At 37.5% G+C, this 57671-nt stretch carries 44 protein-coding genes and 1 pseudogene (2 of these 45 only partly in view); 9 read left to right on the top strand and 36 right to left on the bottom strand.

The genetic code is table 11. The features are described from left to right. The 5 genes from AS4_RS07660 to AS4_RS07640 all read left to right on the top strand — a co-directional run. Positions 1-208: the 3' portion of a DUF4440 domain-containing protein gene (locus tag AS4_RS07660; RefSeq protein ID WP_096733761.1), read on the top strand. 185 nt of this gene lie to the left of the window's left edge; only the last 208 of its 393 coding nucleotides appear in the window; the start codon falls outside the window, past its left edge; the stop codon is at positions 206-208. A 701-nt stretch (positions 209-909) separates the two neighbouring features. Next, positions 910-2325 carry an anthranilate 1,2-dioxygenase large subunit gene (gene antA, locus AS4_RS07655; RefSeq protein WP_034614163.1) on the top strand — a complete coding sequence of 472 codons (1416 nt, stop codon included), beginning with the start codon at positions 910-912 and terminating at the stop codon, positions 2323-2325. Positions 2326-2327: 2 nt separating this feature from the next. Continuing rightward, positions 2328-2819 (top strand): anthranilate 1,2-dioxygenase small subunit, encoded by a 492-nt coding sequence (gene antB, locus AS4_RS07650; RefSeq protein ID WP_004721618.1) that lies wholly within the window; start codon positions 2328-2330, stop codon positions 2817-2819. A gap of 11 nt (positions 2820-2830) precedes the next feature. Then, positions 2831-3862 (top strand): anthranilate 1,2-dioxygenase electron transfer component AntC, encoded by a 1032-nt coding sequence (antC, locus tag AS4_RS07645; RefSeq protein WP_096733760.1) that lies wholly within the window; start codon positions 2831-2833, stop codon positions 3860-3862. Between the two features lie 580 nt (positions 3863-4442). Beyond that, on the top strand, positions 4443-5501 hold the full coding sequence (locus AS4_RS07640; RefSeq protein WP_004721620.1) for an AraC family transcriptional regulator: 1059 nt from the start codon (positions 4443-4445) through the stop codon (positions 5499-5501). A gap of 117 nt (positions 5502-5618) precedes the next feature. Here AS4_RS07640 and AS4_RS07635 read toward each other — a convergent pair whose 3' ends face one another. The 5 genes from AS4_RS07635 to AS4_RS07615 are packed head-to-tail and all read right to left on the bottom strand — an operon-like array spanning position 5619 to position 10532. After that, positions 5619-6566 carry a SphA family protein gene (locus AS4_RS07635; protein WP_096733759.1) on the bottom strand — a complete coding sequence of 316 codons (948 nt, stop codon included), beginning with the start codon at positions 6564-6566 and terminating at the stop codon, positions 5619-5621. A gap of 50 nt (positions 6567-6616) precedes the next feature. Further along, entirely contained in the window at positions 6617-7153 is a 537-nt protein-coding gene (locus tag AS4_RS07630; RefSeq protein ID WP_004721623.1) for a flavin reductase family protein, read from the bottom strand. Between the two features lie 28 nt (positions 7154-7181). After that, positions 7182-8420, bottom strand: a complete 1239-nt coding sequence (locus tag AS4_RS07625; RefSeq protein WP_096733758.1) for a styrene monooxygenase/indole monooxygenase family protein — start codon at positions 8418-8420, stop codon at positions 7182-7184. Positions 8421-8475: 55 nt separating this feature from the next. Beyond that, entirely contained in the window at positions 8476-9267 is a 792-nt protein-coding gene (locus AS4_RS07620; protein WP_034614154.1) for an SDR family oxidoreductase, read from the bottom strand. A gap of 17 nt (positions 9268-9284) precedes the next feature. Continuing rightward, the gene (locus AS4_RS07615; RefSeq protein ID WP_004820381.1) at positions 9285-10532 is read right to left on the bottom strand and encodes a dienelactone hydrolase family protein; all 1248 of its coding nucleotides are present in this window, start codon (positions 10530-10532) and stop codon (positions 9285-9287) included. A 594-nt stretch (positions 10533-11126) separates the two neighbouring features. Between AS4_RS07615 and AS4_RS07610 the strand changes: the two genes are divergently transcribed. Further along, a complete protein-coding gene (locus AS4_RS07610) occupies positions 11127-11825 on the top strand; it encodes a DUF1826 domain-containing protein (RefSeq protein ID WP_096735496.1) in 699 nt (232 codons plus the stop codon). Positions 11826-12039: 214 nt separating this feature from the next. Here the strand turns inward: AS4_RS07610 and AS4_RS07605 are convergent, their stop codons facing one another. The 5 genes from AS4_RS07605 to kynU all read right to left on the bottom strand — a co-directional run bounded on the left by AS4_RS07605 (position 12040) and on the right by kynU (position 19653). Continuing rightward, positions 12040-13026: an AraC family transcriptional regulator gene (locus tag AS4_RS07605; protein ID WP_096733757.1), complete on the bottom strand. Its 987-nt coding sequence runs from the start codon at positions 13024-13026 to the stop codon at positions 12040-12042. A 617-nt stretch (positions 13027-13643) separates the two neighbouring features. Beyond that, positions 13644-14798, bottom strand: a complete 1155-nt coding sequence (locus tag AS4_RS07600) for a porin (protein ID WP_096733756.1) — start codon at positions 14796-14798, stop codon at positions 13644-13646. Between the two features lie 454 nt (positions 14799-15252). Then, positions 15253-16515, bottom strand: a complete 1263-nt coding sequence (locus tag AS4_RS07595) for an MBL fold metallo-hydrolase (protein ID WP_096733755.1) — start codon at positions 16513-16515, stop codon at positions 15253-15255. Positions 16516-16985: 470 nt separating this feature from the next. Continuing rightward, positions 16986-18353, bottom strand: a complete 1368-nt coding sequence (locus AS4_RS07590) for an amino acid permease (RefSeq protein ID WP_096733754.1) — start codon at positions 18351-18353, stop codon at positions 16986-16988. 46 nt (positions 18354-18399) lie between these two features. Continuing rightward, positions 18400-19653, bottom strand: a complete 1254-nt coding sequence (gene kynU / locus AS4_RS07585; protein ID WP_096733753.1) for a kynureninase — start codon at positions 19651-19653, stop codon at positions 18400-18402. 143 nt (positions 19654-19796) lie between these two features. Between kynU and gigD the strand changes: the two genes are divergently transcribed. Together gigD and AS4_RS07575 are read left to right on the top strand one after the other, a co-directional pair. Further along, positions 19797-20249 (top strand): Lrp/AsnC family transcriptional regulator GigD, encoded by a 453-nt coding sequence (gene gigD / locus AS4_RS07580; RefSeq protein WP_004721649.1) that lies wholly within the window; start codon positions 19797-19799, stop codon positions 20247-20249. A gap of 126 nt (positions 20250-20375) precedes the next feature. Then, positions 20376-21416: an IS481 family transposase gene (locus tag AS4_RS07575; protein ID WP_096733752.1), complete on the top strand. Its 1041-nt coding sequence runs from the start codon at positions 20376-20378 to the stop codon at positions 21414-21416. A 47-nt stretch (positions 21417-21463) separates the two neighbouring features. Here AS4_RS07575 and AS4_RS07570 read toward each other — a convergent pair whose 3' ends face one another. The 12 genes and pseudogenes from AS4_RS07570 to AS4_RS07520 form a co-directional block, all read right to left on the bottom strand. Beyond that, positions 21464-21847 carry a hypothetical protein gene (locus tag AS4_RS07570; protein WP_227548141.1) on the bottom strand — a complete coding sequence of 128 codons (384 nt, stop codon included), beginning with the start codon at positions 21845-21847 and terminating at the stop codon, positions 21464-21466. A 142-nt stretch (positions 21848-21989) separates the two neighbouring features. After that, the gene (locus AS4_RS07565) at positions 21990-22376 is read right to left on the bottom strand and encodes a hypothetical protein (protein ID WP_096733751.1); all 387 of its coding nucleotides are present in this window, start codon (positions 22374-22376) and stop codon (positions 21990-21992) included. A 186-nt stretch (positions 22377-22562) separates the two neighbouring features. After that, positions 22563-23009: a hypothetical protein gene (locus AS4_RS07560; RefSeq protein ID WP_096733750.1), complete on the bottom strand. Its 447-nt coding sequence runs from the start codon at positions 23007-23009 to the stop codon at positions 22563-22565. 3 nt (positions 23010-23012) lie between these two features. After that, on the bottom strand, positions 23013-23297 hold the full coding sequence (locus tag AS4_RS07555; protein WP_096733749.1) for a hypothetical protein: 285 nt from the start codon (positions 23295-23297) through the stop codon (positions 23013-23015). Positions 23298-23331: 34 nt separating this feature from the next. Beyond that, the gene (locus tag AS4_RS07550) at positions 23332-23670 is read right to left on the bottom strand and encodes a hypothetical protein (protein ID WP_096733748.1); all 339 of its coding nucleotides are present in this window, start codon (positions 23668-23670) and stop codon (positions 23332-23334) included. 356 nt (positions 23671-24026) lie between these two features. Then, positions 24027-24518 carry a membrane lipoprotein lipid attachment site-containing protein gene (locus AS4_RS07545; RefSeq protein ID WP_096733747.1) on the bottom strand — a complete coding sequence of 164 codons (492 nt, stop codon included), beginning with the start codon at positions 24516-24518 and terminating at the stop codon, positions 24027-24029. 360 nt (positions 24519-24878) lie between these two features. Continuing rightward, positions 24879-25100 (bottom strand): annotated as a pseudogene (locus AS4_RS07540) (VENN motif pre-toxin domain-containing protein); the annotation flags it as partial. A gap of 719 nt (positions 25101-25819) precedes the next feature. Then, positions 25820-26086, bottom strand: a complete 267-nt coding sequence (locus tag AS4_RS07535; RefSeq protein WP_096733744.1) for a hypothetical protein — start codon at positions 26084-26086, stop codon at positions 25820-25822. A gap of 296 nt (positions 26087-26382) precedes the next feature. Then, positions 26383-37566 carry a two-partner secretion domain-containing protein gene (locus AS4_RS21720; RefSeq protein ID WP_197724435.1) on the bottom strand — a complete coding sequence of 3728 codons (11184 nt, stop codon included), beginning with the start codon at positions 37564-37566 and terminating at the stop codon, positions 26383-26385. Next, positions 37526-37705: an ESPR domain-containing protein gene (locus AS4_RS21880; protein WP_197724434.1), complete on the bottom strand. Its 180-nt coding sequence runs from the start codon at positions 37703-37705 to the stop codon at positions 37526-37528. Before AS4_RS21880 ends, AS4_RS21720 begins: the two co-directional genes overlap by 41 nt. A 57-nt stretch (positions 37706-37762) precedes the next feature. Beyond that, positions 37763-38287 (bottom strand): toxin-activating lysine-acyltransferase, encoded by a 525-nt coding sequence (locus tag AS4_RS07525; protein ID WP_096733742.1) that lies wholly within the window; start codon positions 38285-38287, stop codon positions 37763-37765. A 48-nt stretch (positions 38288-38335) separates the two neighbouring features. Beyond that, a complete protein-coding gene (locus AS4_RS07520) occupies positions 38336-40081 on the bottom strand; it encodes a ShlB/FhaC/HecB family hemolysin secretion/activation protein (RefSeq protein ID WP_096733741.1) in 1746 nt (581 codons plus the stop codon). 1018 nt (positions 40082-41099) lie between these two features. Here AS4_RS07520 and AS4_RS07515 point away from each other — a divergent pair. Continuing rightward, positions 41100-43064, top strand: coding sequence for a molecular chaperone (locus AS4_RS07515; protein ID WP_096733740.1), 1965 nt, complete (start codon positions 41100-41102; stop codon positions 43062-43064). A 50-nt stretch (positions 43065-43114) separates the two neighbouring features. Here AS4_RS07515 and AS4_RS07510 read toward each other — a convergent pair whose 3' ends face one another. The 14 genes from AS4_RS07510 to AS4_RS07445 form a co-directional block, all read right to left on the bottom strand. Then, positions 43115-44815: an Hsp70 family protein gene (locus AS4_RS07510; protein ID WP_096733739.1), complete on the bottom strand. Its 1701-nt coding sequence runs from the start codon at positions 44813-44815 to the stop codon at positions 43115-43117. 272 nt (positions 44816-45087) lie between these two features. Next, entirely contained in the window at positions 45088-45711 is a 624-nt protein-coding gene (locus tag AS4_RS07505) for a molybdenum ABC transporter ATP-binding protein (protein WP_096733738.1), read from the bottom strand. Positions 45712-45715: 4 nt separating this feature from the next. Continuing rightward, entirely contained in the window at positions 45716-46405 is a 690-nt protein-coding gene (gene modB, locus AS4_RS07500; RefSeq protein ID WP_096733737.1) for a molybdate ABC transporter permease subunit, read from the bottom strand. A 9-nt stretch (positions 46406-46414) separates the two neighbouring features. After that, entirely contained in the window at positions 46415-47158 is a 744-nt protein-coding gene (gene modA / locus AS4_RS07495) for a molybdate ABC transporter substrate-binding protein (protein WP_096733736.1), read from the bottom strand. A 41-nt stretch (positions 47159-47199) separates the two neighbouring features. Continuing rightward, the gene (gene fdhD, locus AS4_RS07490) at positions 47200-47988 is read right to left on the bottom strand and encodes a formate dehydrogenase accessory sulfurtransferase FdhD (protein WP_096733735.1); all 789 of its coding nucleotides are present in this window, start codon (positions 47986-47988) and stop codon (positions 47200-47202) included. 81 nt (positions 47989-48069) lie between these two features. Next, a complete protein-coding gene (locus AS4_RS07485) occupies positions 48070-50499 on the bottom strand; it encodes an FdhF/YdeP family oxidoreductase (RefSeq protein WP_096733734.1) in 2430 nt (809 codons plus the stop codon). 125 nt (positions 50500-50624) lie between these two features. Continuing rightward, positions 50625-51104, bottom strand: a complete 480-nt coding sequence (locus tag AS4_RS07480) for a molybdenum cofactor biosynthesis protein MoaE (RefSeq protein ID WP_096733733.1) — start codon at positions 51102-51104, stop codon at positions 50625-50627. 1 nt (position 51105) lies between these two features. Then, positions 51106-51357 carry a MoaD/ThiS family protein gene (locus AS4_RS07475; RefSeq protein ID WP_096733732.1) on the bottom strand — a complete coding sequence of 84 codons (252 nt, stop codon included), beginning with the start codon at positions 51355-51357 and terminating at the stop codon, positions 51106-51108. 48 nt (positions 51358-51405) lie between these two features. After that, positions 51406-52029, bottom strand: coding sequence for a molybdenum cofactor guanylyltransferase (gene mobA / locus AS4_RS07470; protein ID WP_096733731.1), 624 nt, complete (start codon positions 52027-52029; stop codon positions 51406-51408). Positions 52030-52063: 34 nt separating this feature from the next. Beyond that, on the bottom strand, positions 52064-53281 hold the full coding sequence (locus tag AS4_RS07465) for a molybdopterin molybdotransferase MoeA (RefSeq protein WP_096733730.1): 1218 nt from the start codon (positions 53279-53281) through the stop codon (positions 52064-52066). Continuing rightward, entirely contained in the window at positions 53278-54201 is a 924-nt protein-coding gene (gene moaCB / locus AS4_RS07460) for a bifunctional molybdenum cofactor biosynthesis protein MoaC/MoaB (RefSeq protein WP_096733729.1), read from the bottom strand. Before moaCB ends, AS4_RS07465 begins: the two co-directional genes overlap by 4 nt. Positions 54202-54295: 94 nt before the next feature. After that, positions 54296-55354: a GTP 3',8-cyclase MoaA gene (gene moaA / locus AS4_RS07455; RefSeq protein ID WP_096733728.1), complete on the bottom strand. Its 1059-nt coding sequence runs from the start codon at positions 55352-55354 to the stop codon at positions 54296-54298. A 940-nt stretch (positions 55355-56294) separates the two neighbouring features. Then, positions 56295-57422, bottom strand: a complete 1128-nt coding sequence (locus AS4_RS07450) for an ATP-dependent DNA helicase (RefSeq protein ID WP_096733727.1) — start codon at positions 57420-57422, stop codon at positions 56295-56297. A 111-nt stretch (positions 57423-57533) separates the two neighbouring features. Further along, a protein-coding gene (locus AS4_RS07445; RefSeq protein WP_126606909.1) for a DEAD/DEAH box helicase crosses the window boundary here: on the bottom strand, positions 57534-57671 show its end. The gene runs 1068 nt beyond the window's last position; 138 of the gene's 1206 nt are visible here — the last part of the coding sequence; its start codon lies beyond the right edge, outside the window; its stop codon occupies positions 57534-57536.

Raw genomic sequence — 57671 nt, 5'->3', positions numbered from 1 at the left:
TAGCAATAATCAGGGCAAGATGCCAGATCTAAAGATCGAAATTTATGATGAACAAATTTTGATGCAAAGTGAACAAAGCATTGTTCTCACCTATACTGAAAAACACACCAAGGAATCAGGAATTCTAGTTCGACGTTCTTGTGCGCTGATTGAAGAAATTCAAGGAAAAATGCTATGGAGTTACTTACAGGAGACTTTTTTACCTTAAATAGCTGTAAGTCATAATAACTTCATTTTCCAATGCAACGCTTTAAGTTCAATAAGATATCAATTTAGAATATAAATGATTGAGTTGCGACTTAAAGCTTAGTCCCCCGTTTTTGGCAAACACTTTGTCTGTTTTCATCCCCATCATTAAAATTTTACTTAAAAACAAATTTACGGCGAAGTTCAATTCAAAAATATGAGGGTCTGTTGACATTTCATAAATGGCTTGCGTTGTAGGCAAAAATTGAGCAGACAAGGCATGAAATGAAGAGAATAGCGAGACTATTTTCGAGTTTCATAACGAAGGCTGAGATAATTTTAGCCACAACCCTGAGCAAGAACAAAGCACTGCTTTGTTTACAGCGCAAGGCGCAGCGGGGGGACTAGCGTGTTTTTTGCCGCTACGTCGTTACGAACTACTCATTTAGAATGACTAAATTTCGTATTTCGTGCCTAGTATCGCCTAAAAAACACACATAGTCGCAAACATAGACGAATTGTTAACAGACCCTATTTATTTCAAAAGTATGCATCTTGTTATGTATAAAACAGATTGAAAATCCTATCGCAATCTCCTCAACAAAAATGTATCTAAGCATTTAATCTGCATAAAGTGGATAAACACATGGAAAATCTGGATAGAGCCCTTCTTTAAATCGCGGTTCAATCAAACAAAGGACTGATTGGATAGAGGAAGAGCCCATGACTGCACGTAACCTCGCCGAATGGCAAAATTTTGTACACAGCTGTATCGATTTTCGACCAAATGATGGTGTTTATCGAATTGCTCGCGATATGTTTACCGAACCAGAACTGTTTGATCTCGAAATGGAACTCATTTTTGAAAAAGTCTGGATTTACGCTTGCCATGAAAGTGAAATTGCCAATAACAATGATTTCATTACAGTACAGATTGGCCGTCAGCCGATCATTATCAGCCGTGATGGTAAAGGCGAACTACATGCCATGGTCAATGCCTGTGAGCATCGTGGTGCAACCTTGACCCGTGTGGCTAAAGGTAATCAGTCTGTATTCACCTGCCCGTTTCATGCTTGGTGTTATAAGTCGGATGGCCGTTTAGTCAAGGTCAAAGCGCCAAATGAATATTGTGAAGATTTTGATAAATCCAGCCGTGGTTTAAAACAAGGCCGTATTGCCAGCTATCGTGGATTTGTTTTTGTCAGTCTGGATACTCAGGCCACAGATTCACTAGAAGACTTTTTAGGTGATACTAAAGTGTTTCTTGACTTGATGGTTGATCAATCACCAACAGGTGAGCTTGAAGTATTACAAGGTAAATCTGCTTATACTTTTGCAGGCAACTGGAAACTACAAAATGAAAATGGTCTGGATGGCTATCACGTTAGTACCGTGCATTATAACTATGTTTCCACCGTTCAACATCGCCAGCAAGTCAATGCAGCCAATGGCAGTGAACTCGACACACTCGATTACAGTAAATTAGGTGCGGGTGATGCCGAAACTGACGATGGCTGGTTTAGCTTTAAAAATGGGCATAGTGTGCTGTTTAGCGATATGCCAAATTCAGCAGTACGTCCTGGTTATGATGTGGTGATGCCTTATCTGCTGGAAAGATTTGGGGAAAAACGCGCTAAATGGGCCATGCATCGTTTACGTAACCTCAACCTTTATCCAAGCCTGTTCTTTATGGATCAGATCAGTTCACAACTGCGTATTGTCCGTCCAGTGGCGTGGAATAAAACTGAAGTTATCAGCCAATGTATTGGTGTCAAAGGTGAATCAGCGGAAGCACGTCGTAACCGTATTCGCCAATTTGAAGACTTTTTCAATGTATCAGGATTGGGTACACCAGATGATCTGGTGGAATTCCGTGAACAGCAAAAAGGTTTTCAGGGGCGTTTAGAACGCTGGAGTGATATCTCACGCGGTTATCATCAATGGAATTATGGCCCATCACAAAATTCACAAGACCTTGGTATTGAACCGGTGATCACAGGACGTGAAATTACCCATGAAGGATTATATGTCAACCAGCATGGTCACTGGCAACGCCTGCTCCTCAATGGACTCAATAAAAAAGCACTTAAGATGCAAGAAGTCACTTTTTTAAATCAATCTGTTACGGATGAGGTGTAACCATGTCTCTAGAACTTCATTTTGCAGTTTCTCAATTCCTTTATAAAAAAGCGGAACTTTGTGATCGCTATGATTGGGATGCTTATCTCGAACTCTATGATGAAGACAGCGAATATCATATCCCACAATGGATTGATGACCATCACTACGTTGAGGATCCCAATCAAGGCTTGTCCTATATTTATTACCCCGATCGTTCAGGACTTGAAGATCGTGTGTTCCGTATCCGCACTGGAAAAGCAGCTTCTGCAACGCCTTTACCACGCACTCAACATAATATTCACAATGTACAAGTAAAGACTCAAGAAGATGGTTTAGTCGAGGCAAAGGTAAGCTGGCGCACGCTTTATAATCGTCAGGGCCTTGAAGGATGCTTTTATGGTCATGCCACTTATTTGCTTCGTCCAACTGAAGATAGCTTCCGTATTCGTCGTCAACACAGCGTATTGCTTAATGACAAGATAGATTCGGTTCTCGATTTCTATCACGTCTAAGGAGAAATACAATGAGTCATTCTGTTGCACTCAACTTTGCCGATGGTAGAACATTTTTTATCGCGGTACAGGAAGACGAATTACTGTTGGATGCAGCAGTTCGTCAAGGAATCCACCTTCCGCTTGACTGCCGTGAAGGCGTTTGTGGAACCTGTCAGGGAAAATGTGAAACGGGTATTTATGAACAAGAATATGTCGATGAGGATGCATTAAGCGAACGTGATTTGGCTGAACGTAAAATGCTGGCTTGCCAAACACGGGTTAAGTCTAATGCCGCTTTTTATTTCGATCATAGTTCCGAAATCTGTAATGCGGGTGAAGCTTTAAAAATCACCACAGTGGTTACTGCTGTTGAATTGGTTTCAGAAACCACCGCGATTTTGCATCTCGATGCCAGTAGTTTTGACAAGGAACTGAATTTTTTACCAGGTCAATATGCACGTTTACAAATTCCAGAGACTGACGATTGGCGTTCTTATTCATTTGCCAACCGTCCCAATGCCAACAATCAACTTCAGTTTTTAATTCGTCTGCTGCCAGATGGTGTAATGAGTAATTATCTCAGAGAACGTTGTCAGATTGGACAAAGCCTGATGATGGAAGCGCCTTTAGGTAGTTTTTATCTACGTGAAGCTGAACGCCCTCTGATCTTTATTGCAGGTGGTACAGGTTTATCGGCTTTTTTAGGTATGCTCGATAATATTGCCGATCAACCAAATCAACCCTCAGTGCAACTCTATTATGGTGTCAATACAGAAGCCGATCTATGTGAACAAAAGCGTTTGATCGCTTATGCAGAAAAGATCAAAGACTTTAGTTATCATCCGATCATTTCAAGCGCCTCAAAACTATGGCAAGGAAAATCAGGCTATATCCATCAACATCTGGATAAACAACAACTTCAACAACAACGCTTCGACATGTACTTATGTGGCCCGCCACCGATGATCGAAGCCGTCAAATCTTGGCTAGATGAGCAGTCTATCGAAGATTGTTCGATTTACAGTGAGAAATTCTTACAGAGCAATACGGTTAGAACTTAGTTTTAACAACAAAATGCGTGTCATATCTTAAGATATGACACCAACTCACAGCAGGGTTAAGCTCAAGATGATTCAAATCTTATTTGGGCAACAAAACTTATTAAATAGCGAAATCATAGGATGATTTATTGATGGAATTTGGATATTTTTTCTACGTCGTCTGAATATTTCAGTTTTGTGATATCCTGATATTTAAAATAATATGAGGATTTTTAATATAATTATATTATTCAATGAGTTAAGCTAATAAAAACAACCAAAAATAAATTGATCATTTTAGTCAGATTTGCTATACATAGAGATAGATCTTAAGGAATAGGATCATATAAAGAGTACAAAGCATGATCAACGCTATCCTTTATTTTTTAAAAATACCATGACGTTTTTATTGATTTGATCACGCCAAACTAGACTAAAAATATGTTGTATCGCGGTATTTTACTTGGTCTATTTTTTGCTTAACTCTTTATATCACTGCCAGCCACTTAAAGTTTTAAGTATTGTTTAGTGCATTTTTAATCAGGTCATCATGTGACATAAAGATTAGCTGTAATAAACAAGCCAGCCAAAAGGAATATTTATGAGTCAGGTCGATCCTACTATGGAATTCAATGGACGTCATTTACAGCAATGCCCCATTTTTTCATCGCAAAACTTAGTCTTTCAGCATCAAGACTTGGGCGAAACCTGCAAAAGTGTTGGGCAAATCTTCAAACCGCATCTATTAAAAATCGTACAACAACAAAACGATTTTCACTCATCCATGCACCATCTTAAAGCAGGACGATTATCCATCAGTCGTCTTGAATACAGTGCCGATGTCTATATTGAACCTGACCATTTAGAAAAATTTTATCTGATTCAAATCCCAACACAGGGATATGCAGAAATTGAAATGAATCAACAAAAATTTATTTCTTATCCGCAAGTTGCCTCTCTAATTTCACCAGAACAATCGCTAAAAATGCGCTGGCATGCCAACTCACCACAGCTGATTCTCAAAATTGATAAAGATGACCTTTTACAGCACTGTCGCCAGCATCTTCCAGACGCACAGCAGCACCCTCCTATTTTTGAACCCAAGCTTGATCTTTCTACCCAAGGCGGTGCTTATTTTTTCCAATTGATGCGTACATTGATGGATGCGCTTGCTTGTGAACAGCACCCTTTGCATCACCCAATGGCATTTAAGCAGTTTGAATCCAGTCTATTTAATGCCCTGATTTACGGCCAAGCCAACAGCTTATTGCATCAAATCGATCAGTACAGAGAAAAAGCCATTTCACCTTATTTTGTCAAACGTACTGAAGCCTATATGCGTGAAAATCTACACGCAAATTTAACCATTGAACAATTGGCTGAACAGGCAGGCGTAAGCGTACGTACTTTATTTGCAGGATTTAAAAGCTTTTTAAACACCACGCCAATGTCATACTTAAAAGAGTTGCGTTTTGAACAAGCGCATATGGAACTCCTACAAAATGAGCATGTCTCAGTCACAGATGTCGCGTTTAAATGGGGCTTTAGTCATCTTGGGCGTTTTTCTCAGGAATATAAACGTCGTTATGGTGAATTACCTTCTTGTACACGCCGTAGCACCCTTGAACAGCAAGATCTTAGGTTTAAGCCGTATTCTTAAGCAACCGATGAGATTTAGTTAAAGAGATTTTATTCATTATAAAAAATTAAAAAACCTATTTAGACGTATCTAAATAGGTCAAGTATATCTGTCAGTATGTTGCCATAGCGTTTCAAATCAGAAGTGATGAATATAACGTAATTGCAAACGAGTTCCTTCAGGACGATTTTTTGCATCCTGTTCAAAATAGGCATTTGTCACGATATGATCATGTTTAGAAAAGCTATACATCGCCCCCGGTCCAATCGCCCACACTTGTTCACGTGTGCCTGTTAATTTTTCACCCTCTACTTCCGTGTCAGTAATTTGCTTGAGCCAGTAACCATTGATCCCTAAGCGTAATTGTGGTGTAAGCGCATAGTCGGTTGCAAAATTGGCATGGATCGCTTGCCCTGCCTGAATATCATCTGCAAGACCGAAGCTATAATTTGGATCATCATTTTTAAAATTGTACAAATAGTGCAGACGTGTAGAAACCGTCCACTTTGGATTAAACCAATAAGTTGCTGCCCAGTATGGATCAAATGAGACGGCATTATTGCCCGGATTAATATTTTTATTCTGATCATATTTCCCTGTCGGTAAATTAACCTGAAATTCAAAACGTTGTACGAATTTGGGCCCATCTTTGCCCATGACTGGGTCAAACTGGATAAATGGCCCAATCATCAGATCACCAAAACCCCCTTGGGCTTTAATCGCGGCATTATTTAAACCATCATCCATATCCATTTTGCTGACAAATGGAATCAGCACATTCAATCCTAACGATACGTGTTCACCTACACGCACATCGGACAGATAACTGACTTGTTCAACAATGACTTGATAATTTAAGTCGGTCTTGGGTAAAGCTAACCGATGAGCTTGATTGTCTTTTAACTTGTTCGAATCATAATTTTGCAGATACGTTTGAGAATACCACCCCGGCCCAGCAGGCAGTCCACCATCCAGAAAACTGGTCATGCCCAAATTCACCGTCGGCAAATCATATGCTTGTGCTGCAACCGCTGTTAAGACCACTGTTCCAGCAAGAAAACCTCTTTTGATCACATTATTTTTCATTTTCGATCCCCGAAAAAAATCACGATCAAAATTGATCGTGATTGTTGCTGTTAAATACTCAGTTCTGGATGCGCTGCAGCAATACGATACTTGCCCGCATGAAACACCAAAGGCTCACCAATACGATGTTGATAATGTTCAATCTGACCAATAAAAATCAGATGATCCCCCCCTTCATATTGATTTACGTTTTTACATACCAATGTTGCCAATACATCTTCTAGTAACGGTAAACCGCGCTCACACTCACGATGTGCAATGTTGGCAAACTTATCCTCTGAACCACGGGCAAAATGCCCTGAAAGTGAGTGATGTTCTTGTGCCAGCATATGAATCGCAAAATATTCGGCCTCAGTAAAATCCAATAAGCTTGGTGCAGTCTTTGACAAACTCCATAAAATCAGCGGCGGATCGAGTGATAGTGAAGAAAACGAGTTGGCTGTCATCCCAATTTTTCGCCCATCTCGTCCACGGGTTGTAATCACCGTAACCCCCGTAGCAAACTGCCCTAACAGGTTGCGGATTTCTCTTGGATTTTCCGTATCAATCGGTTTTAAATCCAGTTCCTGCGATGTGTTGATATTCATAACATTCACCTTTGACTTTGCTTCCCTGTTAAGCCACTTTTTGACAGCTTTTCGATTCGATAAAACGTTGCGCCTGTTCTGGATCAAACCACCATGGAGCAAAATTGCGTGGATTATCAAAATTATTGGCAATACTCGAAGCAATGGCATGGTTCTGCTCAGCCGCCGCCAAAAGCTCAATCATGTGCGGTTGTGGTGGCAACAATAAACTGTTGGTCCAAGCCACGACTTTTTCGGCATATGCCCAATAACGTTCAAATGTCTGTTGCATCCATTCATCTGTAAATGTTTGATTGTCATGCGCTAAAATGGCATCGAAATAAATTTTGCTACACTTGGCGGCATTGTTTGAACCTTGCCCAGTGATTGGGTCGTTCACCACTAATGCATCGGCCATACCAAAAACTTTACGACCAGATGGCAGGGTTAATATCGGTTTACGCACTCCCGGTGGAAAACGTCCAGACAGATAGCCACCAGCGTCGGTTAATTCAATATTTTCACAACGTGCTGCTTCCCAAGGCACATATTTGTTTAAAATATCTTTACTCATTTGCAAATGCTGTTCTGGTGTTTTCGCATCTTGCCAGCAATCCATCGGCCCACCGGGAATGCCTTCAAACACCATAATTTCACAAGCACCTGTAACTGTAAGCGCAGGAAAACAGAAATATTCACCCACTTCTGGAATCACGTTAAAAGTCACACGAGAATACGGCGACATTTGCTTCATACCTGTTACATAGGTCAAAGCAAGCGCGCGTTGTGGCTTATCAAAGCAACTACGCGCTTCATCACGCTCGAACTGTTTAACCACTTCCCCCTTACCTGCGGCCAGTAAGACCAGCTCATATTCAGCAGTGAGCTGTTCCAGTTCCTCTATCCCAACATCTTGAATAATCAACTGACCACCACGACGCTCAAACATTTCCATCCAGTACGGCATTTTGACGCGCTGATCTACCGATTGTGCATAACGCTCCAATCGCGCACTCCATGCAAAGGCAGGCTGTTTTGTTTCTGGGTTGACCAGTGTAAATCCAATCCCTTCAACCGCTGGACATTGCTCTTCCCAAAAATTAAGTCCAACATCACGCTCTGTTTGCAAGGCTGTGTGAAACATACACTGACTCGACATAACCTTGCCCTGACGAATTTCATCACCAGTACGGTTAGTGACAATCGTCACCTCATAACCTGTGTCTAATAATCCTAAACCGAGCTGCAATCCAGATTGACCCGCTCCTACTATAGCGATACGACGCATCATGGTTCTCCCATATTTTTTAATTCATTGAGTGTTTTAAATGTTTGATTTGCTATCACGCTTCATCGGCTAAACGTGGAATAGCTGGTTGATTCCTTTCAGGCCCCATGACGGAGTAACCACCATCGACGGCATAATCTGCGCCTGTCACAAAACTTGCGGCTGGCGAGAGTAAAAACAGCACCACATTGGCCACCTCTTCGGGATGACCTAGACGTCCCAACAAATGATAGTCAGCTGCTACGGCATCAGCTTTGCTTCGGTTATTGCCACTGACGTCAGCTATCACCCGTGACCATGTCCAACCAGGTGATACTGAATTAACTCGTACCCCATCTGCTGCAAAATCCATTGCCATGGACTGGGTGAGTTGTCGCATCGCTGCTTTTGAAACGGGATAAAGCCAACGTCCTGTTTGTGCAAATTTGGCGGAGATCGAGGTAAAATTGACAATCGCACCATGCTTGGTTTTTAAATCCTCATAAAACGCACGGGTCAATTCGACTGCCGAAAGCAGATTAATATTCAATGCTTGTAACCAGTCTTCACGTGAGGATTTAAAGCCATCATCCAGATAGGTACAGGCCAGATTGACCAAATAATCAACTTTGCCAAAGCTGTCGTGAATTGTTTTTACTGCGTTTACAATCGCCACATCACTGCTTAAATCAGTTTGAATAAATTGCGCTTGCCCGTGCATGGCATCCGCCACTTGCTGTCCTTGTTGGTCAATATCCAGAATAATGACTTTTGCGCCTGCATCGACCAGTGCTTGAACCACGGCCTGACCAATCAGGGTTGCGCCGCCACTGACCACAGCGACTTTCTGATTCAATTGAATATCCATATTCCACTCCTACATAGTTAAAACGATTTGCCTTCACTGCTTGACCAAGACGGCATGAGGGTATTGGATGGCAAATCTTCATCCAGTAGTTTTTGAGCAGTTTCTACACCAGCAACAGGTAATCCTTTAGGATTGAGTAATCCAATTTGAACCAGAACGGATGCCTGATCCCAGTAGATATGTTCATGGCAGAGTTTTGGGCCACGGAACTGGATCACACCCAGCATAGGAATCTCAACATACTTTCCTGTTGGCGCGACGCCCGGCAGTAACCAGTCAATTTCACTGTCATGGGTAAAACTCATAATGAATTCATCCACCACCTGTGTTGAACCGACAGTGCGTGAGATCGACGTGATCTTCATATCTTTTGGATTTTGATGAACGAAGTGATATTGATAGAAGCGGGCAAGTTGGCTATATCCCACACCACCTGTCAATGTTGGAATATGATTGACATAGGGTTGCGCCACCATGGTTGCCATAGTGGCAGGTACATCGCGTGTATCAAATTCATAACGGATATGCGCTTCCCAAAGTGCAACCAAATCATAAACTGGTCCGATACTTTGATGCAGTGCGGTAATACTGCGTTCATGAGCAAAACGTGCGGAGGGTTTGTGATAATGTTCGCTGTTTGGTCGGGCAAAGGCATGATCTACACCCTCATAGACATAAGCCTGAACATTGCTATATTGGGCGGCAGCATCCAGAATCTTTTGGCGTGCCTCTGGCGGTGTAAACTTGTCTAATTCAGCAATATGTAAAACTACTCGCCCTTTTGCATTTTCAAGTTCATCGAGTGTCTTCTCGATTCCTACCCCGTAATAACCCACTGCACAGGCTACTTCAGGAATACGACAACCTGCCAGATACGCCAGTTTTCCACCCAGACAATATCCCACGACACCTAAGCCTGCACTGGCATCGCAACTCTCTAAAGTTTTGAGAAAATTCAAGCTATCTTGAATATCTTCTACACCTTGATCTTCATCATAGTGTTGATAAAGCTCGAAGGCTTTTTGAAAATCTTGCTCGGTATAACCCAGTTCAATGCGGGGTGCAGTCCGCCAGAATAAATCTGGTACCAATACGGTATAACCTTCCTCAGCCAAAAAATCAGCCTTGATACGCATTGCTGCATTCACACCAAAAATTTCCTGACACAGTACAATTCCAGGCCCTTTTCCACCTTCTGCAATTGCCAAATACCCAGCAAATGACTTCCCTGTTTGTGTTTTTACTTCAATATATTGACCTGACATTTCATCCACTCCAGACCTAACCGTTAGCGTTATCATGTCTGTGAAAGGTATTTAACGTCTGTCCAAAATCTGCGAGGATTATCCAATCAGTGCGGAATACTGTGAAAGATGAAAATTCATTGCATAAAATTTATTTTAGAAATCATTAGATTTTTTTCATAAAAAAAATGAGCATATTGAGCGAATCATTTTGATATTGAAATTGCCTTTGGGCTGAGGCGAGGATGAGAGGGCTTTTATGTTGAATTATGGTTTTAATAAGGACTTATGATAGAAGCCGATTGCCACTTTTTATAAATATCTTGTCATCTACTATTCTGAACAACATTATCTTAAACAAGATTTTGCTCACCACATCAATAAGCCATAGTTAAATAAGTAAATCTGCAATTTTGCAAAAGTTCTCAATAAAAGCCATTGTTAAAGTCCATCTCACTTAGCAATACATTGCAACAATACCCTGTTGTTCAGTAAGCTATGTCTAACGCTACATGTAATGCACGCTTCTGTGCGATTCGTCCAACTTCTATAAAGCTGATTCTACCAAGCTGAGTGAATATATTAGACATGGTTTCTGATTTATTAAATTCTAATATGCACCCTGCATTTTCTGACAACAATCAAGTTCGTGTAGTAACGACTTTTTCTGAACTTGTAAATACGACATTTCAAGGCGAGATAAATGCCATTTGTTGGAACAGAGATTTGCTGGGTGATTTTAAAGAAATTGTGTCTAAACTTGAGTTAAAAGAAAATATTACCGAAGTTTCCACTGAAGATCTTTTAGCACTACAACTTTCAGAAAAAGGTATTCTGGCAAGAGATATCATCTTAAGGGATATACAGCTTCTAACTGATTTCGGCGCTTCGCCTTCACTGAATTTACTTAAACATTATGAACGGGACCAAGATCTGGATTTCATTTCTACAGATGTATATTCGTATCATGTTGATCGTTCGCCCATTGAAACAGATACTTTTTTATGTACCTATCATGGCGCTGCCAGTGACATCATCTCCAATGATCAAGTGGAACAAAAGATTTTGATTCCAGAAATCAGGGAAAAGCTTAAAGCATTACATGACGGTCCTGAAACGGAATTTGAAACCTTTCTGCAAGAGTATTTTTTTGATCTGCATTACCAGCCGAAATCCAACTCAGAACCTGTAAATTTAGGCTCAGGACAGCTTTGGCGCTTAGCGGTAGATCATCCAACACAACAGGTTTTACCTTGCGTTCATCGAGCGCCCGTTGAAAAGGATGGCGAGTATAGGTTGTTGTTGATTTGTTAGATCATGACCCAATACACCAAATAAATAGAGAAAAATTGCCTCTCGATATGACAAGTCTAAAAAGAATGATCAAAGCACGCGCTTGTAAATAATGCTGTGTAATTCCATTTTAAAATAATCAACGACTCGCACATTAAGCAAGAGTCTAAAGTAGTTTATTAACGCTTTCCCATTTTGGAAAGAATCGGGTTAAAAGCACGAATGAATTAATAGATTATATTTTTACTCGATTCTTAGTTTCACTTGGATTCTCTCCAAACTCTTCACGATATTCATGCGAAAAACGACCCAAGTGATTAAATCCCCAATCAAAAGCTAATTTTGAAATGGAAATATTTTTATCCATAGAGGTACTTAAGGTCTTATAGACTTGTTGTAAACGATATCTACGTAAAAAAGTCAAAGGACTTGTTCCATAGTACTGTTGAAATTCAGCATATAATTTAGACTTTGATACGCAAGCTAATCTTAGCAAATCTTCTGCACGAATCTCCTCATGGGCATACTTCTGAATATAGTCGCACACCTTACGTAAGTATTCTGGCGCTTGTTGATCAGATAAGGATCTTAACAAGCTCGAATAATTATTTTCTTGCGAGAGTAATAAAGCTTTAATCAGAAAATTTTCATAATCCTCTGACCAAAGTTGTAAGCCCTGCATACTTTTGTATTGAGATCGAAGCAACAAAAAATGATCAATATTTTGCCACCACATCCCGATACCCTGATCAATCTTCAAACTCATTTCAGGATTAAAAACCACGGGCTCTTCAACAGACTGACGTAGTAATTCGCCTAATACATTCTGCATACTTTTCTCAGGAATAACCACTTGATATTTTTTACAATCTTTATCAATCGCTAAATCCTGTAAATCTGCATTAGATAAAATTAGGCCTTTATCAGTACTGGAAATATAATTGGTGCCATTAATTGCTAAAGTCTGTTTACCTTGAATCGGCAAACTAATACTATATGCCCTTAAATTAGATGTGTTAATGAGTACATTTGCACCATAGCTGATCTTACCGATCGCCATACGCTTGTGGGGTAATCGAATCCCTTCATAATGAAAATCTAAGACATTTCGACCGCATGTATCTAAATGATGCTCCCCACATATTGAGGACATTAAACTGTGTGCAAATTCTGCCTGACGGGAATAGTGATTTAGATCCATCTCTTGGCTTAGTGATAACATATTCTTTTCACCTAGCTAACGCTCAATAATTGTTAAGGGGCAAATTACGTGCCAATTCCTTCACTTAAAATATTAAGCTATGTCCATTCATAAACAATTTACAAAATCAATTTTGTATCTTTCTTTATAACAAATTTAATTGAGAACTTATATACTATTTGAGTATGAAATCATTACTAAAATAAGTACCCTTGCAAAAATTCTCCAGCGTTTAAAAACCTGGCTACAACGTAAAAATATTATTTTCTTTAGCTTGTGATTAAAAACATATGCATATATTAAAATATCTAAAAAACCAACATTCCCATCATTTATATTGTACATTTAGGCAATCTTCAATATAGCAAAAAATTATAGAACTATTAACTCTAATTCACCTTAACTTGTAGCGACACTCAATATAATCTGCAATTTTTATCTTTATTTATTAAAGCTTACATATAATACTCGAAATATTTTAAACAACCCAATCTCTCCTGTATAAATCAAAAAATAAGTATATTAAGAAAATCATACTGCTATTCAAAGTGCCTTCTCCACTTTGAAGAAGGCTAGGATAATGGATTATATGTTGATTTATGCTTTTAAAAGAACTTATGTAACAAAATGGCTGATAATTACCATTGATAACGAAGCCTAAATAAATGCAGATCAGGCGTTGCTTTACTATCACTGGTATATAATCGTTCATAGTCAAAACCAATACCATAATTAAAGCGCAAAGCCATGCCTACTCCGAAATCACGCCTTGAAAAATCTTCACCTTGAGTATATTTAATGTGATCTCCCATAACATAAGGCTGTATCGATTGAATGCCATAATTTTGTATTTTAAACTTATATCCTGCATAGTATTCAATACCATAGGCTTCTGTATCCAAATAATGTTCTAGACCATAAGGCGCTGGCTGATTGCGCGCAAGATTATTCGGCACTAGGTTTTTATACCATCCTGCTCCCACTCCCCACATCCATTGACCATCAAAATAATATAAAGCTGTAGCTATTACATGTTGAGATAGATCATGATTATCTTGTGAATCCGATAAACTGACTTGATTATGTTTATAAGAAGTTCCCCAATGTAAATTTTTGCTCAAATGAACATCGGTTGCGATCTCTTCACCTGATTTCAATTTATAGTGGAAGTTGTTCAGTGAGGTTTCATCTCCAAATAAATACGCTGCATAAAAATCAACATATTGATTTTTCTTTTCATAACGTAATGTTTTACTTGAAACTAAGGTTCCATCAAAAAATGAAAAAGGACTCCACGTAGAAACTTGGCCCAACATATCGTAATCCCAAAGATCTGTTTTTACTCCAACGACATCATGGTAAATGCTATACATTTTGCCAAACTTTAATGTGCCATATTGAGAATTTTCCATACCCACATAGGCTTGAATCGTTGTGAACTCTTCATCATTCTTCGCATAATGACCATCCCAATCCAAGATTTTTGGCAAATTAAAATAATTTTGATACCCTGCAATTAAATGTGTATTTTCATCCAATTTATAATCAAGATCTAAATACATACGGCTGGCAGCACTATAACCATTTCTACGATATTTTTGACTTTGATTATTCGCATTATATTGATCAAAGTTTAAAGCTTGTAAGCGCATGCTCCCATGTGTTTTAACTGTCAAACTATCTTGATCAGAAAAAATTTGATCTTGATGAATCAGCTCAACTTCAGCAAATACTGTTGTTGCATTTAGTATTACCCATGTGAAACAAGCAATTTTTAATGTATTTTTTAACATTTCTACATCCTTGTTATTCAGATTTAAATCGTTAGACTATCCTTTCTAACCATGATGAAATTTATAACAATTAAATATTATCCGTGTATTTCAATGTAATATTTAAATTATGATTAAAATTTTCTGAAATTTTTATTCATTCAAATCAGAACTTCAACAAGCATAATATTAAAGATCACATTTACGGCAAAATATTCAAAGCATCAATATTTTAGAATTACTTATACTACTAGAGTGTTTTTAATAATTTATTCGACAATTCCCTATTAATGTGCTGATTATTAAAACCTAATATCACATTTATTAGAAATTTTAGAAAAATATATTAATACGGCTTTAGGATCATTTCATCGATTTTATGTGTTATTAATAACCAAATTCCTCTTGGTTTATTCTCTTCAAAAAAACCGAAATGGATAACCAATTCGGTTTTAGATTGCATATCGTCATCAAACTATTTTTTATGAATATTCCCTTGATTCTGAATAAATTCAGCAATATTAATTACATCAAGATCCTCACTCGCATGGACAGGACCTTTAAACTCACGCCCAGCTGTTGTTTGTAAATATTCACTATTAATTTTTTCATTATCGGGCCAAATATGGTTCAATACCAATCCCTTAGCCCCCATTTTCGTAGCAAAGGCACCCACACCTAAGGTTGCTTTACGATTACGAGGATCTGTTCCTGAAATAATCGCTGTATGACCATCTAGAATCTGAGTCGTCATGGTTTTTTCTAAAGGTGTGCCTGCAAACACTGCTACAGCTGCATTTACATCCATCACTTCATTAATCAAAATGTCGGTATTTTTACCTAAACGAAGTAAATTTTCATTTGGAGCAGTATCACCACTAAATGTGACTGATCCATATTTAGTATCGAAGCGATAAGACCAAGCTGGATATACCAATGGATGCTGAGCCAATGCTGCTGTCACTTTTACATAATCATCTTGATAGACCTGTATCGGGTTCATCACAGGTGACATATTGCTAGGACTGGCATTTTTAGGTGCAGGTAATGCCATAATGTTTAACATCCCTTGCCCATTTGTTCCGGTCAAATCTCGTGGATGATCATCTGCACGACGTACTGTATGAATTGCATTATTCATATCATAGGCATTCGCAGCAAAATGCAGCTGCATTAATTCTTTAATGCCTGGCGTTGGGTCTTCAGCATGGATTAATTTAGTATTTGGTAAATGACCAAATCCAGCATCATCACCTAATTTACCATTCGAATCAGCACGATCTGGTCCAACCAATGCAATTTCTTGTTTGCCATATTTCCAGTTAGGGAAGTTAACATTCACAAATGGATAGAGATCATCCACATGATCAGAGTGCAAGTGTGTAATAAAAATTCCACGCACATCGCCAAAATTCAGACCACTTTCATAAAAGCGTTGTACCAAACCTGATCCTGCATCAATAACATAGACCTGACCATCTACAACCAGCGCTGTTGATGTCGCAGCCCTTAGACTTGGGAAAGGTCCTGCTCTAGTCCCTAACATAACAAGGTACATTCCAGTGCGTGGCGGTGGAGTCGCTCTAACTCGTTTAGCTTGACGCTGCAAATAACTCGGTGTCGCACTCTTTAGTTGTATATCAGTACGATTAAACGCTTGTTCATCTGCTGCAAAACTCAATTGGCCAATAAAACAAGTTGAAATAGCAACACACAAATATTTTTTTAAATTTTTCATATTAATTCCCTTTATATAAAACAGTCTTTAAAAATCACAGCACATCATTTTCTGTAATTTCATCGATTACGGTATTTTCAAAGCAAAACTTTTGAATTAATAGCGTTAGTTTTCTATTAATCTCAGCCAGTAAGAGAATCCTTCACTTAAGGTTTTACATTTTACTCATCATAATTTTAACAATCATTTTTGAACAATCTTTCTAATTTTTAGGTTAATTACAACGATATTTTGAATATAATTTAAATAATAATGAAAAATTACTCATTATATTCTATTTTATAGATCCCATCCTATTCACTGGGTCTAGCTGACATTATGCTACTCAGCTATATAAAAACTTAATGTCATTAGACCTCAATAATTTGCTTGATGTTTAACATGCGATCTTGCATTGTTATAAGGCTATTGCTTATCCCCCATTCCACGCTTTAATAGACAGCGAATTGTTTTAATATTATTCCATTCGTTCAAGAAATTTTCTTTTTAAACCAATAAATTATTAATAGAACCATTAAAAATGGAATACCAAACTGCAATGTTGATTTAAACTCATCGGTAAACCAAGTGGTAATCGTAATGCTAAATATACTGATCAAACCTAATAATGAGATAAGCCGACTTGCTGGAATTTTAAATTTCAGTACCGTTTGGTGGCTTGCAAGATGTTTTCGGAAAAAAATATGTGTTACAAAAATACTTCCCCAAGTAAATAATGCACCAAACATGGAAAGTGCAATCATGATAGGAAATGCTGACTCTGGATTAATGCTATAAACTACACTCGCAACTCCAATCCCTATGGCAGACAGCATTAATGCATTTATGGGCACACCATTGCTGCGGATTTTTCCAAAGATTTTAGGAGCATCTCCTGCACGTGATAAACTAAAAAGCATACGGGTTGAAATGTAGAGCATGCTGTTCATCGCTGAAAGTGCGGCCACAACAACAATAGCGTTTAAAATACTGTCCGCATATGGGATACCGACCAGTCTCATGACTGTGACAAACGGACTGGTTGCATCTTTCCCAATCAATTCAGTCCATGGTACTAGTGTCACAATTAAAAATAGTGACAGTAAATAGAATAGAATCAACCGTACAGCCGTACTCTTAAATGCATATTTTACTGCTTTTTCTGGATCAGCAGCTTCACCTGCTGCCACAGCAATCATTTCAATACTGAGATAACTAAAAATAGAAATAATGACACCAATCCAGACCCCACTAAAACCATTTGGGAAAAATCCCCCATGACCAGTTAAATGAGCCGTGATATGGCTTTGCTCAGTATTTTGCGTGAGAATTCCAATTGCGAGTAATATAAATACAATAATGGCAAAAATCTTAATGGTAGAGAACCAATATTCAACCAGTCCAAAGGCTTTGACACTATAAGCATTAACCGCGAGCAAAGTCCCTGAGAAAAACATGATCCAGAACCAAGCATGAACATCTGGAAACCACATTTTCATATAATCAGCGACAGCGGTAATTTCAGTACCAACCGCAAGAACCATACAAGCCCAATAACTATAACGTACTAAGAACCCAGCTAATGGACTAATATAGTGTTCTGCATAAGCTCCAAAAGATCCTGAGGTCGGGTGCTGAACCGTCATTTCTGCAAGACATGCCATTAGTGCAAAGGTAATTAATCCACCAATAGCGTAACTGACAATAACTGCAGGTCCCGCATAACTAATTGCAAAATTACTTCCCATAAATAAGCCAGTACCTATCGCACCACCAATGGCAATCATACTCATTTGCTTTGCAGTCAATTTTTTATGTAGGCCCGATTCCCTAGTTTGAATTTCATCAAAATTATTCATAAACCCCTCCTGGGTAAATGTATTTTTGTTTATAAAGCAACTTAGATTAAGTGACTTGCCCGCGAACTTGATATTCGCTGTTCTCCCATTCACCTAATATCATGACTTGCTTTAGGTGCTGTACAGCATCCCAAATATCAACAAAACCGAGATATAGAGGGGTGATTCCAAAACGTAATACTTCAGGTTCTCGATAATCACCTATTACCCCACGCTTAATTAATGCTTGGATAATCTCATAACCAAATTGATGCTTATAACTCACATGACTACCGCGATGTTTATGCGCAACTGGAGTAATCATTTCGAATCTAAAGTCAGCACATTCTTGTTCAACTAAAGCCATGAATAAATCAGTCAGTTTTAGAGATTTTGTTCGAATTTTATCCATACTGGTATTAAGGAAAATATCTAAACCACACTCAATGAGACTCATTGAAATAATACTTTGAGTGCCACATAAATAACGACGAATACCTACGGCTGGTTCATAGTTTTGAGCCATATCAAAAGGTTTGTTGTGCCCCCACCATCCAGATAAGGGTTGCCAGAACGTATTGTGATGCTTCGGATTAACCCAAAGTAAAGCTGGAGAGCCAGGGCCACCATTTAAATATTTATAAGTACATCCAATCGCAAAATCACTATCTGTCTGATTTAATTCAATCGGAACAGCACCAACAGAATGACAAAGGTCCCAAATAATCAAAGCACCTTGAGCATGAATCTTTTGGTTAATGTCGTTCATGTCATACAAATAGCCAGTACGATAATTCACATGTGAAAGCACCACCACAGCAACATCGCTTTGATTTAAGAGTACATCTAAGTCATTTTCGTTTTCAATTAATTCCAAACGATAGCCTTGATGAATAAGATCCAAAAATCCTTCAATGATATAAATATCCGTTGGAAAGGCATCCTTTTCAGCAATAATTACTTTACGTGAAACATCCTTTTCCGCTTGAATTTTCACAGCTGAAGATAAGACCTTAAAAAGGTTTAATGTCGTTGAATCGGAAATGACTGTTTCACCAGCATTTACACCAATTAATTCAGCAACTTTATCTCCCAGACGCGTAGATAACCCCCACCAATCTGCGGTGTTCCAGCTATTAATCAGGTCATTGCCCCATTCTTGAGAAATAACGTGTTGTGCTAAATCTAATGATTTGGCGGGTCGAGCACCTAATGAATTACCATCAAGATAAATAACATTTTTTGGAAGTGAAAATTCGTTTTTAAATTGTGCTAGCGGGTCTTCCTTATCCCAAACTTGACATTGTTCACGTGTAATCATGTTTTCTCCTTATGGAAATCGTCCTTTATTTAATTAAATATTATCATGATGAAAATATGATTTATTCGATAGTTTCTAGTCATTTTCTTATATTTTGATATATAATTCTAATTAAATGGATTATATTTGAAGGATATCCCATCATGGATTTAGATGTTATTGATCTTAAAATTCTAAAACTGTTGCAAGAAGATGCACGCTTAAGCAATCAAGATCTGGCTGATCTTGTGCACTTATCTGCTTCTGCCTGTCATCGTAGAGTAAAAATTTTAGAATCAAATGGAATTATTGAAAAATACCAAGCGAAAATAAATTATGCAAAATTGGGTATCAAAATAGAGGCAATGGTAGAAATCAAGTTGGCTCATCTTACAGATGAAGATCATCACACCTTTATGACTCAAATTAGGGATTTTGATGAAGTAATCAACGTTTATATTATTACTGGCGAATCTAACTATGTTTTGTGGGTAGCAACAAAAGACCTAGATTCTTTTTCTCAATTTATCATCAATAAGCTTAATAAGATTAAAGGCATTATGAATATAAATTCGAAGATCGTTTTGAAAAAAGTGGTGCAAAAAAGTTTGATTTAAAATTTACTTAGTTGAGTATCATAACGTGTATTAGTTCAGATCTGATCAGACATTGATCTTGAAAAAGAGAAAGTTACCCGTTTTGATAAAGGTGTCGAATCTTAATCAAACAAAGGTAACTTTCTTATGTTGCATACTAACAATCAAATCATCAAACACAAAGTAGGCTTACTCAATTTAGCTGAAGAACTTCAGAATGTATCCAGAGCTTGTAAAGTCATGGGTGTCTCTAGAGATACCTTTTACCGTTATCAGGAACTCGTTGAATCAGGTGATGTTGATTCACTCATCAATAAATCCCGAAGAGTACCGAATCTTAAGAATCGTGTAGACGATGCCATAGAACAAGCCGTTATTGATTTCGCAATCCAATATCCAGCTTATGGTCAACACCGCAGTAGTAATGAATTGCGTAAAAATGGTGTATTCATTTCAGGTAGCGGGGTTCGATCTATTTGGCTTCGCCACGATTTAGAGAATTTTAAAAAGCGATTGAAAGCCTTAGAAGCCAAAGTGGCACAAGATGGCTTTGAGTTAAATGATCATCAGATTGCTGCACTTGAGCGTAAACATGAAGATGATGTTGCTTGTGGCGAAATAGAAACACACCACCCAGGATATCTTGGAGCCCAAGATACATTTTACGTTGGCAATCCGAAAGGTGTTGGTCGAATCTATCAACAAACTTTTATCGACACCTACAGCAAAGTCGTTCATTGCAAGCTCTATACAACGAAAACACCGATTACAGCAGCAGATCTGTTAAATGATCGTGTACTACCATTTTATCAGTCGCAGGATCTACCAATGCTGCGTATCCTGACAGATAGAGGTACTGAATATTGCGGTAAGGTTGAACAACATGATTATGAGCTATATTTAGCCATCAATGATATTGATCACACCAAAACAAAAGCAGCATCCCCACAAACGAATGGAATATGCGAGCGTTTCCATAAGACGATCTTGCAGGAGTTTTATCAAATTACATTTAGGAAGAAGCTATATAGTACATTAGAGGAATTACAAGCTGATCTAGACGTTTGGCAAAAATTCTATAATACTGAACGAACTCATCAGGGAAAAATGTGCTGTGGTCGCACACCACTGGAAACATTACTTGATGGGAAGCGAATTTGGGCTGAGAAGAATTTAGCTCAAATTTAACCTGACAGGCACACTAAAAAATGGGTAACTGTCAGATCTGGTTTGAGCTAGTACACATAACGACTATCAAATACTACAAATGGCTCAGCAACCTCCTCCCATACCTGACGTGCCATGCTCTGCCATTTAGCCATATCATTTATATAATCTCGTGGCCGCCAATCCTCTGGTTTCATATGTTGAAGGTGCTGCCTAATCAATTTAACGGACAGGTTAAAATCATCTTTGCTTAAATCTTCAAAAGTATAAAATTTTAGATATTCCCCCTCTTCTGGTTTTATACTTTCATGTAGCTGCGGGTAATTGGGTAAAAAAACTTCATCTAATAAATCACCAAATGCATTCCAATAAGTACCATTAATCAACTCTGAAAGACTTTTATCTCCTTTTGGCCTTTCATTATCAAAACCTATAAATATCATCCCGCTCATAATTACTACCCCAAAATTATAAATTGGTTACGTTGAGATAATATCTGAATTTTTCTAGTTTTCGCATCAACCACAATCATACTCTTTTCATAAAAATTATTTATCATTGTACTACTGCAGCAACCTCCAAAAGACTAGATACTTACTTATCCATCATTTCTATCCAAGGAAATTCTGGAATACATTTAAATTCTAATTTTGCTTTTTTTAATTCCTTGATAATCTTTACAATTTCAATAGCTTTTCCTTCATAAATAATGGAATTTGAATTATCTAACAACTTTTTTGCTTCTAAAAAATTTATATTAGAAATATTGGCAATTAATTTGATATTTGAGCTATCTGCTTTTTCTTTATTTACTAAATAAATTTTATATAAATTTTCATCTAAATTAATTTGAGGGATATATGTGGTAACAACAGCCCATTGCTGGCAATTATCACAAAATAGACCAATTAAACTATCTGAAATTAAACTTTTCAATTTATCATTACACAATTCACAAGTTTCACTTACTATTTCATTCATTTTTTATTTCCTATTAATTATTTTTTTACTTGACGCTTCTATTAGTGGACCAGTAATTATTCCATTTTTACTAACAGTCATTTTAAGAAAAATATAGCACTGCAACTTTAGCTCCTCCTGCTTAAAGTCCTGCAGTTAAGACTTGATTACTGTTCACCACAGCTACTACTCCAAGTACCATAGCACCTATATAATAAAACTCCCAATCTCATCCGGAAGGTAAATACATTTACCAGCCAATATACCATTATCATCAAATATAAAACTATTTTCACTTTTAGATAATACATAAGCTAATTTATTCATGATTTTTATTGTTTCAGGATCTCTACTTTTTGAACAAATATCATACATATAAAAATATAAAACATCATTTTCTTTTTTATCAGGAAAGCAACTTAAAATTAACGACTTACCTAACACCGTATCCTTTAGATCACTTAAAGTTGTTTCAATATTATAAATATCGACCCAAACTCTCGCCTTTAAAGTATCTATATATAATTGTTTCTGATCTTCATCAAAAATTAACTTAACATCTGAAATATTGTTTTGTTCTAGTTGATTTTTAATAAAATTAAACAAAAAATTAGATGAAAAATTATTTTTACATGGAATTGAGTACGAAATCATAAATTAACCCTGTTCATTTGCTGTGTCAGCTTTCATTCCTTTGTCAGTCAACGTTTTGACCATATTTTCTTGAATTGTACTCAGTGTAGGGGCTACTGCTGCAATACCACTTGTTGTTAACGCACCATCTATTGAGCCTGTACCCAAAGAGCCAATAGCTGTATGCATCGCAATTCGATAAATCCCTCCTTCATCCCATTTTTTGCTTTTTATGCAACAAAGCCACTCTTCATTTGTTTCATCATTTAAAAAAATGATTTCATCAGCTTTAGTTAAATTGGCTGACACCGATTTTGAGCGCTCTTTACAATATCAACAAATCCTATTCTAATTCTAAAATATTAAACTCTTCATCCTCACGAATTAATAAAAATTTATTAATTTCATCCAAAACAAATGATTCTAAATTACTTCTTTTTATAACACCACTTACAATAACACTATCATAATATAAATCTCCTCCCCCTACCAAACAACCAATATTATTTAAAAGAGCACTCTCTAAATCTTTAAAATTTAAATAAATTTTAAATTCATTGTTGTGGTTTTTATCTTCTTCTATTAAATAGGGGCTTGAATCATTTTTAACTACTAATATCGCTTTTAAATTAGAGACCGTCTGATTCCCAACACTATTCTTTATATCATTAAAACTTAACATTACTTTTTAACTCCATTTGTAAAAATTGCCTGTCCAGTAAATTTACGTTTAAATTCCTCAATAGGTGTAAAATACTGCTTAAATCAGTATTACTCTTAACTTTGATCTGATAACCATCATCTCCAGCAAAAACTCTGGCTGCTCATTTATAAAAGCATAATTGGCATTTACATTTAACTTACTAAAAATATCTGATGCCTTGGTCCCATTGGTTCCTACACACTGACTTTCCCTGAAATATTTTGTTGTTTGCTTTGATACAGAGCAATATGTCACAGGTGTAATCCATTAAAAAATATAACTGATGAATTATTTTAAATAATTAAAACTTAGTAATTTTTATTAACGACATCTAATTATTGACGTTTTAAAATATAATGATGGGGTCTTCCATTTTTAGTCCAATAACTTAATAAATAATCCCCTTCTTTGACAGTTAATGGTTTAAACCCACCGACTACAGCTCCATCTGTTATTTTTCTTTCGTTCAGAGCTCGTTCAAAAGTAAATAAATTTACATTTTCAGATGGTTTGCTACAAATTATAAAAGCATCCTTTTCCTGTTCTTTGTAACGACCTATACAATCCTTCCCATTCAGTTGAAAAATTTTATTTTCTTGACTTAACATCATAATATTCATCTGATTAATTTCGCTCGTAACTTTAAGTGATGAAAATTTAGCGTAATCATCATTGCGACTGTCCAAAACTTTATAATTTCCAATTAATTCATTAAGAGACTTAATTAGTTGATTTTTTTGTACTTCAGGAGATCTAGTGTCTGAATAGGGTGTAGAACATGCAGACAATAAAAGTACTAAACTTAAAATCGTTACTGTTTTTTTCATTTTTGCTTTTCCTATTTTAAACCTTTTTTAAATTAACATAATACATCCTAGCTTAAACATATAGTGCCTTTCTTAGGCTAATGCTTTTCATAGCCAAGATGTTCTGAAAGTACAGTTTCAATCATGATTTTTTAAAGACTACTATCATTTTATTTAAATCTTCAAACATTTTAAACCTTAAGCCATTTCAGCAGTCATACTATTGATTGTTGCTTCATTTATATAAAGTATCTTTTGTAATTATTTTCATCAGGATAAATGAAAATTAAATATTTACACGGAAATTAGAACAGTCCCAAACTTATACCTCCTTAATAAGCATTTACTGCATTCTCATTATTATTTCCTACCAAATGTATCTTTTCCATACAGATATTGCGCAAGTTTTGGCGCTGCTGCTTCCGCTGCTCCTGCTGAAAGTCCCGCAGTCAAGGCATCATTGCCACCCGCAGCTGCTACAGCGGCTCCGAGTAGTGTATGGGCTAAAATTTGTGCTGCACCTCCTTCTGTATCTTTACCCTTAAAGTATTGACCAATCTCATAACTTGCGACAGGACTTAATGTTGCTGTCGCTATGCCTAGAGGCATTTCCGCTATTGATACTAGTACCACTGGTACCAGCACTCACTTGTCCTGAAATGTTCTGCTGTTTGCTCTGATAAGTTAATTAATAGAAATAATCAACTTAGTAACATTCACCCTAATTTATTAAAGCAAGAAATTTATCAAGCTCACCTCCAACATAAAGGAGAAGAGCTTGCCAAACCAATAAATATATCTTTCAAAAGACCTAGAAACTAATATCCTTTTTTCTTCATGCATTTACTATAGATACTTTCCCATAATGTATCACCTGGTTTTAGATCAGTATATATTCTATTCGCCTCATAAGAACAATCTTGATTAGCATCTGATTTTTTTTCACTATAAACAAACCCATCATTCCACCATCTAACTAAAAAACTATTACTATCATTCGTTGTACAGCCGTGAATAAAAATTAATAAGATGATAAATGACAATTTAAAATGGATCTTTTTCATATTTAATAACCTTTATTTTTTCTACACTGGAGATAAATTTTATATCTTTCATCCTCTGTTAGTTCATCTCTTGCTTGAATTCTATTAGCTTGAATAGAACAGTCAGCAAGTTCACTTGTTTTTTTTCAGTCATTATAAAACCATCGTTCCAAAATCTTACTAATGGACTATTAACATCATTTGTTGTACAACCAGCTATTGCGGATAATGAAAATATTAAAACTAATTTAAAATGGGTCTTTTTCATATTTTACAACTCTATTGAGAGTAATCACGATACCCTTTTTCACGCATACATTTATTATGTAATTTATGCCATTGAGTATTATCTCCATTAGATGATAAAATAGGATAGAATTTGCTAGCTAATTTAGAACACTCCCCATTAGCCTCACCTTCTTTTTTACTATATATAAATCCATCATTCCACCATCTGACTAAAAGACTATTACTATCATTCGTTGCACAGCCGTGAATAAAAATTAATAAGATGATAAATGATAATTTAAAATGGATCCTTTTCATATTTAATAACTTCCTTTGGATTCTTTGATGGAACTAAAGCAAGAAATTTATTTTTCAAAATACCTACAAACTAATATCCTTTTTTCTTCATACAATTTCTGTATATTATATATTGTTCATCATCATTTAAGTTCTTTATTGTCTGGGCCTCATTTGACTCTTGGGAACATTTTTTATTAGCTTCCCCTCTTTTTGGAGTATAGATAAACCCATCATTCCAAAATCTAACTAAAGGACTATTGCTATCATTTGTTGCACAACCTTGCATTAATAAAGGTAGACACAGTATACCTAATTTAAAATGGATCTTTTTCATATTTAATTACTTCCTGTGGTTTACTGGATGGTACTAATATAGGTAAAGATAAGTTTGTTGAATTCTTATTTCCCCATTTTTGTTTATATTCGTCGAAATAATCATTAGTTACTCTATCTTTTTTTGATACTATCTTTCCTTTTCCATCAATATATTCTCCTTTTCCGTTAACTAAAAATTGAGATGGAATTTCAGCACTATAACTACTATGTGAATAACATAGCCAACAAGTTCCTCCACTTGATGGATTACCACCTAAAATCAAAGGTGGACGACCAACAAAATCTGCTTGATGTACTGCAGAATATACTCCTGTTGAATTTGTAGAGTTGGGAATCAAAAATTTATTATTTGAAATTAACCAATCACTATAATCTTGAACATTCGTTGCAGTTCCATAAAAACGAACCTGATTAAGCGGTATTGCAGTTAGCCCATTACGATTTGCATTTTGTATTGCAACACTTGTTGTCAAACCACCTCGACTATGATTACTGAGGTCAAGTAAATAACCTTGGTCTTTAGCATATTTGTATAATTCTATATTTGTCTTCTCTGCATTTGTTAAAGGTAACCGCCCACCTAATAAATCATTACTCTTGTCATGGGCTGCATACAATAATTCAGAAATAATATTCGTAGTTGGAGGGTTATATACAACAAATAACCCATCTTTATTTGTTGTCCATAAATTCTGTTTCACTGCATTTTTTAAGGCATCATCTAATGGGTTCATAATTCCATTATTGGAAACAGTAATTACACCTGTATTTTCATTTGGATTTATATCGTTCATATTAAAAATTTGTCTTTTATCTCCGATCTGCACTTTTCCATCTTCTAATGGTCTTTTGGATTTATCTGTGTTCGAATCAGCACAATATAAGGAATCTCCATTACATTTAATTTCCCATATTTGCGTTGGCATGGTTGCAGCTCGTTTTACTGGATCTGCTACAACAGCTGAACCAACATATGAAAGTGCTTCTGTACTTCCATAACCATATAGCGCCCCCATTGCTCCATCTATATAGAATGCATATTTTTCAAGTTTATTTGCTTCAGCTTCCAATTTAAGCGATTCAGCAGTGTTATAACCATTTTTTCCATTGACATAATTATTACGTCTAATTTCTTCTGCTTCTGCTCTCATTTTATCAACTTTATTATAGATTTCTTGTTTAGCTTCCTGACGAGTTTCATCAAACTTCTTCGTTACCTCCATCTGTAAATTAATTTCACTTTGAACCTTTTCTTTGTCAAAGTTATTTTTAAGTGCACCACTGTTGTCACGTGCTGTATCGGTCGTAATATTGGTCAGTATTTCAGACTTAATCTGTTCTGCTGTTTTACCTGTTAATGCTTGCTGGGCTTGTTCATCTCGGATCGTAATATTCTGAGTATTAATACCGCTCTTGGTGACACTACTGTCTTTTTCACTGTCTACCCCAAAGCCGATAGATTTACTTACACCTGTGATACTGGATGCATGTTTATCAATTTCTGTTGGAGTGGAAATCACAGTATCAGGTTGTCTTTGTCCTTTCGCATCACTTTTTCCTGCATTAAACCCTGCACTTAAACTAATACCTTTGGCATCATACTCACTGACATTTCGAATATCTGAATGCGTCAACGTACCTGTATCTAGGCTATTTTTCTTTAAGTTTTCTGCAGCCTGTGTAGAGGTAATGATGGCACCTTTTAAATCTGTGTTTTTATTCACTTTGATTTGGTAGCCATCATCTCCTGCATAAATACCAGACTGTTCATTGACAGATGCATAATTGGCATTTACATTCGATTTGCTAACGCTTCCAGAAACATTACCTCCACTAAAACCTACACTGACTTGCCCTGAGATATTTTGCTGTTTGCTCTTATACGTGGCTTTGTCCTGTAGACTTTCGATATTCAGTTCATTAGCATCTATCTGTACACCTTTTCCTTGTACCTGACCACCGATGATATTGGTCGCATTACCACTGCTGATTGTGGTTAAGCTGTCTTTAGAACCCACATGACTATTGACATAACTGGTGTCTGTGCCACTACCTTTACCCTTACCTAAATTTCCACCAGCAGTAATCCCCATCCCTGTTTGATTACTTACAGTAACACCCGCATTCCAGCCTGAACTCTTGTTCCCTGATTCCTCAATCATTTTTTGTTCAGCCGCTTTAATATTGACATCATTGTCTGCTGCCAAATGAGTGCCTTTCATTCCAACAACATCTGAGCCAATGATATTAATATTGGATTTGTCTCCTGCACCTGTGGCAACAATATTGGTTTTTCCACCTGCATAAACTTGGCTTTGACTGGCTGTTGTACTTTGTGTACGGCTAAATTCTGTATTTTTCTGTTCACCGTAGGTTAGACTTACACCAACTTCTACATTACTCGCATTTTTAATATCACTCGCAACCTTGCCAATTTGTTTAAGTGACTGTCCAGCTTTATATGCGTCAAATCCTGCATTGGCTGCTGCCATTGCATTGACACGGTCATTTTTACTTTGACCAACTTGTTTTGCAGAATTCGATACCGATTGCACAGCGGTTATGACGGGAACATTTACCGCAAGTGTTAAGCCTTTTTGTTCCATTTCATATTTATAATCACTGGTGCTTTGTTCTTTTGCAGCTTCTATATTGACTTGTTGTGCCAATATATTCACATCACCTTGTTTTGATGAAACTGTACTTCCTGTTTGTTGATATGTTTTTCCTGCAATGATATTGGTATTGCCATTTAAACTACCCACTGTTGATCCTGTATTGGTTAACTGGGTATTTTTTTGTTCTGTTAATTCATTCTTTTTACCTACGCTAAAACCAATGCCATCACTTGCCATCAGTCCTGATTTTTTAGTGATCTTCTCTGAATAATCTAAATACTTGTTTTCTGCTCCCGTAATACTGACATTTTCCTTGGCCTGAATTTGCGTTAATTCATCTGAAACCACATTACTGCCACGGATATTAATATTGTTGGCATTAATAACAACTTTTTTCCCTTCAACAGTACTCGCGATTGCCTCATCACTTACTTTATGGTTTTTACTTTGATCTGTACGGCTACTGAGCAAACCTTTACTCTGAATCTTTTGAGCTTGTTCGCTATCTAGATTTTGACGCCCTTCAACAATATTAACGTTTTGTTCGGCACCCAGATAGCTGGTACCTTGTTCACTGCTAATTTGCGAGCCTTTTACTGTGATGTTATTCGCTTGTAAGACGGTATCCCCTTTACTGTGGATCACTGAGCCCACATCCTGCTGTTTTTTGATATAGCTATAGGTGTCTTGATCGGTAACCGCACGGTTATTGCTCTGGGTTTTTACACCTTCAATGTTTAAATCGCCTTTGTTCTGAATATAAGTATTTCCAGAATCATTAACAATTGCTGCACCTTTAATCGTGGTATCACCACCCACACGAATCGAAATACTGGTCTTAAGATTGTCGGTATTGCTCACCTGTGTATTTGGCTTCGAAGAGGCTGATGTATAAATTCCTGCTAAACGATCAATCCCCGTATAGCTCGACTGGCTTTTCCCTAAATCATTTGCACTACTCTGCATAGAACTCTCAAGCTTAAAGTTCTGACCAACATCCAAAACCACTTTATCTTGTGCTTGAATTGTTCCACCAATGATATTTAAATCTTTTTTTGTGGTTAGTCCAACTTGATTTGCCTGAATACGTCCATTCAATACATCCATATTATCAGCACTTAAAACTACTGCTTGTCGTCCCGCAATCGTTCCCGAATTAACCACATCACCTTGCACATCCAACTTAATCGAGTCTGCAGAAATAAGTGTACCATCACCTTTTAGATCACCCACTCTTGCCTGAACATAGACCTGTGGGACCAATGCTTTAGTGGTTGTACCATCTGCAAGTTTAATGGTTTTTTCTTCTAACCAAACGATATCACTGGTGAGTTGCGCAATCTGAGCCGCTGTTAAGGCAATACCCGGTCTTAGATTATAAAGTTTGGCAAAGCTTAAACCATTATTCATCAATGCCTTATATTGCTCTTCATCTGAACCATAACCCTCAAGGAAACGATAGCCTGTAAGTTTTGCGACTTGATCCTGAACCAAACGTTGCTCGTAATAGCCATCACCAAGACGCTTTTGCTGCATCGCTGGATCAAGTCCTAATGCATCCAGCATATAGTCAGAGGACAGCCATTTTTTATAATTGGAAAAGGCTGGGTCCGTTTCAATCAAATATTTAGCTTGGCTATCTTTGGTGGTAATAAATAATGCATTACTCGGTAAAGTTAAATAATCTTGTGAAATCGTCCGAACGGTGATGTCATCTGTCTGAGTGATTGCAGTTGAATCATTTTTCACCCCATCAATTTGATTACTTTTAACCTGATCTACATTTTGTTGTTGTGCATTGACCTCTGTAGACTGCTGTGAATCCACCTTCAATTGATCTGGGCTCAGTGGCTTTTCTACACCTGTCACATCTTGGCTAATGCCTGCGCCTGCATCCACATCAAGCTGCTGATTTAATGCTTGTTGTATATTCAATTGTGCTTGTTTAGCTGATACAGCATCTTCAATTTTTTGCTGCACTTGTCCAGTCTTTAGACTTTCAATAGGATTATTGGATTGACTTGTGGTGTACTCTTTGACAATCCCTAACTGAATCGGTTGAGTCTTCACCTCATCTGCTGGTGTATGTGGGGTCTCACTCCGCTCTCGATTACATTTTTTGTTGTTAAGTTTTCCACAATATTCTACTGTATGGTATGTCTTCTTATTCGTTGCCTCATCCACTCTCACCACATGTTTTAGTTCTGTAGAGTCATTTTTTATAGACCGGATTCCATTGGTAATTGCAAGTCCAACCAATACTTGACTATCTTTATTTAAAAATTGAGCATCCGGTGTGAAACTCAGATTACCACCCGCAATAATTTTAGCTGGGCTGGTGGTTTTAACTTCATCTTCAAGTTGAATTCGTGTAAATTCATATCTATACCAATCCTCTCCATCACCACCTCCAAAATTTTTTGTCGGAATATTACTGCCAGCTTCAGGAATAATAAGTACAGCATTCTTAGCTTCACCTGCATTTTTAAAACGAACTACACTTGAATCCCAACGGTTGTTATCATCCCCATATTCAGTAATATTTTTGCGACTTTTTTCTACCAGCGCATTAATCACTAAGTTTTCATTCACATTCTGGATATTCTTAGCGCCCAAATACATGTTCCCGAGTGATTCAATCACTGCACTGCCATTATAAATTTGCTCTGCATTGCCTTGAGCTTTTAAATTCTCATCTAGGCTACCCCCAACATTGAGTTCTCCTGCACTAAAGATCCATGCATTATCAAGTCCATTTTCTTTAACAATACCACCCGACTGATTGTTTAAGATTTTGATCCCTAAGTCCATATCACCTCGTGATGCAATCACCGCGCCTGTGCCAGCAGAGTTCGACTTGTTATCAAGCGTATTGGCCTGAATCGCAACATGCGTACCATAAATTCGTGCACCATCATTCCAAACACGATCAGCTTGAATATGGGTCAAATCACCATTGATTAAGCCTTGATTATGTACGGTGTCTTGTGCGATTAAATGCGTTTCATTGGATGAAATACTTGCACCCGCTTGGTTTTGAATATTTTTTGCATTCAGTTCAACTTTTTGCCCAGCGCTCAGTTCAGACTGATTGATTAAATCCTGTTCGGTACTGAGTTTAAGTGTGCCATTGGCTGCAATTTGATCCGCTTGGGTATGGGTATAGCTTTGTTTTAAGTCGATATCAACATTGCCCTCACTGATGATCTTGCCTTTATTGACCAATTCATTGGCTTTCAGATTGAGCTGATTTTTTGCCAGTAACTCGCCATCTGTATTGTTTATATTCAGGGTTTTATCGGCTGTACCAATATTTAAACTATTCAAGCTACTGATTGAACCCAATTGATTACTCAATTGGTTGTTGATATTCAATGTTGCATTTTCACTGGCACGGATCACGCCAGATTGGTTATCGAGTTGTTGTGTATTGATTTCAATATTTTTAGCATCAATGCCACCCAGTACAATGCTATCTTTGGTCTGGGTATTGATCACTTTCATCGCCTGCGCTGTCAACTTTTCTCCAGCAACAATATGACTTCCCACACCACTGTTATTAATCGTATCTGAGTTTAAACTGACATTTTTCTGTGCTTGAATTTTTCCAGCCAGGTTATCGATACGACCGCCAGCAGTTTGTTGTTGCAATGTTAGGTCTGCTTGGCTATTGATTTGACCACTGTTGTTATTGATATTCTGTGCCGTAATATTGGCTGAACCAATCGTAGCAATATAGCCACTGGTATTTTCGAGCTGAGAAACATTGAGCAGATCAAGACTGCCTTGACTGAGAATACCAGCTTGATCACCTGAGTTATTATTGATTAATGCATTTTGTTGGGTATCAATTTTAATCAACTGTTCAGCCTGAATTAAACCTGTTTGGTTATCCAGTTTTCCTGTTTTTAAATCTACAGTTTTGGCAATAATTTTACCGTTTTGATTACTGAGCTGCTGTTTTTGTGTATCAATATTCAGTTGATTCTGTGCAGCAATTTGTCCAACACTATTGTCTAAACCAACACTATTTAAACTTGCATTTTGCCCAGCATAAATATCTCCTTGAGCATTGATCAATTGTCCTTGCGCATTCAGCGTAATATCAGCATTTTCTGAGCGTAAGATTCCTTGTGTATTATTCAGCGTATGACTTTGAATATCTAAATTTTGCCCAGCTGCCAATACACCCTTTTGGTTTTGAATATCACCCTGAACCTTAACCTGTGCTTGAGCTTCTGAATAGATCTGCCCTTGCTGATTGTTCAGTTGAGTGGCATTTAAATCCAACTGGTTTTTGCTATAGATAGTGCCCTGCTGGTTATTCAGTGCCGCTGCATTGATCTTGGCTTGGCTACCCGCGTAAATTTCACCTGTCTGATTGTCAAGGTTCTGCTCTACATTCAAATCCAGTTGGTTCTGTTCTGAACGGATTTTGCCTGCCGTGTTGTTGATGTTTTTGGCTTGGATCTGTAGCTGTTGGTTGGCTGCAATGCTACCAGATTGGTTGTTCAGATGATCTGTAACAGCGAGTTGCAACTGATCTTTGGCATAAACGATACCTTCAGTATTATCAACCTGTTGTGTTGTAGCATTCAGTGATGCACCCGCTATCACTTTACCTTTTTGATTACTGAGTTTTTGTGCATTCAACTCAATCGCTTTAGCTGCCGAGATTTCACCCGCTTGGTTACTGATATCCTTTTGAACATTGAGTTTCAGTTGATCTTGTTGCGAACGGATTTGTCCAGCGTCATTGATGACTGAATCCGCTTGTATCTCAGTCAATTGTTCTGCTGCAATAATCGCTTGGGTATTATTTAACTCACCTGTTGCCGAAAGCTGTAATTGTTCCGCGGCATAAACCACACCTTCAGTATTGTCTAAGTTGTTCAGCTGAATATTGGCATTTGCACCTGACTGGATTTTACCTTTTTGCGATGTCACGTTTTGCGCGGTCAGATTCAGATTTTTTGCTGCTGAAATTAAACCGCTATTATTCTGAATATTTTGAACGATGCTTAAATTCAAATCGGCATTTTCTGAACGGATTTGTCCTGTCTTATTCACCAATTGCTGCGCATTTAAGTTTAAGTTTTGCTCTGCGGCTAAAGTTCCAGCGCTGTTATCTACTTCACCAGCAACATTTACATCTAATTGTTTTTTAGAATAAATCGTACCTGACTGGTTATTCAGCTGTGACAGATTTAATTGGCTATCTGCGCCTGAAATCAATTGTCCAGCTTGGTTGTCTAATTGCTGGGTATCCAACTTCAATACTTGTGCAGATTGAATACTGCCTGACTGGTTATTGATGCTTTGCGTTAGGTTTAAATTGACATCACTTTGTTCGGATTGGATTTGCCCTTTTTGGTTATTGAGGTTTTGTCCTTTGATGCTCAATGCTTGTTGCGATGCGATTAAGCCTTGTTGGTTACGAATATCTTGTGTTGCTTGAATATCCAATTTGCCATCAGCATAAACTGCCCCCGTATCATTGTTCAGCTCACTGACTTGTAAACTGGCATCTCGTCCAGCAATGATTTTGCCAGACTGGTTGTCGAGTTTCTGGCTCACGACATTAAGGTCTTTTTCAGCAAGGGTTTGAATCACACCGCTTTGATTATTTAAATCCGCTGTTTTAAAGTTTGCATTACCCGCAGCACTGATTACACCAGAAGTATTATTCAATGTTTGTGCAACATTGACCGTCAACTGTCCATTAGCATCACTTTGAAGCAATTGTCCTTGTTGATGGCTCAGTTCAGTTGCATTCAAATCAATATTTTGTGCAGATGTAAGCGCTTGGTCTAAATTGGTAATGCCTAGATCAAGTTGTAGATGGCTGTTACTTTGGATTTTGCCTTGTTGACCTTGTAAATTTTGTGCTGTGATTTTTAACTGTTGATCACCCGCATGTAAAATTTCACCTGCAACCGAGTTCAGTGTATTGGTCTTGATTTCAGTCTTGTTGGCATTACTAATAATCTGCCCAGCATTGTTATCAATCTGATTCACTACATCTAAAATAAAGTCATTTTTACCTGTGTGTTGAATTAGACCTTGCTTGTTATTTAATTTAGCAGTGTTGAGATTAACTTGCCCCGCACTGTATTGTCCTTTTTCATTGTCAATACTTTGGGTTGCAGTTAAATCCAGTTGCTCATCCGCAATAATTTTTGCATTGCTGGTATTCAGCTGGGTTGTTGCAATATTGATCTTTTTGGCTTGGCTTTCACTTTGACTTAAATCTGCTGTTTGAGCGGCTTTAATTTGAATTTGATTGCCTGCCAAAATTTTTCCTGCCAGCTGAACCTGTTGCGCATCAATATTCAGTGTGGCATCGGCATTGCTCAGTTTCCCGTCTTTGTCTAATCCAGCGACCCATACTGCATTTTTATCGCTGACAATGGTATTTGCTTGAACCTTGATTTTATTCAGTGCAGCCAATTGACCATGCTGTTGTAATTGATTGGCTGTTAAATCAGCACTATTACCAGCATAGATTTGCCCGGTACTTTGTAACTGCTGAGCATTCAATTTAAGATTTTGCGCAGCAATCAGATTCCCTGCTAAATCTTGCGTCGTACCATTATCAATTTGATCAACATTGATGTTTAGATCTGCTGTTTTGGATTGAATCGTACCCTGTTGATTGTTTAAGCGCTGACCTGTCAGGTATACATTCTGTGCTGAAATCTCCCCTTTAGTATTGTCTAAAGTTTGAATAGACAGCTTGGCATCCGCATTGACTGAACCGATTACGCCTTGTGTATTATTGGTATTTGCAGAATTTAGAGTTAATGCATCCGCAGCCAGTATTTGACCTTGACGATTATCGACCTCAGCTGAATTTAAATTGAGTATCTTGGCGCTTTGTAAACGGCCTTGATTGTTATTTAATTGTTGTGCGGTTAAATCAAAGCGTTGATTGGCACTAATGACACCTTTTTGATTATCCACCTGCTGTGCAGTGATATTCACCACATTCGCAGTGAGTTTACCTTGTTGGTTGTCAAAGTTTTGTCCATTAAATTGCAATTCCGGCAGTTGAATTTCACCACCATTATTTTTAATACTGTCTTGTACGTTTAAACTGATATCCGCATTGTTGACAATTGTACCTTCAACATTGGCAATATCTTGAGCAATCTGAATATTCCCAGCGTCGAAAGTCTTGGGGGTCAGGTCTGTGGGTGCGACTTCAACCGTACTTGAGTCTTGCGCTGAAGACTGTTGCTCTGGATCTGTCACACTTGGCGATGTGGTTCCACCTGGTGTTTGCCCTGTCCCACTATTCTCTTTAGTTGCCTGACCAATTAAGCCCTGAGTATTGTCTAAGATTTTTGCACTGATGTTGAGTTGCTGTTGACCTGTTTGCTCGATTTTACCTTTATTATTACTTAAGTTTTGTGCGGTAAAATCAATTCGTCCTGCATTGATCACACCCTCATTATTGTCAATCTTGCCTTGAGCATTGAGTTTAATTTCATCACGGGTCGCGATCAGACCGCTGTTTTGAATATTGTCGGCTTGAATTTGTATTTGTTGTTGTGTGCTACTGATATTACCGCTGTTTTTTACATTGCTTGCCTGAATTGAAATTTGATCTTTATTGGCAATCATATTGCCTGTATTGATTAAGTCACCATTGGCATTTAAATGCATTTGACCGCTCAAAGCATTGAGTGACCCTGCGTTACGCACCCCTAAACCTTTTTCAGTACCGACTAAAAATATTTTTCCAGCATACATACCACCCAATTTTCCAACATCAAGGGCAAAGTTTGGTGTAGGTGAGGATGTGGTACTTGTCGTTGCTGTAATCTTTGCTGAGTTCTGATCTTGAACATTGATGTCGTTTTGACCCAACACGGTTTTTAGCTCATTGGCATATAAACCCGCATTGACGTTTAAAGCACGTGTATAAATATCGGTATATGGGGTTAAGCTTCCATTTAAGCCTTTCCCCGCAATGGTCACTTGCCCTTCACGTACTCGGAATGAATCCAGATAACCTTGATGCATTACTGCTTGACCCGTGGTTAAGGTAAAACGATCTGCGTTAATCACCCCACAGCCATCACAGACCAAACCAGATGGATTGGCAATCACCACTTGCGCTTGTTTACCCGCAACCTCCAAATAGCCTTTGAGCTGGCTCGGATTACTGCTGTTCACTTCATTCAGGATTACCTTGGCTTCACCTTTGGCGAGCCATGGATTGCCTTGTACCCAACCACCCAATTGGGTTTGAGTATTATTTCGTGCATTATTTAAAATCGTACCTTCCTGCCCCACATCAAATTGGGTATAGGTATTGCGTGATACACCACCTGCACTTGGGGTTTGAATATTGACTTGGGTTAAGCCATTACTGGTATTGAGTATCGTGGCTTGTTGTGAATTTGGTGCTGATCGATCTGCCACAATTTGACTTTCAGCGATGGTTGCCATCGGCAAGGTGTAAATTGCTGCACCTAATAAACTCACCACAGCAAAATTAATCGGATTGAGTTTTTTTATAGGTGATTGAAGATGCACCTGTGATATCTTCTATTTCGATTTCACCAATCGCATGTGATTGCCCTGCAGTTTTTGTACGGCTTTTTACAATCTCAGCAACCGCAATAAACATGCCACGTGCTTGGCTAAAAATAATACGATAACGATTCTTATTCATAATGTTTTACCTCAATGTTTTAATATTTTTTCAAGATTGAATGTTCTTTTTCATCCATCAGCGACTTGTGGCCAAAATCGGGTGTTGTTTGATCCATTCCCTTAACTCTAATTTAGAAACTGATTTACCATGAAACGTCATGACTTTAATCTCTCGAATATCAGCTTTATGGTAAAGTGCTCTAAAACATTGCTCAGGGAATAAGTACTTTTCAATTAATCTTTTAATCAAAGCACTGTGACCTAAAGGTGCAAACCAATTAATCAACCACATACGATCACCACAATTCCAATTTGGGTGTGTATAGATCCAAAGTTCAGAATGCACATATTGAGCTTCGGACTGTTCATCTAAATTTGCCCATGAAATATAGCCCAAGGGTTGAGAATCATGGCTAAACAGTGCAAATTGACGGCTTTTAATCGTCGGTAGCACACGTAATGCAGTATCTGAAACAGTTAAATTTTTGCAATTCTCTGATACAAACCATAACCATGTCATCCCACCAAGCACCTCTGCTTCATTCCATTGTTCTTTGGGAAATAATGCGGGTGAAATAATGTCGATATCTTCAAATTTCATGGCTTCAACCTATTCTTTTTAAATCTTTATTTGACTTAATGATTAAACTTAATACATCCAGTTCAGGCTAAATCCTGTCGTCACATTGTCTGTTCTATAATGTTCTGGTTTTTTTAACGGCGTCCCAACAAAGACGTCATAACTGGCAGATTTTAAGATTTGCCCTCGTAATCCAAAGGCAGCACCCATCAAACTTGTTCCCACTAAAGGATTCGGTTCATGTGCGGTTTTACCCCCCACTTCACCATAGTCAATTGCTGTGTACCATTGCATCGGAAGCTTAAACATTGAGCCACTGATTTCATTACGCACTAAAAACCCATTATCTGCCAATAAGGTCTGTTCACCGTCATATCCTCTTACGGTATAGCGATTCCCAATCGAGAATCGATCTTGTGGAGTCAGGGGTTTTTTACTGTACTGTGTTCGCCATTCAGCAAGGTATCGTAGTGATTGATTGCCGACTTTAAATGGGACTTGCAGACTGGCATTGGCTTGTAAAATACCGACATGGGTATAGGCTTCGCCAAATTGCTCTTCAGGTGCATGCATTGCATTAAATGCACCTGTGCCTCGTTTATAGGTTAAATTACCTGTTAAAGTCGCATTGGCTAGATATTCTGTATGATCCAGACTGGCTTTCCAGCCGCCGGTTTTTCGACGTTGTACTTCAATTTCTACATCATTGATGAAGTTTTGTGATTCCCGATACCATCCTCCCGCACTTGCTATGGTTTTTCGTTTGGCATCAAGGTAAAGCACACGAGATAAATCAGCCCCGATCAGTTTGCTTTTGCCGCTATAAATATAGCTTTGTTTGTCACCTGCAACTGTTTGGTTATAATCAGACTGGCTATAACTGGTGCTGAGTAACCAATATTTGAGTGGAATGCTATAACTTATGTAATAACCGTCCGTTCCGCGTTTACCTTGATCTCCCCCACCCAAATCATGGTTATAACTGCCATAAAACAAGTCATTTGCAGTAAACAGATGGTCTAAAGATAAGGTTGCTGTGCCTTGATATTTCCCAGTTGAATCTGAGCCTGCATCATCAACACCTAAATGAATCCGGTAGGGTTTTGATTGTTGCCATGCCAGTTCTAAATCACTATAGCCAGGTTGATTACGCTGTTCTGAGGGTTTAATTTTAAAGTCAGCCTCAACAGTCGGCACACGTTTAAAGTTTTCTAAACCTTGTTCAATATCCCGAATATTTAAAATATCCCCAGATTGAACAGGCAAGGCATTAAATTTGTGAGCACGCTTAGACGTCCCTTGAACAAATTGAATTTGATCCACTTTCCCAGCAATCACTTGAAGTTTAATTTCACCCGAAGCAATGTTTTGTTGGGGGAGCAGCATACGTGTGGTGACATAACCATGACTAATAATACTGTTTTGAATCAGATCTAAGGCTTGGTTTAAGCCTTGTACCCCAATACATCGGCCAATGAGATTATGTTGACCTTGCGTGACGGGGCGCATAGCAAAAGTAAATTGACGCGCATCATCCCCGATCAATACAAATTTTTTAATTTCAAAACACACATCTTCACTATTTGATTTTAGATATTGTAGTTGTGGTTGAGTTTGAAGTTGTTTTTCTAGTCCCGTTTGTACTACAGCTTCGGGCTGTAATTGCTTTTGTAGTGCTTCATCACGTTGTTGCTGGCGCTGAAGAGCATCTAATTCTAACTCTGGGCGTAATTGTGGATCCGCTGCATTTGTTACACCACCCAAAAACGTTAAAAAAATAGCGAAAGAGGTTCTCTTGTAAATAAAGTTTTTCATGTCAATAATAATTATACTAAATTTTATATTTTATTATTTCTAAATAATAACATTTTGTAAATAGGACAAACTGTATATTCTATCTATATTTGCACTATTTAAATCCTGAATTAATTTAAGTGATTAAAAAGCTATACTTATTAAATATCCCCACCCTACTCTCAATTCGATAAATATTAACCAGCACTCTAATATTTATAATTTATTAATCACTTAAAAAGTTTCTTTTTTTGTTTTGATGCTTTGCCGATAACTCAACCATTAGATAAAAATATTTTTTATTTACAAGAACTTAAAAAACTAAATCCCTATAATTATTTCAATTAAATACATATTAAAATCATTATTTAAAGTGTTTTTTTGAGTATTTTCTTGAGAAATTTTATGAGTTGATTGCGTGCGTTTAGAATCTTTTTATGTATTATTTTTATTATTAGTCATGCATTTTTCCTTAGCATTATTTTTAATAAATTGTATTATTCTTTCATTATTTACAATAAATTTTTTATAAATTCAAGAGTAATTCATAATATTATCGCCTTTATCTTGTATAATATCACGAGAATCATCAGAAAATTTATTATTTAATTTCAAACTGGATTTATCATTATCTAACCACTGGGATGTATACACTTTATATTCTATTTAATGCTTATTATTTGTATTTATTGCTCTTATTTTTAATGAATTTTCACTCTACAAAAATCAAGCTTTTTAAGCAAAATCTGTGTATAAAATCGCTCACTCAAAAAATTTATGCTCAATTTGCGTTACCCATGCATATTTCGTTCAATTGTTTCCCGCTCATACATAGATTTTTTCATTAAGCTTATATTTATGAAATATTTAAATACTTTTATAAACGATAGCTTTATCCATTATCTATTTTTCATTATTCTAAGGCTTATACTAATTGTAAATTCAACCAATATGATTAAAATGTTTGGACTGAAATCGTCTTAACCCTACTTTATCTGGGTCCAAGGTGCATACTTAACTAAAAAAATGAGCAGAATAAATGACAGCCTGGCAACGACTGGCAATAGAACCCACTTCAGATCAACGGGAAATAAAGCGGGCTTATGCAAGACAACTGAAAACCATTGATCAGGATACGCAAGCTGAGGCTTTCATTTTACTAAGAGAAGCCCTTCAGGAAGCACAGGCTGAAGCAGAAATGATGGCCTATGAATCTGAATACGAAGAAGATGTAACACCGTCAATTATTTATGATGTCAATGTAACGACGGATACCGACATATCTTCAATTACATCTGCTCAAATTGAAATATTATTTGTAGATCTTGAACAACAGATGACCACGCAAAATATTAAATTTAATATAACGGATGCAATTATACAATTTGGGATCGCCTTACAGGCTGTCAGTGATCAAAGTGTAAAGACTGAATATCTGGAACGATTAAAACATTTATTACAGCAGTTTCAGTTGGAAGACTTCTTTGAGCTTGCCAGTTGTACCGCTATTACAGATCCATCTGCTTTAGAAGATACAGTAATTCATCATGATCAGGAATACTCATATCACCAGACCTCAGCAGATACGGATATCCCTGATCATGAAAGCGCTTCACCTTTAACTCAGCTTCATCAGGTTAGCGATGCACTCTGGGATCAGAATATTAGTGATACTGTATTTGATAAATTTACCCAATTACTCACTGAGCAATCTGAGCTGACACTAGCCCAGCAGATTCAAATCAAGGATCAGCTCCTCGGACCTCTTGCTGAAATTGAAGCTGATGTGCTAAATCCCGAATATTCACGCTTCCTTGATCTGTGGAATACAATCTATTCAGATGATATTCATCATTACGATTATGCTTACTATAGCAATATTTTGCAGTCTAAATTGGACACTTATCAGAGCAACAAATTATTGCTGCAAAGTTTACCATCTGAGCGAAATCAACTATTACAGCTACTGTCAGGCACACAGAAATTTCAGCCTTTCCGCATGCTTAAATTGCAAAGACAGCTTGGCAAAGATCATCCTCAGCTCAAAATAATGGATCTCCTTAACCAGTTTCATTTACCAAATACTGAGCAGAATATTAATTTCAGTTTTCTAAAAAGTTTAGCTGTAAACAAAAAATTTATTGTTATTGATCTAATATTTGCGATGAGTACTTTAGTCTTTTTGCAGACATTCTGGGGAAAGCAGCTCACTGGAGCAGCCATTTTACTGAGCACAGCAATCTTCAGTTTACTTTTTATTTTTCTGATTCAGCCTGCTTTTCATGCAATCATGACGACACATTCAGATCATGAAACACGACTAATCCGATTCAGTCAGATCTGGTTTCTAACCGGATTGGTTTTGTGCAGTTTTATCCATTGGTTTAATCCTACCCTACACCAGGTTCTGAGCTATGGTTGGGTACTTCTTTCTGTCTTTTTATTTGGTTGCCTGCAACTGGTCGCAAGGCCTGATATGAATCAACTGCTGCAAAGTAGCTATATTCATTTCGACAGATGGATGATGTTGGCTGGTCTGGCTACGCTGTGTGGTGGCTTCGCATTTATATATTATACCGTCGGACATCCGAACTATCCTTGGTTACTGGTATATAGCTTAATTCCTGCTGGCTTTTTACTGCTACCAGACTCTTTTAGACCACTGTTCGCTATCTTTGGTTACCGCAAGCAACAGCATAATTTAACAGATAAGGCTATTTTCTACAGAAGCATTGGTATTGTGTGTCTACGTCTAATCTGGATGTTTAGTTTTACCTATTTCCTCGTATCTGCTCAATCCCAACCCTATATGTATTTAGGTTGTATCGGATTCGCTGCTTTACTCCTAACAACCCTCAACACCAGAAAATTATCTTCGTGCTTAAAATACCTATCCTATCTCGGAATAATGTACCTAACTCTTATGACCTATATTATCCCTTTGGTCATAGGTTCTTATCTGTTTCTGAGTATAAAAACTAAACGGGAACAGAATATTTCATAAGGAAATACAGGACATCAGTATAATTGGCTGATGTCCTACAAGATTGATCATCAATACTCATCAAAGAGCTTCAGGTCTTCAATTTCATTGAGAAATTTCTCGAAATACTGACGTACTTCCCTGATCTGCCTATCATCCTGTTGGTTCAGTATTTGGTGAAAATGCTGAGTCCGCTCCCCAATCTGTAAACGCAGATCGCCAGTATGTTCGCTATACAAGCGTTCGGCACGAAGTAACAAGCTTTTGTTCACCAGATTTTCACGCGGATGAATCTTTAAATCCTGTAACTGTTTACGGGCCTTTTCGACTTGTTCTTTAGACATAGTACTCTGATGATTAACAACCACTTTCTGTAAATTTTCACCAGTAGCAGGGATATGGACATCTACATCAAGAACACCATTGGGATTATAGGAAAAACGCACATCAATGGATAAGCACTCATCATTGGCTGGTAAAGCAACTGTTAATTCCCCTAAGAAAATATTTTCACTGCATAGCCGATGCTCACCTTGATATATCTTTACGAATATCTCGCGCTGTCCTTTATTCATTGCAGTATAAGTATTGACTCGACTCGCAGGAATCACAATATTACGTTCCAAAATTGGAGAAAACTGATCATCTGATCCCACTGCTATCCCCAAACTAAATGGACAAACATCTGTCAACACAACTTCTTTGAGGGTTTGATCCTTGGCCTTTAGTCCTGCTTGTATCGCAGCGCCACGCACAATTGCCTCATCTGGCTGTATGCTGGTGGATGGAAATCGACCAAAAAGTTTGGTGACAAGTTTACGAACAGCAGGTATTCGAGTTGCTCCACCAACCATGATAATCTGATCAACCTGTTGTGGTAAAATCCGCGCATCCCTTAAAGCCCGTTCAAGTGGTCGACGTAACCGCATTAATAATGATTCAGCCCAATTGGTCAGATCATGCTGGCTAATATCCAGACTCGCTTCCTTACCATCCCATTTAAAAGTGAGTTGGGTTTGGCTCTCTTTACTCAGTACATGTAGGGTATGCTGCGCTCTCGCCTTTAAAGCGATCTCAATATCATGAGGTATGGTGCTTTCTGTAAAATTAAAAACATGTGCATGTTGCTTCCAAAACTGCTTTATCAACAGCTGGACAAAATCATCACCACCAAGATAATTGTCTCCTGCACTGGCACGCACTTCGATGACACCATCGAATAATTCAACAATGGATACATCAAATGTGCCACCACCTAAGTCGAAAATCAGGAAACAACTGTCATCTGTCTGTCCAAGTCCATAAGCAAGTGCTGCTGCTGTTGGTTCATTGATTAATCGACTGACTTTTAAACCAGCCAATTCTGCCGCGGCAATAGTTGCCTGTCGCTGGATATCATTAAAATATGCAGGTACTGATATTACAGCTTCATCAATCTCACATTGCAAAACCTGCTCAGCATCTTGTTTTAGAGATCCTAAAATAAGCGCAGAAAGTTCAGTCGCAGAAAAATCCTGCTGCCCCAACTTCAGCCGTTTTGCTGTTCCCATCAATCGCTTGAAACTGGTGAGAACCTCCCTTCCACTACTTCTCAGTTCCAGTGCAGCCTGACCGATAAGCATTTGCCCCTGTTCATCCAGTGCAATTGCTGAGGGCGTTAATTTAGTGCCATAAACGTTTTCAATAATTCGTGCTTGACCATTCTCAAACACACTGACTAAGGAATTACTCGTTCCAAGATCTATTGCTATTAAGGGTTTTAATGCTGTCATTGTTATCTGGTATTTTAATGAAAATAGAAATTAAGTTTATAGCTATTCTAGTAGATCAGAATTACTTTTAGCAACTGAATACACAGGATAAATTGATTCTGTATAACCCCTTGTAAAACAGCTAATTACAGTGTACTCAAAGCGCTAAAATGACATAACACCATATTTTAGATGTTTAGGAGAGTCATAAGAGTTCTTGTTTGATCCGTTCACATCCCCCACTTAAATCACCAAAATTTCAAAGGATGAATTGAATTAAACCCAATCGACAATCATGATAAGTGCCAAATGGTATCTGTTAACAGTTTGACTTCCTCGATATCGTGAGTCACATATAACATAGGAATTTTAATCTCATTCTTTATTTGTTGAAAGAATGGAATAATTTCAGCTTTATGCTCTGCATCCAAGGCAGATAAAGGTTCATCTAATAGCAGAATATTCGGCGAATATAAAATCGCACGCCCCAACGCCACCCGCTGTTTTTCACCACCAGACAGGTGTATTGGCATCCGATCAAGCAGATGGCTCAGCTTTAATAATTCAACGATATAGTCCAACTCAAACTGACGTCGATCAACATCAATTCGGTTATATCCAAACTTTAAATTCCCCATAACATTTTTATGTGGGAATAATTGGGCATCTTGAAAGACCAAACCCACACGGCGTTTTTGAGTGGGGACATTGATTTTTTTTTCATGATCAAACCAAGTATCTTGGTTCACTTTGATCCAGCCTTGTTGTGGCGTACGTAAACCAGCTATTGCATTTAAAATGCTGGTTTTACCTGAACCAGAATGTCCAAATAATCCCACAACACTTTCATCAGATTTAAATTGCTGATTTAAATTAAATTTATCAAATTTCAAGATTATTTTAAAATCAAAATGCATTACGTTAACTCTGTTTTTTCTTTTGATAGCGGTGAAACCACTGTGCAAACCATAATGCCAAAAATGCCACAGTCAATGAAATCATAATCAGACGTTGCAAGGCATGATTCATATCAGGTTGTTGCATCAAACTATACATCGCAAGCGGTAAAGTTCTGGTTTCACCCTCAACATTGCCCACAAAGGTAATGGTTGCGCCAAACTCTCCTAAACTACGACAGAAACATAAAATTGCACCAATTAAAATACCGCTACTCGCTAAAGGCAAGGTCACATGCATAAAAGTTGAAAATGCAGATGCGCCCAAAGTTTTTGCTGCCATTTCTAACTTTTGATCAACAAGTTCAATCGCTAGACGAATCGATTGTACCAATAATGGAAATCCCATCACTGCTGAAGCCAAGACTGCACCTTTCCAATTAAATGCAAAATCTAGGCCGATCTCCGTTAAATATTTTCCTAAGAAGCCTCGATTACCAAAAACTTGCAAAAGTAAAAAACCTGGCACAACTGGCGGTAACACCAAAGGTAAAAAAATCAATGTTTCAAATAATGATTTTCCGAAAAAATCTTTACGTGCCAAAATCCAGCCAACGATAATGGCTGGAATCAAGCTAAAAATCAGACAAAAACTAGCAACTTTACAAGAGAGTTTTAAAACTTCAATTTCTGCGGGTGACAGTACATCAAACATAGCCAATTTCTAATTGAGAACGCTAAAGCCATATTTCTTAAATATGCTTTTAGCTTCATTACTTTGTAAATATTGATAAAACTTAACAGTTTCAGGTGTTGGTTTTACCATACCCATAGGGTAAACAATTGGTGTATGCGTGTTTAACGGAAACTCAGCGATAACCTTAACGTCTGGGCTAATTGCAGCATCAGTTAAATAAACAATCCCCACATTACATTCACCACGTGCCACAAAATTAAGTGCAACGCGAACATCTTCTGCTTGAACTAAACGCGGCTGAATTTTTTCCCACCACTGCAATGAGGTCAAAGCTTGCTTCGCATACTTTCCAACAGGAACACTTTTGGTATCGCCTGTACAAAGCTTGCCTTTAAATGCGGTAGTTGGATCAAAAGACGAGGTCATTTTGAATTTTATGTTTTGATTTTTCGGGCTAATCAATACCAAACGATTACCAAGTAGATTCTTTCTATTTTTAGGATCAATCAATTTTTTATCTTGTAAATAATTCATCCACTGCTCATCGGCAGAGATAAACAAATTGGCTGGTGCCCCTGCTTCAATCTGTTTTGCCAGTGTCGATGAACCTGCATAAGATGTTTTAATTTTTATATTATTTTTCTTTTCATATTTTTGATCTAGTTCCGCTAAAACATTGGTTAAACTGGCTGCAGCGTAGACTGTGATGGTATCTTCTGCATAAGCATGGCCCATGGCAAGCAAACTTAAACTAAATAAAATTTTTTTCATCGACATCTTCCTTTGAATAACAAAAAATTGATCGCTCAGCATTACTGACTATAAAGGACAAAACCGTCACCCCGACAAAAGCTTGCCAATGTGAGACCTGAAGCTTGTGCCATCTCTATTGCCATACTGGTAGGCGCAGAAATTGTTGCAAGTAATGCGATATTTAATACAACACATTTTCTAATCAGTTCATAACTTGCTCGACTGGTCATCACCACAAATCCTTTTGACAGATCAAAGTTCTCTGCTGAGATATAGCCCAGTAACTTATCTAGCGCATTATGTCGTCCAACATCTTCAAAAATAGCATGGATGTTCCCCTCCACAACCCAAGCAGCAGCATGAGCTCCGCCAGTCACAGCGGTAATCTTTTGCTGGTTTTTTAATTGTTTGATTGCGTTAGGAATTTCTCTTAACCATTCTGATTGGATTGTAGAACTAATTTTTGGTAATGAAAATTGAAGTTGTTGAAGACTTTCTATACCACATAAACCACATCCTGTTCGACCAATCAGCATTCTGCGATGTTCTTTTAATGCCATAAAAGCTTTTGATGAAATTTTCATCTCAACCTGTATACCAAAATTGTTGTGAATAATATCAAGCGAGTAAAGTTCTTTTAAACTTGCAATTATTCCTTCAGAAAGGCTAAATCCTTTTGCGAATTCAGCGATATCAGTTGGTGTAGCCATCATCACAGCATGAGATATACCGTTATAAACCAATGCAATCGGATATTCTTGAACAACCTGATCAAACTGAACATCTGTTTTATCTTGATCAAATCGTGTAATTTGAACTGACGCATAACCTGAAAATAGTGGTTCCAACTTGAGCTTTCCTTACAATTCTGGATAGCAATCATAGGTTACTATCCAATTTCACGTATCCTGCAATAAACCAGTAAATAATTAAATCTCAACCTTTTTTTCTGCATTCTCAGGATCGACCTCAGTAAATAAATTGAAGTGCTCAGGTGCATCGCCAGCATGTAAAATAACAGGAACACTTTTTGAAGCTGGAATCTTGGCATATTGATCATGACTTGAAAGCGCAACCAGTGGATTGGTTTCAGGATAATAAGCGGCCAGACTTCCTGGTGGAATGTTATAGGGAACGATTCGGAAACTTTTCACGACTCTTTTTACCCCATCAGAGAATACACTTTCAATATCAACCCATTGATCAGCAACAAAACCAGCTTCATCAATATCTTGTTGATTTATAAATAATACGCGGCGCTGGCCAAACACACCTCTATAGCGGTCATCTAGGCCGTATAAAGTGGTATTGTACTGATCATGCGAACGAATCGTCATTAAAGTGTAGACTTTACTCTTTGTATACTGGGCAGAAAATTGATTTTCTTGATCGTTATAGACTTGGGTTAATGGCGTAATGAGGAATTGTGCTTTACCCGCGGGGGTATTCCAAACTTTAACATTGGCAGGATGAATAAGATGGAAACCACCCGGTTGATAGGCTCGCCCATTGAAATCTTTAAATTCCTCAAAAACCTCTTCAATAGAGTCACGAATACGATCATAGTCCTCAACATACCAGCGCCATTTAATTTTAGAGTCAGGTAACGTCGCTTCAGCCATTCGTGCAACAATATCAGGTTCAGAAAGCAAGTTCTTTGATGCAGGTTCATTGCGCCCAGCGGATAAATGAACATTACTCATTGAATCTTCAACTGAGATCGCCTGATTCCCTTTCAGTTGTTTATCCAGCTCGGTACGACCTAGACATGGAAGAACCAAGGCGTCTTTACCACACACGAGATGGCTACGATTGAGTTTTGTTGCAATATTTACCACCAGTGAGCAACGTTTTAGCGCTTCTTGAGTATATGGGGTGTCAGGTGTCGCAACTGCAAAATTCCCGCCTAAAGCAATAAAGACTTTAACATCGCCCTCATACATCGCTTTAATCGTTTCTACCACACCATAGCCATGTTTGCGTGGCGATTTAATGTTAAAAACACGATCAATGTCATCCAGCATTTTTGCACTTGGTAATTCATTGATTCCCATGGTCCGATCACCCTGCACATTACTGTGCCCACGAACTGGACATAGGCCTGCTCCCGGACGACCAATCTGTCCTTTCGCCAAAAGTAAATTAGCCAACATATGAACATTCGCAGTACCGTGTCTATGTTGTGTTATGCCCATCCCCCAACAAAAAATCGAACGCTCAGACTCGCAAAACATTTTAGCAATTGATTCTAAGTTTTCTGGAGAGAGGCCTGAATACTGATAAATATCACGCCATTCTGTTCGGTCAACTTCTTTTAACATTTCATCAAAGCCAACAGTATTCTCAGCAATATACTGCCGATCAAATACCCCCGTTTTACCTGCGAATATTGCCTGCTTATCCCATTCATGAAGATGCTTCATCATACCTAACAGAAGCGCATAATCTCCGCCAATTTTCGGCTGAAAATAAAAGCGACTAATGGGCGTACTGCCATTCGTCATCATCTCAATTGCTGCTTGAGGATCCTGAAAGCGCTCTAACCCACGTTCTTTGATTGGATTAATCGCAATAATATTTCCACCTCTACGCGATACTTCACGTAAAGTGCCGAGCATTCGAGGATGGTTGGTACCAGGGTTATGCCCAAAACTAAATACAGTATCCGCTTGATCAAAATCATCTAAAGTAACGGTCCCCTTGCCAAGCCCAATTGAATCCTTCAAACCAATACTGGTGGTTTCATGACACATATTTGAACAATCAGGGAAATTATTTGTTCCATAACTTCTGACAAATAACTGGTACAAGAAAGCCGCTTCATTGCTTGCCCGACCAGATGTATAAAATGCTGCCTGATCTGGATGATCCAAAGCTTGAAGATGTTGAGCGATAAGTTTAAATGCATCATCCCAAGAAATTGGGACATACTTATCTGTAGCCGCGTCATAACGTATTGGATCTGTGAGTCGTCCCAAATCTTCGAGGTAAAAATCGTTTTGCTCAGCCAACCAACTCACCGTGTGATGGGCAAAAAACTCTGGAGTAACTCGCTTACTGGTTGCTTCGAATGCAACAGCTTTTGCACCATTTTCACAAAAATTAAATGCGTGGGTATCTTTTTTCTCAGGCCATGCACAACCAGGACAATCAAAACCTGTCGGCTGGTTAATATTCATTAATGTAATTGAGCCTTTGGCAAAGACTTCTTGCCTTTTTAAATTTCTGGCAACACTCAACAAAGCGCCCCAACCACCAGCTGGGTGCGTATAGGGTTCGATACGCGCGAAATTGGTATTCTCCTGAATATGGCGTTCTTGGCCTTCTGTTTCAGGTTTATTTTGTTCTAAATCGTTCATTTGAGTGCCCTCTTTAATGGCTTATCTGATTAAAAAAATCAGCTCAAGAAAAAATTCATTTACTTTACATGGTAACTTTTCATAATAATCATTCTTATAACTTAAGCTGCTTAATTTACAACGGCTTAATGAGAATGTGAATTCAAATGAAGATGTTTATGTGCAACATCATCATCTTTTCGGATACAACAGCCAGCGACATATTCACTAGAACCATCTGAGTAAAACTCTTCCTTCCAGACTGGAACTTCATGTTTTACACGTTCTACAGCCTCTTCACACGCCATAAAAGCTTCTCTTCGATGCGGCGCATAAGCCACTGCGATGATTGCTTTGCCTCCGATATCTAGAGCGCCAATTCTATGAATAACCTGAATATATGATACTGCATATTTGCTTTGTATTTCTTGCTCAATTGCACGAATCATTTTTTCAGCAATCGGTGTATAAGCAGTATATTTTAATGCCTTAACACTTCGACCTTCATGGTGATTTCGAACCGTTCCAATAAAAATTCCAATACCACCACACTCAGGAAAATCATCGATGGTTTTAAAATCATCTAAACTCAGATCCGTTTCCTTAATCCGAGATCCATTTGTCATGTTAGCCTCCTGCTACAGGGGATAATAAAACCAATGTACAATGGTTTGTTAATCGATGTCGACGGGGAATAATTTCATCACCAATCGCACATGCGCACTTCTCTAAAAGACTAGAGCACTCAGGATATTGATCAGATACTTGCTGCAAAATTTCTAAGACCGTACTATTTTCAACACAAGAAAAATTTAAATCTTTAGGTAACTGTCTTTCGATTGCACCATAAGTTTCAATCTTAATTTGAATCTCTGCCATTTAACACCTTTACTTAAGCATAGCGCCACAATGAATCTTCAGGGCGAACTAAATTGAATCTGAACGACTGAATATGCATAGTTCTTCATGATATTGTCTTAACTCCTGTTCTGAATTAATGCTATGGAAACTTATAGGGTTTTCATATTTAACGACTTGTGGCGTTAAATCATCAAAACATTTTCGAATACTTAATTGCTGGTTAGCCAAATGCTTTCCAAGCGTAGCTAAGCTGTCTCTTTTCAACAAACAAAATGGGTAAAGGTTTTGTTCGTTTATAGAGATAAATACAGCTTGAGAATTTTCTGCGTCCAATAAAGCTTGATGCATTTTTGATAAGACATCTTTAGGGATAAAAGTAATATCGCAGGGAATGAACAGAATATAATCTGTAATTACATGTGCCCATGCGCTTTTCATTCCCATTAATGGCCCTAAAAATCCCGCCTGATCATCTGAAAAACAGGCTATTTCAGCGATGATCTCCTGATAAACTCTACAGTCCTGATGACTATTTACCCAGATTTTCGCAACCTCATCATAAAATTGATGATAGATTTTAAGCAGTTGCATTTCATGATCAAACTGCTGCAAAAGTTTGTTTTTACCTTGCATCCGTCTAGCTTGACCACCAGCTAAAATGACTAAGTCAGTATTTGGATATTGCGGCATTTTATTGTTACCCAAGCGTATCAGACTCAAAATACTAAAGACGAATAAACTCAATGAATTTAGGACAATTTTCAGCATTGTTAAACACTGGAATTCGACCAATGACATTCGCTTCACTTAAGTTACTTAGCATATGCGATTGCTGTTTTTTGAGTTTTGAAACACTAAGTTGCCCTTGCTCATCGACATTCAATTTCATACGCAACAGTTGCTCCCGACTATCACCTTTTACAGCCTCACTTAAGCTCGCCTTCTCCCATTCTGGTTTGGGTTCTTTTAAACCTTGCATTGCTTTTAGCAAAGTGAACACATGGATTTCTAAACAAACAAATACTGCTGCTGGATTACCCGGCAATCCTAATAAATAGGAAGACTGGTTTGGTTTTTTATATTCAGCAAAATAAATCGGTTTGCCTGGTTTTTGGGCAACTTGCCAAAAAATTTCATTTGCCCCTAAAGCAAGAGAAACAGGACGAATCAAATCATAATCCCCAACTGAAACCCCACCAGTCGTGATCACTAAATCGTAATGATCTAAGGCATTTGCTAAAGCCTTTTTCAAGACAGTTTCGTCATCTATCACATGTTCTAAATGGATCGAGTAAAAACCTCTTTCCTTCAACCATGTCAAAACCATTGGCGAATTCGCATCAAAAACCTGAGCGCTATTATCAAGACTTTTGCTGACTTCATCCCCTGTAATCAGTACAGCAATACGAGGATGGTTAAAAACACTGACCTCTTTTACCCCTGCCATACTGAGTGATGCAACTAAGCCACTTTTTAGATATTGGCCCTGCTTTGCCAATATTGTCCCGATAGATAATTCTTCGCCTTGATAACGAATATCCGTCCCTTTGTTAAGCGCTTGATTTAAGCTGATTCGGCTATCTAGTTTAGATACTATTTCTTGTCTGGCAACTGTATCAGCCGAATCTGGCAATTTACCGCCTGTAAAAATTCGAACACATTGTCCAGACTCGATCTGAACATCTTCTTCAATACCTGCGCGTATTTCTCCAACCAATTCAAACACGGTAATACCGGCAAGAATATCTTCGCTTTTTAAGGCATAGCCATCTACTGCACTCTGAGTAAATAGAGGTAATGCAATCTCAGATAGGACATCATGTGCCAGATAATGTTGATGTGCTTCTACCAGTGGCAGAGTCTGAACCGCTCGCGGTTCAACCGTAGAATAAGCTGCCAATGCTTGATCTAAACTTATTAATCCTTGACCAGAACAACTCATTCATAACCTCCTGGGTGTGGTAAGTCTCGACATACATCAAAGATATGCACCAAAGCAGGTAAAATCGCTGCCATAGATTCAGAAGCGCCACCACGACTGCCTGGTAACGTAATGACCAGTGATCGGTCAATAAAACCAGCAACACCACGAGACATTGCAGCATAAGGTGTCCGTCTTTGACCAAAAGCACGTGCTGCTTCCATCAGACCATTCAGCTCTCGTTCCAATAATGGTTCTATCGTATCGACAGTAATATCGCGCTTACCTATGCCTGTCCCACCCACCGTAATGATGCATCCATAAGATTGCACCAATTCTGAAATCAATTGTTTTAATTGCACAGGCTCATCAGCGATGATTTGATAGTGAATTGGATCAAATCCAGCCTCAGTTAAGGTTTCAACCACAGAACGTCCCGCAGTATCAGGTTTTTTGCCAGAAGCAACACTATCTGATAACACAATGACTGCCGCTGATACAGCTTGTCGAAGATGGCGCTTATAGTGCGATTTCCCGCCCTTTTTCAATTCAAGTTTGCAATGACCAATCATCAGTTCATCTGGTTCACAATGCGGTTTCAACATGTCATAAATCGTGAGCGCAGCCAGACTTGCGGCAGTTAAAGCCTCCATTTCAACACCAGTTGGCGCAATCGTTTCTACGGTTGCCGTAATCTTGACGCGATCTGCTAGTATTTCAAAATCGACATCAGCTCGATAAATAGGTAAAGGATGACAAAGCGGAATCAGCTCATCGGTACGTTTGGCTGCAAGAATCCCTGCGATTCGCGCTGTTTTTAGTGCATCGCCTTTTTCAGTATTGCCCTCTGCTAATAATTGTAAACAATGCGGTGGCGCGAATAACTCTGAACTTGCTGTAGCAATACGATAACTCTCAGGCTTCATACCTACATTTTTCATAAAAAATCCTGTCAATTTAAATAATATACAGCTTCACAATAAGCCATTCATTTCAAATAAAAAAACATATACAATTCTATCTCTATGTATAAAATCAACCTCCAATAGAATGCATACTAATTTTACGAATGGGTGCAGCTTGGTAAGCAATATAGCCTGCCTTTTTTTGCCAAACCGTATCCAAAATTGTTGCTATCAATTGCTTTCCCTGAGCTTTAGCCAATAAATGTCGAACAGAAATACCTGTATTGGCAAACAAACATGTAAATAACTCACCCGTCGCGGTTAAACGCAAACGATCACAACTTTGGCAAAAAGGTTTACTGATGGTGGAAATAATACCCAGTTTAAAACCTTGATTGAGTGTATATATTGTGGCTGGGTCATTATTTCGTTCTAATTTATCGATGCGAAAATGTGGCGAAAGTATATTGATAATGTCATCCTCAACCACGACTTTCTCACGCTTCCAATGCTCAGGTTGATCCAATGGCATGTATTCAATAAATCGTAGTTCAAAGTTATTTTGATAAGCCCACTCAGTTAATGACAATATTTCCTGATGATTCTGTCCATACAGCAAAACACAGTTGAGTTTAATTGGGATATTTGCAGCTTTTGCCGCCTCAATTCCTTTTAATACGGGTGTTAAGGGTTTTTGAGTCATTTTAAAAAAAGTGTCTGGATCAATACTGTCTAAACTTATATTTAGATCATCAAGCCCAGCTTGTTTTAGCTCAACTGCATATTTTTCTAAATAATATGCATTCGTCGTCATTGAGATACGTTGTAAACCTAATGGTCTTAACGTATTGAGCGTATAAATAAAATTAATGAGCCCTTTTCGCATCAACGGCTCGCCACCCGTTAAACGAATTTGAGTAATGCCAAGCTTAATCATCACTTCACAAAATCTATAAAGTTCTTCAAAACTTAAAATATCCTGTTTAGCTAACCAGCTCGGATGATCAGGCATACAATAACTGCATTTAAAGTTACAACGATCAGTCAACGAAATTCTTAGTTTTCTTTTGTGTCTTTGAAACTGATCAACTAATTTCGATTCAGGTAAATGTGCTGATAAAATAGATTCAAACTGGCTTTTTGTTTCAGAGCTTATGCTTACAGAGCTTTGTTTTGATACCTTCATCATTTTATTTCTCAGCACTTAAAAACAGTTTTGCTTCATTAAAGTTGCGTAGCAAAAATAGATAAAACCAGCAATAACGCCTAATCTAAGTACCCTACACCTTGCTCATTCAAAGCCTAATCAACCTTTCTAATTGAACTTTGTTGTAAAACCAGTCCGTATGGCCTTATTTAGCACTATCATTCACAGATCAACAAACCCGTACCTAAAACCTATCATACAAGCCATTCATCTTCTACAGCCAAGCCCTGATAAATTGATGAAATCTCTCAATACGCTTTGATCCAAAACGCAATCCTATACACAAGGCAAAGGTTAACAAATTAGCGAATAAAGCGGGCTTGATAAAAATATCAGGAAATTGTTCCACAAGCGATTCGCTTAAACAGAACATTCAATTTTCTTTTTGTTGCTAATTTCCGCACTCATCTTCGGATTCCTTTTTGTGAATCAGCCTCAATTTGTTAAGATGGCGACAGAGAGAAACCAATTTGTTTCCTCACACATTGTTGACCCAATTTTGGCACCAACAAAAGTACACTAAAGCGATGCTTTTTCCTTTGATTAGGTCAGATTTGCACACAAGTTGTTAAAATTAGTTAGATTGCCAAACTTTCAAAATAAACTTATTTATTATTTAAATTTAGAGATTTAACATACATGAATAGCATGGAAACAATGGCTGACTTATCCTCCCACACCCCAATGATGCAAAAGTATTTTATATTTGATATTTAATAACTTTTTAAAAAACTATTTAAAAAAGAATACTAAAAGATACACTTAAGTAAAATTTATGATTTTGCTTTTAGTTCGATAGAAGATCACTTAGTGGTGTGGCACATATCTATAAAAACGTAAGAGCTAAGTTACCGACTAGGCTAAAAATAAATCACCTAAAGATAATGCTTCTACCTTTATGATAGAAGCACACCTAGACATGTTAGCAATTATTCATCCACGCTTTAATTTTACTCTCTATTAACGTAGCATCCAAACTTCCGTCTAAACCATCCTTGGTGACTATCAAAGTCCCAGAAATTTCTGAAATTCCTTTACTTTCATAATTGGTTCTTTTTTCTTCCCAATGCTTTTTATACTTTTCGTCACCCAACATTCCAAGGTGCTCTAAATAAGCAATTTTACCTTGATAATATAGAGTAAAATCGGGGCTATAGGTTTTTCCATTAACCTCTAATGATTTTTCATAAAAATACTCGATTTTCATGTTATTGAGAATATTAGCCACAATTACTTCAGACTTGGATCTAACCATTTCTCCACGAATTGTTTTATGAATTAATTTTTCTTCAAAGTACCGTTTTTGTTTATTCGACTCTATCTCAATAATGTTTGGAACTTCAAATAAGTCCGTATATCGTTGTTTAGTATCTGAATACCAGTCATTTGCATACTGAACTAATTCTTGTATCGGTAAATCACTTAATATAATTAATTGATCTCTTTGACGTGAAAATGCGGTGTACAAAAGTTCTTTTGTCACAAAAGAACTTTTACCATTTATTATTACTACTGTTTTGCCAAAACTAGAACCTTGTGATTTATGTACTGTAAGAGCGTAAGCAAGTTCTAACTTAGAATCACTATTATCACTACCAAAATCAGATTTAGTATATGAAAATTGTTTTCCTTCAAATGAACTAAAACGAAATTTATACCATCTAGTATTTTTATCATTTTTACCATAGTGGCTTGGATAATTTACCATTATACCAATTTCACCATTTGCAATATATGCTTTCCCCGATGAACCATCCCAATATTCTTTCTCACCATTTACATTAGATATGACTTTGTCTCCATAAACAATATTTTGGACAGATTGAGGACTATTTTTTGACCATGAGTGGGCATTCCATTCATTAATGGTTTCTTGACGATATTTTTGGTGAAGTCGATTATTCAAATAATAGCTTCCCACACCAATAAATTTAGTTGGAGATAGAACTTGCCAGTCCTCTATAGATTTACTAGTTGGATAATTTGTATATTTATCAATAATAGCTCCTAGACTTCTGTTGAAACCAACAACATCATCTTTATTTGTCATATTTGTTATTTTTACTAACTCTCCAAAGAATACCTTTTCTAACTCTTCTAAATCAGTATATTGAATATAAGTAAGGCGTTTATTTGTTTATTTGTTTATTTGTTTATTTGTTTATTTGTTTATTTGTTTATTTAGAATACGATAAATTACTTCTTTATCGACTGTATCTGAATTAGAAAATATTTGAGCAAAAGATAAATCATCACCACCTGTCCCTTGTCTCATCTCAATTTGCAATCTTGCAACCTT

The sequence above is a fragment of the Acinetobacter guillouiae genome (assembly GCF_002370525.2).
Classification (GTDB): Bacteria; Pseudomonadota; Gammaproteobacteria; order Pseudomonadales; family Moraxellaceae; genus Acinetobacter; species Acinetobacter guillouiae.
The sequence above is the reverse complement of the archived record's forward strand: the minus strand, read 5'-3'. Positions and strand labels throughout refer to the sequence as shown.

Bases quoted from the DNA above. Each gene is read 5' to 3' on its own strand.
- antA (WP_034614163.1), top strand. From the start codon at position 910: ATGACTGCACGTAACCTCGCCGAATGGCAAAATTTTGTACACAGCTGT.
- antB (WP_004721618.1), top strand. From the start codon at position 2,328: ATGTCTCTAGAACTTCATTTTGCAGTTTCTCAATTCCTTTATAAAAAA.
- antC (WP_096733760.1), top strand. From the start codon at position 2,831: ATGAGTCATTCTGTTGCACTCAACTTTGCCGATGGTAGAACATTTTTT.
- AS4_RS07640 (WP_004721620.1), top strand. From the start codon at position 4,443: ATGAGTCAGGTCGATCCTACTATGGAATTCAATGGACGTCATTTACAG.
- AS4_RS07635 (WP_096733759.1), bottom strand. From the start codon at position 6,566: ATGAAAAATAATGTGATCAAAAGAGGTTTTCTTGCTGGAACAGTGGTC.
- AS4_RS07630 (WP_004721623.1), bottom strand. From the start codon at position 7,153: ATGAATATCAACACATCGCAGGAACTGGATTTAAAACCGATTGATACG.
- AS4_RS07625 (WP_096733758.1), bottom strand. From the start codon at position 8,420: ATGCGTCGTATCGCTATAGTAGGAGCGGGTCAATCTGGATTGCAGCTC.
- AS4_RS07620 (WP_034614154.1), bottom strand. From the start codon at position 9,267: ATGGATATTCAATTGAATCAGAAAGTCGCTGTGGTCAGTGGCGGCGCA.
- AS4_RS07615 (WP_004820381.1), bottom strand. From the start codon at position 10,532: ATGTCAGGTCAATATATTGAAGTAAAAACACAAACAGGGAAGTCATTT.
- AS4_RS07610 (WP_096735496.1), top strand. From the start codon at position 11,127: ATGCACCCTGCATTTTCTGACAACAATCAAGTTCGTGTAGTAACGACT.
- AS4_RS07605 (WP_096733757.1), bottom strand. From the start codon at position 13,026: ATGTTATCACTAAGCCAAGAGATGGATCTAAATCACTATTCCCGTCAG.
- AS4_RS07600 (WP_096733756.1), bottom strand. From the start codon at position 14,798: ATGTTAAAAAATACATTAAAAATTGCTTGTTTCACATGGGTAATACTA.
- AS4_RS07595 (WP_096733755.1), bottom strand. From the start codon at position 16,515: ATGAAAAATTTAAAAAAATATTTGTGTGTTGCTATTTCAACTTGTTTT.
- AS4_RS07590 (WP_096733754.1), bottom strand. From the start codon at position 18,353: ATGAATAATTTTGATGAAATTCAAACTAGGGAATCGGGCCTACATAAA.
- kynU (WP_096733753.1), bottom strand. From the start codon at position 19,653: ATGATTACACGTGAACAATGTCAAGTTTGGGATAAGGAAGACCCGCTA.
- gigD (WP_004721649.1), top strand. From the start codon at position 19,797: ATGGATTTAGATGTTATTGATCTTAAAATTCTAAAACTGTTGCAAGAA.
- AS4_RS07575 (WP_096733752.1), top strand. From the start codon at position 20,376: ATGTTGCATACTAACAATCAAATCATCAAACACAAAGTAGGCTTACTC.
- AS4_RS07570 (WP_227548141.1), bottom strand. From the start codon at position 21,847: ATGAGCGGGATGATATTTATAGGTTTTGATAATGAAAGGCCAAAAGGA.
- AS4_RS07565 (WP_096733751.1), bottom strand. From the start codon at position 22,376: ATGAATGAAATAGTAAGTGAAACTTGTGAATTGTGTAATGATAAATTG.
- AS4_RS07560 (WP_096733750.1), bottom strand. From the start codon at position 23,009: ATGATTTCGTACTCAATTCCATGTAAAAATAATTTTTCATCTAATTTT.
- AS4_RS07550 (WP_096733748.1), bottom strand. From the start codon at position 23,670: ATGTTAAGTTTTAATGATATAAAGAATAGTGTTGGGAATCAGACGGTC.
- AS4_RS07545 (WP_096733747.1), bottom strand. From the start codon at position 24,518: ATGAAAAAAACAGTAACGATTTTAAGTTTAGTACTTTTATTGTCTGCA.
- AS4_RS07535 (WP_096733744.1), bottom strand. From the start codon at position 26,086: ATGAAAAGGATCCATTTTAAATTATCATTTATCATCTTATTAATTTTT.
- AS4_RS21880 (WP_197724434.1), bottom strand. From the start codon at position 37,705: ATGAATAAGAATCGTTATCGTATTATTTTTAGCCAAGCACGTGGCATG.
- AS4_RS07525 (WP_096733742.1), bottom strand. From the start codon at position 38,287: ATGAAATTTGAAGATATCGACATTATTTCACCCGCATTATTTCCCAAA.
- AS4_RS07520 (WP_096733741.1), bottom strand. From the start codon at position 40,081: ATGAAAAACTTTATTTACAAGAGAACCTCTTTCGCTATTTTTTTAACG.
- AS4_RS07515 (WP_096733740.1), top strand. From the start codon at position 41,100: ATGACAGCCTGGCAACGACTGGCAATAGAACCCACTTCAGATCAACGG.
- AS4_RS07510 (WP_096733739.1), bottom strand. From the start codon at position 44,815: ATGACAGCATTAAAACCCTTAATAGCAATAGATCTTGGAACGAGTAAT.
- AS4_RS07505 (WP_096733738.1), bottom strand. From the start codon at position 45,711: ATGCATTTTGATTTTAAAATAATCTTGAAATTTGATAAATTTAATTTA.
- modB (WP_096733737.1), bottom strand. From the start codon at position 46,405: ATGTTTGATGTACTGTCACCCGCAGAAATTGAAGTTTTAAAACTCTCT.
- modA (WP_096733736.1), bottom strand. From the start codon at position 47,158: ATGAAAAAAATTTTATTTAGTTTAAGTTTGCTTGCCATGGGCCATGCT.
- AS4_RS07485 (WP_096733734.1), bottom strand. From the start codon at position 50,499: ATGAACGATTTAGAACAAAATAAACCTGAAACAGAAGGCCAAGAACGC.
- AS4_RS07480 (WP_096733733.1), bottom strand. From the start codon at position 51,104: ATGACAAATGGATCTCGGATTAAGGAAACGGATCTGAGTTTAGATGAT.
- AS4_RS07475 (WP_096733732.1), bottom strand. From the start codon at position 51,357: ATGGCAGAGATTCAAATTAAGATTGAAACTTATGGTGCAATCGAAAGA.
- mobA (WP_096733731.1), bottom strand. From the start codon at position 52,029: ATGCCGCAATATCCAAATACTGACTTAGTCATTTTAGCTGGTGGTCAA.
- AS4_RS07465 (WP_096733730.1), bottom strand. From the start codon at position 53,281: ATGAGTTGTTCTGGTCAAGGATTAATAAGTTTAGATCAAGCATTGGCA.
- moaCB (WP_096733729.1), bottom strand. From the start codon at position 54,201: ATGAAAAATGTAGGTATGAAGCCTGAGAGTTATCGTATTGCTACAGCA.
- moaA (WP_096733728.1), bottom strand. From the start codon at position 55,354: ATGATGAAGGTATCAAAACAAAGCTCTGTAAGCATAAGCTCTGAAACA.
- AS4_RS07450 (WP_096733727.1), bottom strand. From the start codon at position 57,422: ATGACAAATAAAGATGATGTTGTTGGTTTCAACAGAAGTCTAGGAGCT.